The organism is Rhodococcus sp. KRD197, from assembly GCF_017168235.1.
Taxonomy (GTDB): Bacteria; Actinomycetota; Actinomycetes; order Mycobacteriales; family Mycobacteriaceae; genus Rhodococcoides.
On sequence record NZ_JABFAO010000002.1, the window covers coordinates 1 to 55,929 of the forward strand.

At 64.8% G+C, this 55,929-nt stretch carries 57 protein-coding genes, 1 tRNA gene and 1 riboswitch (1 of these 59 only partly in view); of the genes, 28 read left to right on the top strand and 30 right to left on the bottom strand.

The features are described from left to right. The 8 genes from J1M86_RS02230 to J1M86_RS02265 form a co-directional block, all read right to left on the bottom strand. Positions 1–411: glycosyltransferase (locus J1M86_RS02230; protein ID WP_206509107.1), on the bottom strand; the 411-nt coding region annotated here is incomplete at its 3' end. 11 nt (positions 412–422) lie between these two features. After that, on the bottom strand, positions 423–1,271 hold the full coding sequence (locus J1M86_RS02235) for a carbon-nitrogen hydrolase family protein (protein WP_206508680.1): 849 nt from the start codon (positions 1,269–1,271) through the stop codon (positions 423–425). A gap of 4 nt (positions 1,272–1,275) precedes the next feature. Beyond that, positions 1,276–2,556 (bottom strand): MSMEG_0569 family flavin-dependent oxidoreductase, encoded by a 1,281-nt coding sequence (locus J1M86_RS02240; protein WP_206508681.1) that lies wholly within the window; start codon positions 2,554–2,556, stop codon positions 1,276–1,278. After that, the gene (locus J1M86_RS02245) at positions 2,553–2,843 is read right to left on the bottom strand and encodes an MSMEG_0570 family nitrogen starvation response protein (RefSeq protein ID WP_075837837.1); all 291 of its coding nucleotides are present in this window, start codon (positions 2,841–2,843) and stop codon (positions 2,553–2,555) included. The genes J1M86_RS02240 and J1M86_RS02245 overlap by 4 nt, the downstream gene beginning before the upstream one ends. Further along, positions 2,836–3,717 (bottom strand): carbon-nitrogen hydrolase family protein, encoded by an 882-nt coding sequence (locus J1M86_RS02250; protein ID WP_206508682.1) that lies wholly within the window; start codon positions 3,715–3,717, stop codon positions 2,836–2,838. Before J1M86_RS02250 ends, J1M86_RS02245 begins: the two co-directional genes overlap by 8 nt. Then, the gene (locus J1M86_RS02255) at positions 3,714–5,132 is read right to left on the bottom strand and encodes an MSMEG_0567/sll0787 family protein (RefSeq protein WP_206508683.1); all 1,419 of its coding nucleotides are present in this window, start codon (positions 5,130–5,132) and stop codon (positions 3,714–3,716) included. Before J1M86_RS02255 ends, J1M86_RS02250 begins: the two co-directional genes overlap by 4 nt. After that, positions 5,119–6,174 (bottom strand): MSMEG_0568 family radical SAM protein, encoded by a 1,056-nt coding sequence (locus J1M86_RS02260; protein WP_206508684.1) that lies wholly within the window; start codon positions 6,172–6,174, stop codon positions 5,119–5,121. The genes J1M86_RS02255 and J1M86_RS02260 overlap by 14 nt, the downstream gene beginning before the upstream one ends. Before the next feature lie 10 nt (positions 6,175–6,184). Then, complete coding sequence (locus tag J1M86_RS02265) at positions 6,185–6,709, bottom strand: MSMEG_0572/Sll0783 family nitrogen starvation response protein (protein WP_075837840.1); 525 nt, start codon at positions 6,707–6,709, stop codon at positions 6,185–6,187. A 235-nt stretch (positions 6,710–6,944) separates the two neighbouring features. Between J1M86_RS02265 and J1M86_RS02270 the strand changes: the two genes are divergently transcribed. Next, positions 6,945–7,325, top strand: a complete 381-nt coding sequence (locus tag J1M86_RS02270; RefSeq protein WP_206508685.1) for a hypothetical protein — start codon at positions 6,945–6,947, stop codon at positions 7,323–7,325. Then, a complete protein-coding gene (locus J1M86_RS02275; protein ID WP_075837842.1) occupies positions 7,318–7,731 on the top strand; it encodes a hypothetical protein in 414 nt (137 codons plus the stop codon). Before J1M86_RS02270 ends, J1M86_RS02275 begins: the two co-directional genes overlap by 8 nt. Positions 7,732–7,743: 12 nt before the next feature. On the opposite strand, the gene J1M86_RS02280 is transcribed toward J1M86_RS02275, so the two are convergent. Next, the gene (locus J1M86_RS02280) at positions 7,744–8,175 is read right to left on the bottom strand and encodes an SRPBCC family protein (protein WP_075837843.1); all 432 of its coding nucleotides are present in this window, start codon (positions 8,173–8,175) and stop codon (positions 7,744–7,746) included. 59 nt (positions 8,176–8,234) lie between these two features. Between J1M86_RS02280 and J1M86_RS02285 the strand changes: the two genes are divergently transcribed. Both J1M86_RS02285 and J1M86_RS02290 read left to right on the top strand, forming a co-directional pair. Continuing rightward, on the top strand, positions 8,235–10,541 hold the full coding sequence (locus J1M86_RS02285) for an ATP-dependent DNA ligase (RefSeq protein WP_206508686.1): 2,307 nt from the start codon (positions 8,235–8,237) through the stop codon (positions 10,539–10,541). 191 nt (positions 10,542–10,732) lie between these two features. Beyond that, a complete protein-coding gene (locus J1M86_RS02290; RefSeq protein WP_206508687.1) occupies positions 10,733–11,944 on the top strand; it encodes a lipase family protein in 1,212 nt (403 codons plus the stop codon). A gap of 2 nt (positions 11,945–11,946) precedes the next feature. On the opposite strand, the gene J1M86_RS02295 is transcribed toward J1M86_RS02290, so the two are convergent. Genes J1M86_RS02295 through J1M86_RS02305 form a run of 3 tightly spaced genes read right to left on the bottom strand, consistent with a single transcriptional unit; the run spans position 11,947 to position 15,826 of the window. Further along, the gene (locus J1M86_RS02295) at positions 11,947–13,827 is read right to left on the bottom strand and encodes an ABC transporter ATP-binding protein (protein WP_206508688.1); all 1,881 of its coding nucleotides are present in this window, start codon (positions 13,825–13,827) and stop codon (positions 11,947–11,949) included. Between the two features lie 60 nt (positions 13,828–13,887). Then, a complete protein-coding gene (locus tag J1M86_RS02300; protein WP_206508689.1) occupies positions 13,888–14,664 on the bottom strand; it encodes a putative protein N(5)-glutamine methyltransferase in 777 nt (258 codons plus the stop codon). A 31-nt stretch (positions 14,665–14,695) separates the two neighbouring features. Beyond that, the gene (locus tag J1M86_RS02305) at positions 14,696–15,826 is read right to left on the bottom strand and encodes a TDT family transporter (protein ID WP_206508690.1); all 1,131 of its coding nucleotides are present in this window, start codon (positions 15,824–15,826) and stop codon (positions 14,696–14,698) included. Between the two features lie 120 nt (positions 15,827–15,946). Between J1M86_RS02305 and J1M86_RS02310 the strand changes: the two genes are divergently transcribed. Next, positions 15,947–18,028 carry an HNH endonuclease signature motif containing protein gene (locus tag J1M86_RS02310; protein WP_206508691.1) on the top strand — a complete coding sequence of 694 codons (2,082 nt, stop codon included), beginning with the start codon at positions 15,947–15,949 and terminating at the stop codon, positions 18,026–18,028. 43 nt (positions 18,029–18,071) lie between these two features. On the opposite strand, the gene J1M86_RS02315 is transcribed toward J1M86_RS02310, so the two are convergent. Further along, the gene (locus J1M86_RS02315) at positions 18,072–18,302 is read right to left on the bottom strand and encodes a DNA-binding protein (protein ID WP_206508692.1); all 231 of its coding nucleotides are present in this window, start codon (positions 18,300–18,302) and stop codon (positions 18,072–18,074) included. Between the two features lie 35 nt (positions 18,303–18,337). Between J1M86_RS02315 and J1M86_RS02320 the strand changes: the two genes are divergently transcribed. Further along, complete coding sequence (locus J1M86_RS02320) at positions 18,338–19,270, top strand: oxidoreductase (protein WP_075837846.1); 933 nt, start codon at positions 18,338–18,340, stop codon at positions 19,268–19,270. Between the two features lie 16 nt (positions 19,271–19,286). On the opposite strand, the gene J1M86_RS02325 is transcribed toward J1M86_RS02320, so the two are convergent. Continuing rightward, on the bottom strand, positions 19,287–19,823 hold the full coding sequence (locus J1M86_RS02325; protein ID WP_206508693.1) for a TetR/AcrR family transcriptional regulator: 537 nt from the start codon (positions 19,821–19,823) through the stop codon (positions 19,287–19,289). Between the two features lie 33 nt (positions 19,824–19,856). Here J1M86_RS02325 and zapE point away from each other — a divergent pair, with 33 nt between their 5' ends. The 3 genes from zapE to J1M86_RS02340 all read left to right on the top strand — a co-directional run bounded on the left by zapE (position 19,857) and on the right by J1M86_RS02340 (position 22,529). Beyond that, the gene (gene zapE, locus J1M86_RS02330) at positions 19,857–20,732 is read left to right on the top strand and encodes a cell division protein ZapE (RefSeq protein WP_206508694.1); all 876 of its coding nucleotides are present in this window, start codon (positions 19,857–19,859) and stop codon (positions 20,730–20,732) included. A 236-nt stretch (positions 20,733–20,968) separates the two neighbouring features. After that, positions 20,969–22,060: an LLM class flavin-dependent oxidoreductase gene (locus J1M86_RS02335; protein ID WP_206508695.1), complete on the top strand. Its 1,092-nt coding sequence runs from the start codon at positions 20,969–20,971 to the stop codon at positions 22,058–22,060. 4 nt (positions 22,061–22,064) lie between these two features. Beyond that, a complete protein-coding gene (locus J1M86_RS02340) occupies positions 22,065–22,529 on the top strand; it encodes a MarR family winged helix-turn-helix transcriptional regulator (RefSeq protein WP_307786506.1) in 465 nt (154 codons plus the stop codon). Positions 22,530–22,540: 11 nt separating this feature from the next. Here the strand turns inward: J1M86_RS02340 and J1M86_RS02345 are convergent, their stop codons facing one another. From J1M86_RS02345 to J1M86_RS02355, 3 genes are all read right to left on the bottom strand, one after another. After that, positions 22,541–23,575 carry a CNNM domain-containing protein gene (locus J1M86_RS02345; protein WP_075837850.1) on the bottom strand — a complete coding sequence of 345 codons (1,035 nt, stop codon included), beginning with the start codon at positions 23,573–23,575 and terminating at the stop codon, positions 22,541–22,543. Then, positions 23,572–25,008 carry a hemolysin family protein gene (locus tag J1M86_RS02350; protein WP_206509109.1) on the bottom strand — a complete coding sequence of 479 codons (1,437 nt, stop codon included), beginning with the start codon at positions 25,006–25,008 and terminating at the stop codon, positions 23,572–23,574. The genes J1M86_RS02345 and J1M86_RS02350 overlap by 4 nt, the downstream gene beginning before the upstream one ends. A gap of 164 nt (positions 25,009–25,172) precedes the next feature. Further along, positions 25,173–25,700, bottom strand: coding sequence for a ribonuclease H (locus J1M86_RS02355; RefSeq protein WP_075837898.1), 528 nt, complete (start codon positions 25,698–25,700; stop codon positions 25,173–25,175). A gap of 97 nt (positions 25,701–25,797) precedes the next feature. On the opposite strand from J1M86_RS02355, the gene J1M86_RS02360 reads away from it, so the two are divergent. The 3 genes from J1M86_RS02360 to J1M86_RS02370 all read left to right on the top strand — a co-directional run bounded on the left by J1M86_RS02360 (position 25,798) and on the right by J1M86_RS02370 (position 28,407). After that, complete coding sequence (locus tag J1M86_RS02360) at positions 25,798–26,820, top strand: acryloyl-CoA reductase (protein ID WP_307786507.1); 1,023 nt, start codon at positions 25,798–25,800, stop codon at positions 26,818–26,820. Positions 26,821–26,865: 45 nt separating this feature from the next. Next, positions 26,866–27,807 carry a DNA-3-methyladenine glycosylase 2 family protein gene (locus tag J1M86_RS02365; RefSeq protein ID WP_241259518.1) on the top strand — a complete coding sequence of 314 codons (942 nt, stop codon included), beginning with the start codon at positions 26,866–26,868 and terminating at the stop codon, positions 27,805–27,807. 81 nt (positions 27,808–27,888) lie between these two features. Further along, a complete protein-coding gene (locus tag J1M86_RS02370; protein WP_206508697.1) occupies positions 27,889–28,407 on the top strand; it encodes a VOC family protein in 519 nt (172 codons plus the stop codon). 6 nt (positions 28,408–28,413) lie between these two features. Here J1M86_RS02370 and J1M86_RS02375 read toward each other — a convergent pair whose 3' ends face one another. Then, positions 28,414–28,782: a hypothetical protein gene (locus J1M86_RS02375; RefSeq protein ID WP_075837853.1), complete on the bottom strand. Its 369-nt coding sequence runs from the start codon at positions 28,780–28,782 to the stop codon at positions 28,414–28,416. Positions 28,783–28,946: 164 nt separating this feature from the next. Here J1M86_RS02375 and J1M86_RS02380 point away from each other — a divergent pair, with 164 nt between their 5' ends. The 3 genes from J1M86_RS02380 (at position 28,947) to J1M86_RS02390 (ending at position 31,367) form a co-directional block, all read left to right on the top strand. Beyond that, positions 28,947–30,128 carry a multidrug effflux MFS transporter gene (locus tag J1M86_RS02380; RefSeq protein ID WP_241259567.1) on the top strand — a complete coding sequence of 394 codons (1,182 nt, stop codon included), beginning with the start codon at positions 28,947–28,949 and terminating at the stop codon, positions 30,126–30,128. A 7-nt stretch (positions 30,129–30,135) separates the two neighbouring features. Then, positions 30,136–30,606 (top strand): DUF309 domain-containing protein, encoded by a 471-nt coding sequence (locus J1M86_RS02385; RefSeq protein WP_206508699.1) that lies wholly within the window; start codon positions 30,136–30,138, stop codon positions 30,604–30,606. A gap of 83 nt (positions 30,607–30,689) precedes the next feature. Then, the gene (locus tag J1M86_RS02390; RefSeq protein WP_307786508.1) at positions 30,690–31,367 is read left to right on the top strand and encodes a hypothetical protein; all 678 of its coding nucleotides are present in this window, start codon (positions 30,690–30,692) and stop codon (positions 31,365–31,367) included. A gap of 33 nt (positions 31,368–31,400) precedes the next feature. On the opposite strand, the gene J1M86_RS02395 is transcribed toward J1M86_RS02390, so the two are convergent. Then, positions 31,401–32,165 (bottom strand): deoxyribonuclease IV, encoded by a 765-nt coding sequence (locus tag J1M86_RS02395; protein WP_075837855.1) that lies wholly within the window; start codon positions 32,163–32,165, stop codon positions 31,401–31,403. A 73-nt stretch (positions 32,166–32,238) separates the two neighbouring features. Between J1M86_RS02395 and J1M86_RS02400 the strand changes: the two genes are divergently transcribed. From J1M86_RS02400 to J1M86_RS02420, 5 genes are all read left to right on the top strand, one after another. Beyond that, on the top strand, positions 32,239–32,970 hold the full coding sequence (locus tag J1M86_RS02400) for an ABC transporter ATP-binding protein (RefSeq protein WP_075837856.1): 732 nt from the start codon (positions 32,239–32,241) through the stop codon (positions 32,968–32,970). 59 nt (positions 32,971–33,029) lie between these two features. After that, the gene (locus J1M86_RS02405) at positions 33,030–35,552 is read left to right on the top strand and encodes an ABC transporter permease (protein ID WP_206509112.1); all 2,523 of its coding nucleotides are present in this window, start codon (positions 33,030–33,032) and stop codon (positions 35,550–35,552) included. A gap of 117 nt (positions 35,553–35,669) precedes the next feature. Continuing rightward, a complete protein-coding gene (locus J1M86_RS02410) occupies positions 35,670–38,261 on the top strand; it encodes an alpha/beta fold hydrolase (RefSeq protein ID WP_206508700.1) in 2,592 nt (863 codons plus the stop codon). Between the two features lie 140 nt (positions 38,262–38,401). Next, entirely contained in the window at positions 38,402–39,271 is an 870-nt protein-coding gene (locus J1M86_RS02415) for an alpha/beta fold hydrolase (RefSeq protein WP_206508701.1), read from the top strand. 1 nt (position 39,272) lies between these two features. Then, a complete protein-coding gene (locus tag J1M86_RS02420; protein WP_075837900.1) occupies positions 39,273–39,908 on the top strand; it encodes an LON peptidase substrate-binding domain-containing protein in 636 nt (211 codons plus the stop codon). A 74-nt stretch (positions 39,909–39,982) separates the two neighbouring features. On the opposite strand, the gene J1M86_RS02425 is transcribed toward J1M86_RS02420, so the two are convergent. Together J1M86_RS02425 and J1M86_RS02430 are read right to left on the bottom strand one after the other, a co-directional pair. Continuing rightward, positions 39,983–40,056 (bottom strand) — tRNA-Met (locus J1M86_RS02425). A gap of 51 nt (positions 40,057–40,107) precedes the next feature. Further along, positions 40,108–40,701 (bottom strand): DUF998 domain-containing protein, encoded by a 594-nt coding sequence (locus J1M86_RS02430; RefSeq protein ID WP_241259519.1) that lies wholly within the window; start codon positions 40,699–40,701, stop codon positions 40,108–40,110. Positions 40,702–40,874: 173 nt separating this feature from the next. Here J1M86_RS02430 and J1M86_RS02435 point away from each other — a divergent pair, with 173 nt between their 5' ends. The 3 genes from J1M86_RS02435 to J1M86_RS02445 are packed head-to-tail and all read left to right on the top strand — an operon-like array spanning position 40,875 to position 43,124. Next, on the top strand, positions 40,875–41,423 hold the full coding sequence (locus tag J1M86_RS02435; protein ID WP_075837858.1) for a TetR/AcrR family transcriptional regulator: 549 nt from the start codon (positions 40,875–40,877) through the stop codon (positions 41,421–41,423). Further along, positions 41,420–42,757 carry an AarF/ABC1/UbiB kinase family protein gene (locus J1M86_RS02440; RefSeq protein ID WP_075837859.1) on the top strand — a complete coding sequence of 446 codons (1,338 nt, stop codon included), beginning with the start codon at positions 41,420–41,422 and terminating at the stop codon, positions 42,755–42,757. The genes J1M86_RS02435 and J1M86_RS02440 overlap by 4 nt, the downstream gene beginning before the upstream one ends. Positions 42,758–42,788: 31 nt before the next feature. Next, positions 42,789–43,124 (top strand): glutaredoxin domain-containing protein, encoded by a 336-nt coding sequence (locus tag J1M86_RS02445; protein WP_075837860.1) that lies wholly within the window; start codon positions 42,789–42,791, stop codon positions 43,122–43,124. A 13-nt stretch (positions 43,125–43,137) separates the two neighbouring features. Here J1M86_RS02445 and J1M86_RS02450 read toward each other — a convergent pair whose 3' ends face one another. Then, a complete protein-coding gene (locus tag J1M86_RS02450; protein WP_206508703.1) occupies positions 43,138–44,115 on the bottom strand; it encodes an NADPH:quinone oxidoreductase family protein in 978 nt (325 codons plus the stop codon). A gap of 147 nt (positions 44,116–44,262) precedes the next feature. Between J1M86_RS02450 and J1M86_RS02455 the strand changes: the two genes are divergently transcribed. Beyond that, positions 44,263–45,180, top strand: a complete 918-nt coding sequence (locus J1M86_RS02455; protein WP_206508704.1) for an amidohydrolase family protein — start codon at positions 44,263–44,265, stop codon at positions 45,178–45,180. Here the strand turns inward: J1M86_RS02455 and J1M86_RS02460 are convergent. From J1M86_RS02460 to J1M86_RS02470, 3 genes are all read right to left on the bottom strand, one after another. Beyond that, positions 45,167–46,024: a patatin-like phospholipase family protein gene (locus tag J1M86_RS02460; RefSeq protein WP_206508705.1), complete on the bottom strand. Its 858-nt coding sequence runs from the start codon at positions 46,022–46,024 to the stop codon at positions 45,167–45,169. The two genes, J1M86_RS02455 and J1M86_RS02460, sit on opposite strands and share 14 nt — an antisense overlap. A gap of 71 nt (positions 46,025–46,095) precedes the next feature. After that, complete coding sequence (locus J1M86_RS02465) at positions 46,096–46,938, bottom strand: alpha/beta hydrolase (protein WP_206508706.1); 843 nt, start codon at positions 46,936–46,938, stop codon at positions 46,096–46,098. A gap of 89 nt (positions 46,939–47,027) precedes the next feature. After that, complete coding sequence (locus tag J1M86_RS02470; protein WP_206508707.1) at positions 47,028–48,218, bottom strand: ATP-binding protein; 1,191 nt, start codon at positions 48,216–48,218, stop codon at positions 47,028–47,030. 292 nt (positions 48,219–48,510) lie between these two features. Between J1M86_RS02470 and J1M86_RS02475 the strand changes: the two genes are divergently transcribed. After that, complete coding sequence (locus tag J1M86_RS02475; protein WP_206508708.1) at positions 48,511–48,975, top strand: alpha-isopropylmalate synthase regulatory domain-containing protein; 465 nt, start codon at positions 48,511–48,513, stop codon at positions 48,973–48,975. A gap of 63 nt (positions 48,976–49,038) precedes the next feature. On the opposite strand, the gene J1M86_RS02480 is transcribed toward J1M86_RS02475, so the two are convergent. Then, entirely contained in the window at positions 49,039–49,506 is a 468-nt protein-coding gene (locus tag J1M86_RS02480) for a hypothetical protein (protein ID WP_206509113.1), read from the bottom strand. A gap of 74 nt (positions 49,507–49,580) precedes the next feature. On the opposite strand from J1M86_RS02480, the gene J1M86_RS02485 reads away from it, so the two are divergent. The 3 genes from J1M86_RS02485 (at position 49,581) to J1M86_RS02495 (ending at position 52,212) form a co-directional block, all read left to right on the top strand. Continuing rightward, positions 49,581–50,474, top strand: coding sequence for an alpha/beta fold hydrolase (locus tag J1M86_RS02485; RefSeq protein ID WP_075837864.1), 894 nt, complete (start codon positions 49,581–49,583; stop codon positions 50,472–50,474). A gap of 179 nt (positions 50,475–50,653) precedes the next feature. Then, positions 50,654–51,382, top strand: coding sequence for an ANTAR domain-containing protein (locus tag J1M86_RS02490; protein WP_206508709.1), 729 nt, complete (start codon positions 50,654–50,656; stop codon positions 51,380–51,382). 41 nt (positions 51,383–51,423) lie between these two features. Beyond that, positions 51,424–52,212: a GAF and ANTAR domain-containing protein gene (locus J1M86_RS02495; protein WP_139317959.1), complete on the top strand. Its 789-nt coding sequence runs from the start codon at positions 51,424–51,426 to the stop codon at positions 52,210–52,212. A gap of 30 nt (positions 52,213–52,242) precedes the next feature. On the opposite strand, the gene J1M86_RS02500 is transcribed toward J1M86_RS02495, so the two are convergent. The 4 genes from J1M86_RS02500 to J1M86_RS02515 are packed head-to-tail and all read right to left on the bottom strand — an operon-like array spanning position 52,243 to position 55,874. Beyond that, entirely contained in the window at positions 52,243–53,001 is a 759-nt protein-coding gene (locus J1M86_RS02500) for a GAF and ANTAR domain-containing protein (RefSeq protein WP_206508710.1), read from the bottom strand. Next, the gene (locus J1M86_RS02505; RefSeq protein ID WP_206508711.1) at positions 52,998–53,786 is read right to left on the bottom strand and encodes a GAF and ANTAR domain-containing protein; all 789 of its coding nucleotides are present in this window, start codon (positions 53,784–53,786) and stop codon (positions 52,998–53,000) included. The genes J1M86_RS02500 and J1M86_RS02505 overlap by 4 nt, the downstream gene beginning before the upstream one ends. 57 nt (positions 53,787–53,843) lie before the next feature. Beyond that, entirely contained in the window at positions 53,844–55,115 is a 1,272-nt protein-coding gene (locus J1M86_RS02510) for an LLM class flavin-dependent oxidoreductase (RefSeq protein ID WP_206508712.1), read from the bottom strand. 3 nt (positions 55,116–55,118) lie between these two features. Next, on the bottom strand, positions 55,119–55,874 hold the full coding sequence (locus tag J1M86_RS02515) for a 3-oxoacyl-ACP reductase (protein ID WP_206508713.1): 756 nt from the start codon (positions 55,872–55,874) through the stop codon (positions 55,119–55,121). A 46-nt stretch (positions 55,875–55,920) separates the two neighbouring features. Further along, a riboswitch (TPP riboswitch) is annotated at positions 55,921–55,929 on the bottom strand (it continues 91 nt past the right edge of the window).

Sequence of the window (55,929 nt, forward strand, 5' to 3'; positions counted from 1 at the left end):
GATCCGAGCATAGGGCTCGGTGACGGCGCGCTCGTGGCAGACCGCGAGCTCCGGCGTCGTGAACTCGTCGAGGTGGTGAATCGTTCGGATGCACCTGCCGACCGCATTCGCCGAGATGCAATCCTGGGCGTGGACGATGTCGAAACGACCAGCTCGCGAGAATGCCTCGCCCAGAACATCTATGGATCGAAGGATCCGCTCGCCCACGCTCTCGTCCACCCGCGACTCGAACGGCACCATCTCCACCGTCACCGCGTCATCCACCGGACGGAAGAACGCATCGTCCCCACCCCGACCGAGCGAGAACACCGTGACCTCGGCACCAGCGCGTGCCAGCGCCTCCGCCAGATGCAGGGTATGCACCACCCCACCACGCGGCTTCGACGAATACGTCAGCAGGGCAACGTGCAGCGACTCCACGGTCATTGCAGTTCCTTCTCCAGCAGGTTCGGGTAGCTGTCCACCCGACGCTCCTGCAAGTGGTACAGGACCCGTCTGGCGCGGTCGACCTCGGCGTCGATGTCGATGTCGCACACGGCCAGACCGCCTTTGGACCATGTCTTCGCCAGCACATCTCCACCCGGACCGACGATCTTCGCCTGGCCCAGGAATCGAAGTGAACCCATGGTGCCGGTCTGGTTGGACGAGACGAGGACCACCTGATTCTCCGCGGCACGAGCTGCGTCGTACAGGTCGAACAGTCTCGACTGACGATCGTTCGGCAGGCTGGACGCGCGATCGGTGACACTCGCGGGCCACGCCGACAACGCGGCGATGACACGCGCGCCGTCCAGCGCCAACGTGCGTGCGGATTCGGGGAAGGTCTTGTCGTAGTCGATCAACATCCCCATGCGGCCCACCGGAGTGTCGAAGGCATCGAACCGGTCACCGGCGGCGTAGGCCAGAGATTCCCCCAGCGGCTGGTGGACCTTCCGGTGACTACCCAACACACCGTCACCGGTGACGCAGGCAGCCGCGTTGTAGCGCAGCCCGTTCGACAGTTCGGTGTATCCGATGCATACGGTCATCGCACCTGCGGCGAGCCGAATCGCAGTGATCTCCGGGCCATCCACGTCGAGAGTCGGAGGCAGCTCCGAAACATCGGGGTTCCGCAAACTGTCGATGTACCCGCCCAGCGACGCGTCGGGCAGCACGAGCAGGTCGATACCGTCCCGCTTCGCACCCTCGATGATCGTCGTGATCTTGAGTACCGCGCGGTCGACGTCTCGACCGAAATGCGCGGCGAGCGCACCTATCCGAACCACAGCCACAGTCCTATACCGTAGACCTTTCCGGCTGCGCCGCACTGATCTCGAGCCCGATGGCATCGGCCAAGAACTCCGCGTCCCGGGAAACGGACGCGAAACGCCCCGAACCCCAGGTGTGTTGCCAGGGCAAGCCCAGGAAGTACAGGCCGGGCACCGCTGTCACACCACGATTGTGCGTCGGGTGTCCCTGGCCGTCGAAGGCGCCGACCTCGAGCCACGAGTAGTCGGTCCGGAAGCCGACCGACCACACCACCGCGGTGATTCCGGCGTCGGCGAGATCGAGTTCGGTGGTTTCCGTCTCGGGCCGCCACACCGGAACGTAGCGCGTTTCGGTAGGTGCCGAGATACCTTCGCGTTCGATGTAGGCGTCGATGCTGTCCTTGATCGACTCCGCGACGGCATCGGCCGAGTCGAGGGAAGCTTCGAGAGTCGGCGCGAACCGCAACACACCGTCGTCGACGCCCATCAGGCGCCCGTACAGGCGCATCCCCTCGGTGGCGAACGCGCGCAGGTCGATGTCTCGGCCACCGTCGCGACCGGTCACGTAGTGGTTGGTGTTCTCGCGTTTGCCGACGCCACCGGGTTGGTTTTCGATGGGAACATCATAGGTCCCCATGTCGTGCAACCAGGCGACACAGTCACGGCCGCGGTAGAACCGCGCCACGCGCGGCGCAGTTCCCGCAACCAGGTGCACTCGTCGACCATCCACGTGCAAGTCCTCGGCGATCTGTGCGCCGGATTGGCCGGTGCCGACCACCAGCACGTCACCATCCGGAAACTGGTGCGAACCGCGGTATTGCGAGGAGTGGATCTGCGTGATGCTCGGCGGTAGTTTCTCCGCGAAGCGAGGAATGGTCGGAATGTGATAGCCCCCGATCGCCACCACGATGTGTTCGGCGTGCATCGGCCCGGCGGTCGTGTCGAGATCGAATCCAGCTGCCTCGTCGGGATCGCCGAATCGGGGTTGCCCGCGGCGAGCAGCGAGCACCGAAACATGCTCCCGCACGGGCGCATCGAAGCTCTGCGCATACCGCAACACGAACTCGTAGACCTCGTCGCGTTTCATGAACCCGTCCGGGTCGTCGCCGTCGTAGGAGAAGCCCGGAAGCGAGCACTGCCAGTTCGGGGTGACCAGGGTGAAGTTGTCCCAGCGAGAGTCCTTCCACTCGTGTGCAATCGTGTCACGTTCCAACACAACGTGTTCGACTCCGCGCTGAGTGAGGTGCCAACTGATCGACAGGCCCGCTTGCCCGCCCCCGATCACGATGACGGTGTGATTGGCGGTCATAACAGTTCAGCTCCCGACATGCTCACTACCCGGACTGCGCCGGTGCGGAAGGCGGCGCCGGTAGCGGCGATCTCTTCCATTTGTTGCGCTGCTGACGTGCAACGCATTCCGAACTTCTCCAGCACTCGGTCACTGGCCACGGTCAGCGCTGTGGAGGCGCGTGCGAGAAAGTCTGCCACGGTGTACTCGGCTCCCGGTTCGAGATAGTCGTGCATCACCAGCGACGGGGAATAGCAGGACTGCTCGCGACCATCGGGCCACTGAACGACGAACTTCATCTCAGGCATGGGCCGGCTCCTTCGTGATGGTGCGGTACACCGATGGCCGACGGTCGCGCAGGTTGTACATACCGCCGCCGCGAGCGGCACCGATGAGTTCGGCCACGTCTACGGTCGCCGTGGCGAGCCCGGGTTCGACTCCGGTTCCCGCGAGAATCTCGCCACCCGGTCCGACGATCTTCGCGCTGCACACGAACCGCAACGAGCCGAAGGTGCCGGCCTGGTTCGCGGCCACCCAGATCACCTGGTTCTCCAGCGCGCGGGCTCGGTCGTAGATGTCGAACCGTTGCTTCCAACGGTCGTCCTCCATATTGGACACCGTGGCCGTGCGGGCGGTCGGCCACGCCGAGATGGAGGTGATGATCTCTGCACCGTCGAGGGCGAGTTCTCGTGCAGCCTCGGGGAATCCCTTGTCGTAGCAGATCTGCATACCCATTCGCCCGACCGGAGTGTCGAATGCTGCGTAGCTGTCACCGGCGTCGTAGCAGAGGTTTTCTCCGAGCGGCTGGTGCACCTTCCGGTACGAGCCGAGGATGCCGTCGCCGTGGAGCGTTACGGCAGCGTTGTACCGCGTATCACCGTCCTTCTCACAGAACCCGAGCGTCACAACCATGTCACCGGCCATGTCGGCGACGCGCTTCAGTTCGGGGCCGTCGAGTTCGAGTGCAGGCGGCAGGCTTTCGAGCCGGCGCCGACGCGCGGGTTCGGATTCGTCTCCGCCGCCGAGGCTGGGGAGGTATCCGCCGAGGCAGGCCTCCGGGAGCACGAGCAGTTGGCTTCCTCGATTGCGTGATTCCTCGAGCAGTGCGGCTATGGTGCGGTAGCCCTGTTCCATGTCGCGGCCGAACTCGGCCGCGGCCACGGAGATGGTCACGTCGTTCATGCTTCTCCCAATCCGGTCACGGTGGACGTGACCGCGCGAGTGGTGATTCCGTCGGGCCATCGCAGTGCGACGCCCGGATGGTCGGTGAGTTCTCCGCATGCTGCGGATACTGCTGGTCCCGACGCGGCGAGTGGGGCGCCGGGACGGTCCGCGGTGATCATCGCGAACCCGGGAAAGCATGTGACCCATTCACCCATGGATGCGGAGTCGGGCTTCGGTATGGATGCCACGTCGAGAACGGCCCCGGTTCCGCAGGCCTCGGCCAACATTCCTACCGTCCCGGCCAAACCTGCCATGCTGACATCCTTCGCCGCTCGAGGTGCAGTGCGAGCAACGAACGATGCCATCGTGGTGAGTTCTGTGGAGTTGCGCCGCGAGGACGAGTCCCATTGCTGACCGTGATAGCCGCGGCGCCAACGACCTTCGATGTCGACGGTGAGAGTCAGTCGGTCACCACTGGATGCACCGCCGGCTCGAATGGGTGCGACACTGCGGCCCAGCGCCGTGACCGACAGCGCGGACGGCACGCCCACCTGGGTGTGTCCACCCAGCACCGGTACCTGCCATGCGGTGGACGCTGCTGCCAGCCCCCTGATGATGCGAGTCAGCCTGGATCGGGTGGGCGCACCCACCGAGTCGAGCATGCCGACGGCGTGGGCGCCCATGGCGGAGAGGTCGTTCAGATTCACCAGTGCGGCACACCATCCGGCCCATTCGGGGTCGCGGTCGACCATCGAGGGGATGATGGCGTCGCACGCGGCGATGACATCGCTGCCGGGGACCGGAACACCGTCGTCGCCGCGAAAACCTTTCGGACCGAGTCCGAGTGGTGCAGCCTTCAACGGCGCCAGCACGCTAGCCAGCATCGCTTTGGTCGATGAGACCAGCCGGTCGATCCGGTCGATCGGCCACCACATGGACACGTGTGGTGCCCCTGCCACCTGAACGTCCTCGCGCCGGACCCACCCCAATGCGGCGAACAGCGATTCGTGCTGCTTCTGCACCACGGCATCGAAACGCAAGACGCCCTGGCTTTCTGCATACGCACATGCCGCGCGGACCAGGGCGGGTCCGACCCCGGACGTTCGCGCCGCACCGGAGACCACGAGGCGGCTTCCCGCCCACCAGCCGAGATCGACGTCGGTACGGGGAGCGAGTCGAACGCCGCCGAGCAGGGTACCGTCGGGCGCGTTGGCCGTCAGCACGATGCAGCGCGGGTCGTCGTCGACATCATCGTGGTCGGTGCCTGCGAACAGACCCTGTTCGGCGACGAAGACATCGCGCCGCAGAGCCCGGTAGTGGTTCAATTGCTCGGCATCCGAACAGGGTTGAACGAGAAACTGCGGCTGCACCGTCGTGACTGTGCCCGAGAGTCCTGCCAGGTCCGTGGCGTACATGAAATCAACCTCCTGCATTCTGCAGAACACTGCAGGCTCCGCAGGCCGCGCATCCCGCGTTCTGGTCGGAGCCGAGCATCGACGCCGCCTGCAGTTCCTTCGCGACGCGGCGCGTGACATCCTCGAGGATGCTCGACGGCGGTGCGATTGCCCGGTCGACCTCGACGGCGAGAGTTCCGCCGAGCGGGCGGAAGGGCACGATGAAGGGATAGACGCCCATTTCGATCAGTTCCACTGCACCCGATACCAATTCGTCGGGGTCCTCACCGAGCCCGACCAGCAGATAGGTGGAAACCTGGTTGCGTCCGAACACCCGCACCGCTTCCGCCCACGCTGCGCGGTACTCGGTCAGCGGCACGGACGCCTTACCCGGCATCCAGGCCCGCCGAACATCGTCGTCGAGCGATTCGACGTGAATCCCGATCGACTCGGCCCCCGCGTCGAACAGCTCGGTGATCGTCTCCAGGTCACCGGGAGGTTCGCACTGAACCTGGATCGGTAGATTCGGGACCACCGCTTTGATCGCGCGGACGCACCGGGCGAGGTGCCGGGCGCCTCGGTCCTTCGCCGCGGATGTCCCCGTCGTCATCACCATCTGGGTGACACCGTCGAGCCGGACCGCGGCCTCGGCGACCTCGGCCAGCTGCGCCGGCGTCTTGACCGCGATGGTGTCCCCTGCCTCCAGCGATGCCTCGATCGAGCAGAACCTGCACCGCTGATCTGCGTCGTATCTGATGCACGTCTGCACCACAGTCGTGGCCAGGACGCTCGATCCGTGCAGCTTGGCGATCTTCTCGTAGGCGATACCGTCAGCGGTTTCGAGGTCGTAGAACCGCGGCCGTTCCACGGGCTCGACATCGAGGCCGATGTCGTTGCCGTCGAGGAGAACTCGGCCGCCTTCGAGGACGTACGGACTCGACGGATTGCGCGGGATGGCTGCGCCCAGACCGTCGATTCGCATATGCCCGTCGTCGCTGGGCCCTGCGCCGGCCGTTCTGTTGACCGGTGGCGTTCCGCGGACTCCGAGCAACGCCAGGTCTACACGCGTACTGACCGACATGGCTCTTCTCCTAGACCATGTAGGTCGAGTTGATGATGGCGCCCTTGCGGGCGTAGTGAATCAGCGCATCCTGCACGTCGAGCGGGTGCGCCGGAATCACACCCTCGATCAGGTCCTCTTCGCGTCCGCCGTGCAGTGCGAGACCGAACCGGCAGCAGAAGACGGTGCCACCTTCGGAGATGAACGTCGCAAGCGAGTCGTTGATGTTCTGCTCGCCGGGGAAACCCGAGTCACCTGTGGTCGGAAAGCCCCGAGTGGCAAGACAATTGATTGCGCCGGGGCCGTAGAAGTACATCGCGGACTCGAAACCCTTGCGTAGCGCGCGCGTCGCCTGGAGCACTGCGACGAAGCTCACCGAGGACTCGTGGGCGATGCCGTGCACCAACGTGAAGTAGCTTTCGCCGTTCTCGGCCTTGTAGTCGGGAAAGATCTTGGTGGAACCGTAGATGTTGCTGCCCTTGGGGAGCGACGGGTGCGGGATCTCTCCGAGGGACTTCGCGATGTTCTCGGCGATGGTCTTGTCGATGTCTGACACTGGTGGATGCTCCTGTGTTGTGAAAACGATGGAGGAGTCGGCGGACTGACGTTGGCCACCGGCGAAAGAGTGTGATCAGGCCTCCTCGGCCATGGAACAAGTACAGGCCTCGTCGATTTCCGATTGGTCACGGTCGGAATAACGCCCTGTTTCGAAGGCCTCACGGCTGTGGGGGCCGTCACCCCGATACTCTTGGGTGGTGTCCCACCGTCCGCACGCTCAGTAAGAGGGATCGATGATCGGCGCCGTCACCGGCTTGTTGTATGCGCTCTCGCTTGTCGTCGGCCTGTGGGTTCTGCTCAAGCTCGCCAGAAACAGTCCGGTTCTGCTGAAGAACAGATCGGACCGAGCCCTGTTCTGGACGATCTCGGCGACCGAGGCAGTCGTGCTCGCACAGGCCATCATCGGGTTCGTCATGATGTTCACCAGCGATCGCGATATCCACCGGATCACATTCGGTTCATATCTGATCGGGTTGCTGTTACTGCTGCCCATCGGCACCTGGTGGTCGCTGGGCGATCGCTCCCGCGGCGGCACCGCCGTCCTGCTCGTCGCCGTCGCCACCCTCGCGGCCATGGTGCTGCGCCTCAGCCAGATATGGGCCGGATATGCCTGACACTCTGCAACAAGCGACGCGCACCGGTTTCGGTCGCTTTCTCATCGCTGTCTACGCAGTGTTCGCCGTCGCCGCGACGTCGCGGTCGATCGTGCAGCTGACAACCCGATTCGAGGTTGCGCCGCTCGCGTACATCCTGTCCGCGGTGGCAGCGGTGGTGTACATCATCGCCACCATCGGGCTCGCCCGTGCCACCGAGGCCTCGCGACGCGTCGTGACGGTCTCCTGCATCATCGAACTCGTCGGGGTGCTCGCCATCGGGGCGCTCAGCTACATCGCACCCCAGGATTTCCCGGACGCCACCGTGTGGTCGCACTTCGGCCAGGGGTACCTGTTCATCCCTGTCATCCTGCCCATCGCCGGACTCTGGTGGCTGCGGCGTACCCGGGAAGCCGGGGAAGGTTGATTCAGTCCGGCCCTATGCAGGAAGCGCCGCGAGATTCGCGACCGACTGCTTGACGTCGCTGTCCAGTGTGCGCGCGACGACGCTGCCGACGGGTCCGAAGAGAACGCCGCCGCCGAAGTACGCGTCGAGGGTGAGCTCGGAGCCCTCGGAGTGCTCGCGGACGTTGATGGTCAGCGAAATCTTGACGCCGCCTTTGCCCCGCCCGGCCATCTCGATGAGCTGCGGCTCCTGGTACTCGGTGAACGTCCAGGAGATGGTGTTCTTGAATCCCTTGACCCTCACCAACGACTGCACCTCGGTGCCCTTTTCGAGGGTCTTCGGCGGCGGACTGCACCACCCTCCGTGAATGGTCATCCACTCGTGAAAGCGATCGAGCGCCGACGCTTTGTCCCACGCACCTTGTGGATTTTCGGGCATCTGCACGGTGACGCTGATCGTTGCCATACCTTCGAGCTTGACACAACCGGAGCACGGTGCGCCCCGGCGGCAACTAACCTGGGCTGATGGCGACGCTCGACATCGCAGGCCGAAAGGTCTCGGTGACCAATCTGGACAAGGTGTTGTTTCCGGAAACGGGCACCACCAAACGCCAGGTGATCGAGTACTACGTCGCCATTGCCCCCGCTATGCTTCCGCACCTGGCCGGCCGGGCTGTGACACGCAAGAGGTGGCCGAACGGCGTCGAGCAACCGTCGTTCTTCGAGAAGAACCTCGCGGCTTCGGCACCCGATTGGCTGGATCGACGGCGAATGCAGCACTCCGATCGCGTGGTGACGTATCCCCTCTTCTCGACGGCGGCAGACCTGGCCTGGCTGGCCCAACAGGCATCCATCGAGGCACACGTCCCGCAGTGGCGGTTCGACGGCGACTCACCGGGCCCGGCGACGAGAATGGTTTTCGACTTGGACCCGGGTGACGATGTCGATCTGGCGCAATGCGCGGAGGTCGCCTGCGAGATCAGGGACATGATCGCCGAGATCGGATTCACGGCCTTCCCCGTCACCAGCGGTAGCAAGGGTATTCACCTGTATGTCCCGCTGGAGAAGCCCCCGCTGGAGAAACCGTTGACACCGGCCGGGGCGTCCACCGTCGCCAAGCGTGTTGCGACGCTGCTCGAAGAACGCGATCCGAGCCGGGTGACCGCGACGATGGCCAAGGCCAAACGCACCGGCCGGGTCTTCGTGGACTGGTCGCAGAACAACGGAAAGAAGACGACGGTTGCGCCGTATTCGATGCGCGGTCGGGCTACGCCGACCGTCGCTGCACCGAGATCGTGGGAGGAGCTCGAGGCGCCGGGGCTGACGCAGCTGCGCTTCGAGGATGTGCTCGAGCGCTTCGAGGAACACGGCGACCTGCTGGCCGACCTGGACCCGCCTCTGCCCATGGAAAACCGACCCGACAAGCTCTCGACGTACCGCAGTATGCGCAGCGCCTCCAGGACTCCGGAGCCGATCCCGGTGGCCACCGAACCCCGGGGTGAGGACGATACGTTCGTCATCCAGGAACACCATGCGCGGCGTTTGCACTACGACTTCCGGCTCGAACACGACGGAGTGTTGGTCTCGTGGGCAGTCCCGAAGAACATTCCGGACGACCCCGGCCAGAACCGGCTCGCGGTGCGCACCGAGGACCATCCGTTGGAATACGCCACGTTCGAGGGCAGCATCCCCAAGGGTGAGTACGGCGGCGGCGAGGTCAGCATCTGGGACTCGGGTAGCTACGAGCTCGAGAAGTGGCGCGAGGACGAGGTGATCGTGGTGCTGAGCGGCGAGAAAGCCCAGGGCAGGTTCGCACTCGTCCGGACCAAGGGTGATCAGTGGTTGATGCATCGAATGAAGGATCAGGGAGCATCCGGCGAGCTACCCAAGAGCGAGCTACCGAAGAGCGTTGCGCCGATGCTGGCCACGGCCGGCGACATACGAGACCTTCCCGACGGAGACTGGGCGTTCGAGGGCAAGTGGGACGGCTTTCGGGTGGTCGCGCGATTGTCCTATGGCGAGTTCGCATTGGCGTCACGTTCGGGCAAGGACCTGACCGAGCGCTTTCACGGTCTCTCCGCTCTCGCCGATGATCTCGCCGAACACGAGGCGGTGATCGACGGCGAGGCCGTCGTCTACGGCGCCGATGGAAACACGAGTTTCGAACTCTTACAGGGCAGTTCAGGCAAAGACGTGCGATTCATCGCGTTCGACCTGCTGCACTTGGACGGGACGTCACTGCTGAAGAAGAAGTACTCCGACAGGCGCCGACTGCTCGAACTCCTCACCACAGGACTCGATTCGGTCATCGTCCCGGACGCACTCACCGGCTCGGCGGAGGAGGCGCTCGCCGCCAGCGTCGAACGTGGCTGGGAGGGCGTGGTGGCCAAGCGCGTCGATTCCATTTATCAGCCCGGCCGAAGAGCACGCACCTGGATCAAGACCAAGAACTGGCTCACTCAGGAGATCGTCATCGGGGGCTGGCGACGCGGTCGGGGCCGCCGTACCGGTGGGCTCGGATCCCTGCTCGTCGGCGTCCCCGGACCGGGCGGCCTTCGCTATCTGGGGCGCGTGGGCACAGGCTTCTCCGACCGCGGTTTGGACGCCCTGGCAGAGATGCTCGAGCCGCTCGAGACCGAGGACTCTCCGTTCGTCGAAGAACTCCCCGCTGCCGACCGCAACGACGCCGTGTGGGTCTCGCCGACGCTCGTCGGAGAGGTGAGATTCTTCGAATGGACGGATTCGATGCATCTGAGGCATCCGAGTTGGCGCGGGCTACGTGAGGACAAACAACCGGCCGATGTGGTGCTCGAGATTGATCCCAAAGCTTAGCGTTGCGCATCAACTGCCACTGGTCAGCAGGGCGGTGTTGCCATAGGGTCGGGCTTGCGTAGCGATTCGGACATTTTTCGAAACGGACGTAACGGGAGGGGTTCGATCTCGGATATCGTCACATGGCGGGGTATCCGAAGTGTCGGTTTTTTTCCTGAATTCGACGATTTGTGCGGGAGGGGTTCGACGCAATGCGCTTAACCAAGTTGGCCGGGGCGGCATGTCTGACGGCGGTAGCGGTCGCATGTTCGGCGCTGGTCGCCGCACCCGCGACGGCGTTTCCGCTGGAGCCGACGCCTATCTCGGACGCGTTCTACGCGCCTGTTCCAGACCTCGAGGCCACGAACCCGGGCGACATCATCTCCAGTCGCATGATGCCACCGCCCCCGGGCTTCTTCGATTCCGATGTGTGGCAGCTTCGATTCCGCTCGACCAACTCCGCGGGCGAGCCCATCGCCGCCGTCAACACGGTGCTGGTCCCGAGAGACAAAGCCCCCAACGGCCCGCTGCTGTCCTACCAGCACATCATCAACGCCCTGGGTCTGGAGTGCGCACCGTCGCAGGCACTGTGGTCGCAGGACCCAAATCTGGTGATCCGTGAGGCTCCGGCGCTCAACGTTGCACTGCAGCGTGGGTGGACCATCGCCATCGCCGATCATCTCGGACCGAACAGCGCGTACGGTGCCGCCAAGCTGGGCGGCCAGATCGTCCTGGACAGCATTCGAGCGACGCAGCGCTTCGAGCAGCTGCAGCTGCAGGAGAGTCCGGTCGCGCTCGCCGGTTACTCCGGTGGCGGTATGGCCACGGCATGGGCCGCGGCACTACACAACGACTACGCGCCCGAACTGAACATCGTAGGCAGCGCCACCGGCGGTGCCCCGATGAACCTCGAGCGCATGGCTCGTGACCTCGGTTTCAGTCCACATCCGGCGTTCGGGCTCGCCTTCGCGGCCGCGATGGGCCTCGAGCGTGAGTACCCGACCCGTATCCCGATCAGTCAGCAGCTCAACCCGCTGGGCCAGCAGATGGCGACAGAGCTTCAGGACGCCTGCACCAACGACATCCTCGCCGTTGGCGCCGGGAAGAGTGCGATGCAGGTAGCCGGATCGTTGTCTCTGATCGAGAGCCCGGAGATGATCGCCGCCGTCAACGAGAACAGCGTCGAGCTCTATTCCGGCGTGCCGAAGGCACCGTACTTCGAGTGGCACAGCCCCACGGACGCGCTCATTCCCGTGTCCTCTATCGACAACACGATCGCACGGTACTGCGCGGCGGGCGTCCCGGTCACCCGACTGATCGTGCCGAGCAACGACCACCTCACCGCCGCCCTGCTCGGACTCCCACAGGCGCTCGACTGGATCGACGCGCGCTTCAAGGGAGTCCCCGCACCGAGCAACTGCTGAGTTCACTCCGCAGGCTCGACAGTCCCCGACGCGAACTGCGTCCGATGGAGCTCCTCGTAGCGGCCTCCCGCCGCGAGGAGCTCCTCGTGCGTTCCGCGTTCGATGATGGTTCCGCCTTCCACGACGAGGATGATGTCAGCGGCCCGGATCGTCGACAGACGGTGCGCGATCACCACCGACGTCTTCCCAGCGAGCGCCTCGGCCAAAGCCGCCTGCACCGCCGCCTCCGACGTAGAGTCCAGCGAGGCAGTGGCCTCGTCGAGAATGACCACTCGAGGTCGAGCTATCAGCAACCTAGCGATGGTGAGCCGCTGCCGTTCGCCACCGGAAAGCCGGTAACCGCGCTCTCCGACGACGGTGCCCAGACCGTCGGGTAGCGACTCCACCAGATCCTGCAGCCGCGCGCGTCGAAGTGCATCCCACACTTCATCGTCTCGTGCGTCGGGCCGGGGTAGGACAATGTTGGCCCGCACTGTGTCGTGGAACAGATGCCCGTCCTGGGTCACCATCCCTACGGCGGAGCGTATGGACTCGGCCCGGAGGTCCCGAACGTCCGTTCCACCCAGCCGAACAGCGCCGCTGTCGACGTCGTACAACCGCGCGATCAGCTGAGCGATCGTCGATTTGCCTGCACCCGAGGTTCCGACGAGCGCGACCATGCGGCCGGGCTCGGCCTTGAACGACACCCCGTGCAGCACTTCCTCACCGCCGCGCGTGTCCAGAGTCGTGACTTCTTCGAGCGATGCGAGCGAAACCCTGTCCGCCGACGGGTAAGCGAAGCGGACGTCTCTCAACTCGACCGAAACCGGGCCGTCGGGTACGTCCACGGCGCCTGGCTTGTCCTGGATCAGCGGGACCAGATCGAGGACCTCGAAGACCCGCTCGAAACTGACGAGTGCGCTCATCACTTCGACGCGTGCACTGGCGAGTTGGGTCAGCGGTGAGTACAACCGGGCGAGCAACAAGGACAGGGAGACAACCGAACCGGCGTCGAGTTGCCCTCGGAGAGCATAGAATCCGCCGAGCCCGTACACCACTGCGAGAGCCAGAGCCGACACCAGCGTCAGCGCTGTCACGAATACGGTCTGCACCATGGCCGCCCGCACCCCGATGTCGCGGACACGGCTGGCGCGGACCGCGAACTCCCTCGATTCGTTATCCGGTTGCCCGAACAGTTTGACCAAGGTCGCGCCCGGAGCCGAGAACCGTTCGGTCATCTGCGTACTCATGGCCGAATTATGTTCGGCCGCTTCGCGTTGCAGACGTGCCAGCCGGTGACCCATACGGCGAGCCGGGATTACGAAAATGGGAAGCAGCAGCAACGCGAGCAGCGTGACCTGCCACGAGATACCGAGCATGACGACAAGCGTCAACCCGAGCATGACCAGATTGCTCACCACTCCGGAGAGCGTGTCGCTGAATGCTCGTTGGGCGCCGAGCACGTCGTTGTTGAGCCTGCTGACCAACGCACCGGTGCGGGTACGGGTGAAGAACGCGATCGGCATCTTTTGCACGTGATCGAACACCGCGGTGCGCAGGTCGAGAATCAATGCCTCACCGATGTTCGACGACAGCCACCGGTTCAGCAGTCCGAATGCCGCATCGACGACTGCGATCGCTGCGATGGCGGCGGCCAGCCTCAGAACCACATCGAACGGATCACCGTCGACGATGGCATTGACCACCCGCCCCGCCAGCACCGGCGTCGCCACCGCCAACGCAGCCAGCACGACGCTGAGAATCAGGAATCCGACCAGTTTGCGCCGATGGGGTCGCGCGAATGTCAGAATTCGCTGCGCGGTCTCCTTGGAGAACTGCGTCTGCTGCGTCGACGCGTTCATGGTCCGATACAGCTGGGACCGGGCGGTGACTTCCATACTCATGCCCGCAACGCTAGAACCTCGAGGTAGGTCGAGGTCAATCGGCCGGGGCGGCTGATGCTTCTACGGATCCGATCGTGCCGACACGACCGTGGCGTCGAACTCGTCCGAATGCACGACGGTCGGCTCGAAACCAAGTGCGGCGACGATAGCTGCGGTGTCATCTGCCTGGCGGACGCTCGTCTCGATCAGCAGGGTTCCACCAGGTGCAATCCACTCGGCCGCCTCCGCGGCGATGCGGCGGTGCAGGGCAAGTCCATCCGGCCCACCATCGAGAGCCACCCTGGGCTCATGGTCCCTCGCCTCCGGAGGCATCGAGCTGATCGCGGCGGTCGGCACGTACGGCGCGTTGGCGACGATCACATCGGCGTGGCCACGAATCGATTGCGGCAGCGGAGAATAGAGATCACCCTCGTACACGTGGCCGCCGATGGGTGCCAGGTTGCGACGCGCACATCGCGCTGCAGCAGCGTCGATGTCGGCGGCATGCACCTCGATGTCGGCGACGCTGTGTGCGAGCGCGAGACCGACTGCACCCGATCCGCAACAGATATCGATCACCACGTGCGGATCACATTCGACGGCCTTCGCAACGAGCAGGGACGTCCGGCGACGGGGGACGAACACACCAGGTTCGACGAGAACGCGGAGGCCACAGAACTCGGCCCACCCGAGAAGTTGCTCGAGTGGCGTACCTGCGACGCGCTGCGCTACGGCCTGCTCGAGTTCTTCACCGGCGAAGGCGTCGAGAAGAAGACCGGCTTCGATCTCGGCGTACACGCAGCCTGCAGCGCGCAGCCTCTCGGTGATGCGAGAGGTGGTGCTGGGCTCTTCTGGCATTTCTGCCTTTCACGACGCCGGCAACTGCGACTCACGGCAGAAATATCCGGCCGCTGATCGATCCTCGCACGGTGTGTGCGGCAACCACGACCCAAGCAGAAAGCAACGCCGCATACAACACCACCGCTAGCGCAGAAACTGCGCCGAGGCCGAGTGCCGCGCCCAGTGCGGTCGCGCCCGTGACACACGTGCCAACCGGGAAGGTGAAGCTCCACCAGGTGAGCGAAAACCTCAGCCCGTTGCGCATCGCCTTGGCTGTCACCGTGCAGGCGACCGTGACAGCGCCGATAGCGAGCACCCCGACGAACAGTCCATATCCGATTCCGAACGCGTGCAGATCACGCGCGAGGCTCGCATGGGCGCTGCCCAGCACGAGGCCGGCGTCGGCGCCGAGCAGGTTGGCCGCGGTGATGGATTGCCCTACCAGCCCGAGCGTGATCCAGACCGTCGGTGCCGCTTGCAATGCCGGTCCGCCCCCGCGCAGCAGATCGCGGTAGATCAGCGTCATCGCTGCAGCTCCCAGCGCGAGGCTGAGCGCGAACAGTGCGTAACACAGCGCGAGCAGCCAGACTCGAAGGCCGTCGTCTCCGATGTAGGGCAGCAACAGAGCACCACCCGTGGCGGACACCATCGGCGGAACCACCGGCATCAGCCACGCCGGCAATGCGTTCGAGCGTCCCAGCCGCAGCATTCTGTACGGCATCCACACCGAGGTCGCCACCCCGGTGATCGTGCCCAGCACCCACAGGGTCGCCGCGATGTGCAGGGCCGCGGTGTCGCCGATGACGTCCTTGCCGAGCAACAACGTGCCGGCTCCCACCGTCAGCATGGCCATCGGTGGTGCGCCGTAGAAGAGGGACACGACAGGGTGCTCGGCGTATAAACGGGCGTTCGCAGGGTGAAGTATCCAATGCGCTGCGAACGCCACCGTCAGCGCGAGGAGTGCGAAGGACGCGAGTGCCCAGACGACCGTTGCGAAGGCACGCAATTCGGCCGAGTGCACCGGCAGGGTTGCCGCGGCGTTGGCGACGATGCCGGTGCCCATCACGGACGCGAACCAGTTCGGCGTGATGTGTTCGATCAGCTGCCCGGGACGTTCGAGCTCGCTAAGCAGGCGAGTTCGCTTGTGCTCGAAGGCTGCGCCGACAGTTCCTGCGGTCATGCACTCAGCGTCGTCCGCGCAGACTGTCGCCGGAAGTGGTGTCACACTTGTGCGGCCACAAGCAATTTTTGTAGCAACGAACTGTTGTGTTCGAACATCTGTTCGAGTATCGTTGGTGGCATGACGCAGCCGGGGGGCTCTACGTACATCAGACGCGAGGCGGACATCGCCGCTTCGGAGTCGCTGGCGCGCCTCGCCGATGGTCGACGGGCCGACAACGTTGCGGCTGCGGCCGTGGTTCACGAACTGCATCGCCTGTCCGAAATACGGCTGGGCGAGGAGATGGACATCCATCTGCTCGGATCATCTCGTGACGACGAGCAGCCGGATACTGCCCGCGCGAGGCACATCACCGAATGCGAAGCAGCTGTAGCACTTTCCCTCTCACGTACCGCTACTCGCGAGATGATCACGGTGGCGGGCCATCTGGCCTGGCGGCTCCCCGCCGTAGATGCCGCATTCACGGTGGGCGATATCGACTACCCGCGCGTTCGAGCCATCGCGAATACGCTGTCCCGCGCTTCCGATTCGACCGTTTCTGCCATCGAACAGGATGTCCTCGCTGCAGCCCTGCGATGCAACGTCCGCGCATTGACCAGCAGCATTTGGCGAGAGTGGATGGCCCACGATCCAGCTGAAGCCACTGCCGCGCAGAAGGCGGCAGTGACAGAGGAACGCTGCGCAGACATCCGACGGGGTGACGACGGCATCGCAACCCTGGTCGCAAAAATGTCGATGCTCGAGGGAGCCGAATGCGATGCACTTCTCGAAGAGATGGCCGGCACTGTCTGCTCGCGTGATCCTCGAACGAAGAAGCAACTCCGCGGTCATGCGCTGCTCGCTCTGTTTCATCGAGAAGAGTCCCTGACGTGCACGTGCGGATCGGATATTTGCCCGATGGCTGCAGCGGGCGCGTTGAACCCGCCGCGCCGCAAAGCCCTGCTGGAAGTGCACATCGACATCGAGACCCTTCTCGGGCTCGGTAGCAATCCAGCCACTCTCGCAGACGGGACTGTGCTGGATCCAGAGACCGCCCGCCTACTTGCTACCGACGCACGATGGCAGGGTCTGCTCACCGAGATGCTGGACGCGATGAACGAGTACCGAGCTCAGGTGCCGAACAGCCCCGAAAACAACAACAGCGAGGCCGGCAGCACTGGGCCTAGAAACACTGGATCCGACAACACTGGATCCGACAACACTGGATCCGACGACACTGAGCACGAGCCCAGCGCCGGACATGGCGCTATTCGGCCGTGGGTCGCGAAGCGGGGCCGCGCGAGGCGCCTTCTCAGTCGTGGTCGCCGTCGTTCCGCTGCACCTCTACCCACGCGTTCAGCGGCTTCTTGTCGACCCGAACACAAGAGAGGGGCATCGACGCTCGGTGCGGAAGCTGCGCTCTCGAGAAGTATCGCGAAATTCCTGGCGGCGGCCGCGTCGGATCCGACACTGACCCGAGGCCGATATCCCGACGGGCACGGCGGCTTCGCCGAACCTCCACCCGGGGCGCTGACTTATCGGCCGAGCGCCGAGCTCGTGGCGTTGACCCGAGCCACATACTGCACCTGCACATTCCCGGGGTGCAGCGTGCCCGCAGCTCGGTGCGACATCGACCACATCGTTCCGTTCGATCACGAGGATCCGCAGTCGGGTGGGTGGACCGTCCTCGACAATCTCCAACCGTTGTGCGGTTACCACCACCACGCGAAGACGCTTCGCCTATGGGCGTGCGCGAAACTCGAAGGTAGTGCGATCTACTGGCGTTCGAGCTCGGGTCTGCACCGGATCACCCCGCCGATGTTCGGAACGGTTGCGTTACCCGACGAGTTCGTCCATAACGGCCGGTACAACCCCGCTGTGCCGATGCATGTGTCGCCAGCGAAATCCCAGTCCGGCGGAGGACCCCACTTCGACAGTGCAGTTCACGAACACGTCCATACCGACGCCAAGACAGCCGAGCCCTCGGACGAACTCTACGAACCCACCTGGTGGGAAACGCACATGAGCGACCGCGACACAGACTGGCATCGACTGCTGCGCAACGACACTGTCGGTGGGGCGCCCTCGCTCGGCGATATCGCAGGGCGTGTGGGTCCGGAGGACGCTCGCGCCCTTGCCGATGCCGCCTACCTACGCGAGAGATTTCTCGAGCACCGTGCGATCGTGGCCCAGCGCGAGAAGTTCCGACCCCCGCCGTTCTGAGTGCACGCCGTTCTGAGAGCACACAGGTCAGCTCGTCCGAAGATCAAGGCGCCAGTTCGAGCCCTCGCTCGGCGAGGGCAGCTTTCACGATGCCGATCGCCCGCGGCCCGACACCGTGCAGCTGGGCCAACTGTGCCTCGGACTCGCCGGCGAGGTCCTCCAGCGAGTGATAGCCGGCTGCGACAAACGCGCCAGAAGCCGGTCGACCCGTGCCCTTGGGAAAGTGGTCCACGGGCTCGCCGGGGCGCTGATTGTCGGACACCTCGTCAGGCATGGGCAGATTCTAACCGCGCAGGTACCCTCGGACCCGTGTCTGACAACAAGCAGCGCCGTGTACTTGTCACCGGCGGAAACACCGGAATCGGTTACTTCACTGCGCTCGAGTTGGTGAAGCAGGGTGACCACGTGACCTTGGCTTGCCGCAACCTCGACAAGGCGAATGCGGCCGCGGACAAGATCCGGGACACCATCGCCGATGCGGCAGCTTCCGGTGGTGCCGACTCGGACCGGACGGGCACCGTCGACACCGCGCATCTCGACCTGGCCGACCTCGGATCCGTTCGAGACTTCGCCGAATCCGCGCCCGAGAAGGTCGATGCGCTCATCAACAACGCCGGCGTGATGATGCCCGCCAAGCGAACTGAGACCAAGGACGGCTTCGAGCTACAGTTCGGCACCAACCATCTCGGTCACTTCGCGCTCACCGGTCACCTTCTACCCAAGCTGCGCGCAGCCGACAACGCCACTGTCGTCACGGTCTCCTCCGTCGCCCACAAGCAAGCTCCCAAGCTCGACTTCGACGATCTACAGGCGACGAAGGGATACCAACCCCAGCGCATGTACGCCAACTCCAAACTTGCCAATCTGCTGTTCGCCCTGGAACTGCAGCGCCGACTCGACAGCGCGGGCATCCCGATCACCAGCAATGCCGCGCACCCCGGCATCTCCGAGACCGCGCTGTACACGAGCCCGGACGGGTTGGGCAGCTCCAAGATCGCATCCATCGGCGCCTCCATCGGTCTCAAGTTCATCTCGCAGTCCGCCCGCGCGGGCGCGCTCCCCACGCTGTATGCGCTCGAGAACGGCGGCCCCGGTTCCTACACAGGACCGAAGGCGTTGTTCGAGTCACGTGGTGCGCCGGGACCAGCCAAGATCTCCGCCAAGGCCAAGGATCCCGCGCTGGCCGAACAGTTGTGGGTTGCCAGCGAGAAGCTCACCGGCGTCGTCTACGACATGAGCTGATTGCCCGAATCGCAATTCAGGACTTCCGGGCGCCCCTCAGATAGGTGACGATCGGAACTCGCAAGGCCTCTGACGTTGTCCCTGCTTCCAGACCCGTCACCACCAGTCCCTCACACAGAGCCACGAACCCTGCAGCGAGCAGACGGTCACCGAAGAGTTCGGTGGCGCGGTCGAGGGAGAACAGGCACTGTCCGAGCTTCACACGCTCTTCGAGTCCGATGCCGGCGTCGATCAGCAGCGAGTGCCGAGCACGAAGTTGCTTCGGGCGCTCGGACAGTAGGTGTGCAAGGTACTGGACGGAGACCTCTACAACTGACTCATCAAATACTGACTCATCGGAACGGCTGGTGACGCGCTCGAACGCTGCTCTCGACGACTCCGTGACGCGGTCGACGATCGCCGTCAGGAGCTCGCTTCTAGTCCTGAAGTAGTACGACGTCGAACCGGCAGGGAGGCCGGCCGCCGCATCGATGCCGCGGTGCGTCAGTGCGCGCAATCCCTCGTCGGCCACGACAGCTATGGCTGCGTCGGCAATCACAGCTCTACGGTCCATTCCACAGACTCTACATCTGTAGAGTCTGAGAGCATGAGGCCAGCTGCCACTCCCCACGCCTTCGAGGCTTCCTTCGAACTGGACGCCGCCCAAACAGCCGCCGTCGACCTGCTCACGCAGCCGGACGCGTTGGGTGTCTACCTGTGGGGACCAGTGGGACGCGGAAAGACGTGGCTCTTGGATCGCTATTTCGCCGGGGTAGACATCGACGCGAAGAAGCGCGTGCACTTCCACAGCTTCTTCGCGGACCTGCACTCCGCCTACTTCCGGCAGAGATTCTCGATAGATCGCGCGATCGACGAGGTGCTCGGCGAGTGTCGACTGCTCTGCTTCGACGAGTTTCACGTCCACGACATCGGCGACGGCACACTCATCGCCCGCATGCTCGACACCCTCTTCGCCCGCGGGACAGCGCTGGTTGTGACGTCGAACTATCCACCCGACGGCCTTCTCCCCAACCCGCTGTTCCACGAGAAGTTCGAGCCGACAATCGAGGTACTGAAGGCGCACCTCCGCGAAATACGCGTCGACGGCCCGATCGACTACAGGAGCGCGCATGCCGTGCGGCGTGGTTTCGCTGCCGGCACGTGGACAGTGGAAACCGAACTCGAGAACACCGACACCGAAGCAATTTCGTTCGCGGAACTGTGCACGGCACCTCGGTCGAGCAGCGACTACCTGGCGCTCACGGAGGGCCTCACCATTCGCGGCATACCGAAACTGCATGACACCGATGCCGAGTCGGTGCAACGGTTCAGCAATCTGGTCGACATCTTGTACGACGGTGGCGTGGCGACGCACTTTCGCGCGAGCGTCGATCTCGTCCGCTTCGGCGAGGGATGCACCGGGATCGATATCGACCGCATGCTCAGCCGACTGAGCACTCTGAGCACGCTGAGCTCCGGCTGACCGCGAGGAGATAGGGAGACGCCCACAGCTGACGGCGGTCGGGGGCGACAGCAGCGGCGGGCGTCTCATCTTGCATTCGCCACAGGCGATGGGGTGGATGGGTGAAACTTCGAGAATATTCTTGGACGCCGGATTCGGTGAATACAGCGCCGAGGAATACCGGCGAGACGGCCCCTGTTGAGCCAAAAGTCGATGCAAACGCATGAACATGTCGAGAACGAGCTCAGGAGCGGACCATGCAGTTCGGAGTATTCACCGTCGGAGATGTAACGGTCGATCCGACCACAGGTCGTGCTCCCAGCGAACACGAGCGCATCAAAGCGATGGTCACCATCGCACAGCACGCCGAGGATGTCGGCCTCGACGTCTTTGCCACCGGAGAGCACCACAACCCACCGTTCGTCCCGTCGTCACCGACAACGATGCTGGGATTTATCGCTGCCCGGACCGAGAAACTGATCCTCTCGACATCCACGACGCTCATCACCACCAACGACCCGGTGAAGATCGCCGAGGACTACGCGATGCTTCAGCACCTGTCGGATGGTCGCGTCGACCTCATCATGGGCCGCGGCAACACCGCACCGGTCTACCCGTGGTTCGGCCAGGACATTCGTCAGGGCATCCCGCTGGCACTGGAGAACTACCAACTCCTCCGGCGCCTGTGGACCGAGGACGTGGTGACATGGAAGGGCGACTTCCGCACCCCACTCGACAACTTCACCTCTACACCCCGCCCACTCGACGACATACCGCCGTTCGTGTGGCACGGCTCGATCCGCAGCCCGCAGATCGCGGAAATCGCCGCGTACCACGGCGACGGATTCTTCGCGAACAACATCTTCTGGCCGAAGGAGCACTACGCGGCACTGATCAACCTGTACCGAGAACGTTACGAACACTACGGACACGGCCGCGCCGACCAGGCGATCGTCGGCCTCGGCGGTCAGGTGTTCATGCGCAAGAACAGCCAGGACGCGGTCGCTGAATTCCGCCCGTACTTCGACAACGCCCCTGTCTATGGTCACGGACCGACGATGGAGGAGTTCACGGATCAAACGCCGCTGACAGTCGGTTCCCCACAGCAGGTCATCGAGAAGACGCTCGCCTTCGCCGACTTCTTCGGCGACTACCAGCGTCAGCTGTTTCTCATGGACCACGCCGGGCTGCCGTTGAAGACGGTGCTCGAGCAGCTCGACCTGCTCGGCGAAGAGGTGGTGCCGGTGCTGCGCGCCGAGTTCGCTGCTCGCCGTCCGGACGGTGTGCCGGAGAACCCACCCACACACGCGAGCCTGCTCGCCGAGAAGAACGCAGCCCTTGCTATCTGAGCAGGTGGCATCCGACCAGGTGCGCTCGCGCACCGAACTCGCCGTCGACGCCTGGGAGTCTTTGTTCCGCTCCCAGGTCACGCTCATGCGACGCTTCGCCTCGGACGACATCTGGGACCCGATCAGCGTCCGCGAATACGATGTGCTGTTCACCCTGAGCAGATGCCCGAAAAACAAGCTGCGCCTGCACGACCTCAACGACGAGATCCTGCTCAGCCAATCCTCGTTGAGCAGACTGTGCGACAGGCTCGTCGAACTCGGTTTTCTTGTCCGGCAGCCGGACCCGACGGACAAGCGCGGCACCCTGGTTGCGCTCACCGATGCCGGCCTCGCCGTTCAGCGAACGATCGGACGCAAGCATGCTGAGCGAATCCGGCGATACGTCGGCGATGCACTGACCGAGGACGAGATGACAACACTGACCGCGCTGTGCCGCAAGCTACGCCTCGCGCAACCGAATATCGACTGAAGCCCCCAGTCCTACTCGGTCTTTTCGCGACCCTCGCTCGCCTCCGAAGGCGGCAGTACTCGCTTGATCACATCGGTGAGGGTAACCAGTCCGAGGAACGATCCCTCCGACTCCACGATCGCCAGCTGCACGCTCTTCGCCTGCATCTCACGCAGCACCTCGTATACCGGGGTGCTTCCCTCGATGGTGAAAGCCGGTCTCGCAAAATTCATGACCGGTTCGTCGAGATCGGCGAGCAGCGTGTCGCGGACGTGCACCACGGAGTGCATCCGACCATCAGGATCGACCAGCAGGACCCGCAAGTGGCCCGACCGCAGGGCCGCGGCCTGCACTTCGGACACTGCCGCAGCCGCCGCGACAGACGTAGGTTTGCGCCCGCGCACCGTGATCTGATCGACAGTCAGAGTCTGGAGCTCGATTACGCCAGTGATCTGCGTGCGCAGCTCGGGTTCTAGAACACCCACCTGAGTGGAGTACTCGACCAAATGCCGAATGGTGTCGGCGTCTCGCCCGCCGACGGCCGCACTCTCGACCGGCTCCACCCCTGTCTTGGCGACGAGAACGTTGGCGATGTGATTGACCCAGGATAAGAATGGGCGGAACGGCAGGACAAATGCACGTGAAGGCAGGCCGATGATCTTCGCGGCGAGTTCCGGATGCGATATCGCCCACGACTTCGGCGCCATCTCCCCAATCACCAGGTGCAAGAAGGTGACCACCAGCAACGACAATGCGAACGCCGCGCCTCCGGCAAGCCACGTCGGTGCGCCCAGGGACGCGAACACCGGGGAGAGCCAACTGTCGACCGCGGGCTTGGTGACGGCACCGAGAGCAAACGTGCAGGCAGTGATGCCCAACTGTGCTCCAGCGAGCATGACTGTCAGTTCGTTCATTCCGCGCAGCGCCGCCCGCGCGGATCGGCTCTCGGTAGCCTCGGTCTCCAACCGGTGACGACGCGCACCGAGCAGCGCGAACTCGATGACCACGAAGAATGCACTCAGAAAGATGAGCGCTATCGTCGCGAACACCACGATCAGGGCGCTCATCGTTCGTTCCTACCTTCGCTCGTGGACGGCTCCGAACCGACCTCAGAGACCTCACTCTCCGAAACCTCACCATCGCCGTCTGCCTCCTGCACGTGCACCCGCAGTTCGCTGGGCACGTGCCGGTCGAGCTGCAGTACTTCGACCACCAGAAACCTGCGCGGAGGCGTGTCTTCGATCAGCTCCGCGCTGTCCACCGCGAGATCGATCCGCAACACGTCACCCACATCGGGAAGTTCGCGTTCCTCGGCAATGAGCAGGCCTGCCAGCGTCTCGTAGTCACCGCGGGGAAGAAGCAGATTGCGTCCGATCGTGCGCTCCACCTCATCGACGTGGATGTCACCGTCCATGATCCATCCGCCGTCGGCTTCGTGCTCCATCCCGGTGAGTACGTCGGGATCGTGCTCGTCGGTGATTTCTCCTACGAGCTCCTCGGCCAGGTCCTCGATCGTCAAGACACCGGTGAATCCACCGTATTCGTCTATCACACAGGCCATTTCGTTGCGCGTGCGCGAGAGATGATCGAGCGCGTCCTGCATCGGCATGAGCTCCGGCAGCACGAGTGGCTCACGCATGATCTCGGTAACCGACCGCTGATCGTGCCGCTCGGCTGCCAACACCTCGGCGAGATGCACGACGCCAATAGGTTCGCCTCGCGCACCGAGCACCGGGTAACGCGTGTGTGCATTTCTCATGAGCACGCGCACATCTTCGATCGTCGACTGCTCGGAGACGACGTCGACCTGGACACGCGGGATCATCGCGTGCTCGACATCTCGATCCGGAAAATCCAGAATCCGATCCAACAGCAACGACAGCTCCTCGGTGAGATCGCCGCTGGCACGTGAATCACCGATGATGCGTTCGAGATCCTCGGCATTCGCGCTGCTGTCGACATCGTGAACAGGCTCCACATGCAGCAGCCGAAGCACCGCGTTCGAGGACTTGTCGAAGAACGTGATCAGCCACCCGAAGATCGCCATGTACACCAGGGTCGAACGCGCGAGTCCCTGCGCCAGCGGGCCCGGGTTGGCGATCGCCAGATTCTTGGGATACAGCTCACCGAAAATCATCTGCACGACGGTCGCGAGTACCAGTGCCAACACCGTTCCGACAGCGATGCCCGTTGCAGTGGGTACGCCGGCGCCACCCATCAGCTCGCCCAACGGCACACCGATGAACGGCTCGGCAACATAACCGACCAGCAGACCGGTCACCGTAATCCCGAGCTGCGCCCCCGACAGCATGAACGAGGTGCGCTTGGTGACCTTCAACGCGCGCTCGGCAGAGGCGTCGCCCTTCTCGGCCCGCGATCTCAAAGTTGCACGATCGACCGACATGTACGCGAATTCCTGCGCGACGAAGTATCCGTTCGCAACAATGATGACGGCCGTGAGCAAGAGACCTGCCAGCAACAGCAGTAGCGCGGAGACGATCACACGATCACCGCACGGCCGCGGACAACGCGCTCGGACTGCTCGACAAAACTATCGGATGATTCATTAGTGACGTTGGTGTGCACTGGGTTCTCGACGCCTCCGGGTGTGAATGCGACAAGTGTATCCACACTGGGCAGTATCCACACCGAGCAGGCGAACCGTCAGAAGAGCGTCGCCACCCCGTCGTCGGCGGTGGCATCTGCAGTGGGTGTGGGTGCGGCAGTGGGCACAGCAGCAGCCGCGGGAGAGGTCGAGGCACCCGCTGCGACGGCACGGGCAGCTTCACCGGCGAGGGCGTCGGCTGCTTCGTTGAAGTGGTTTCCCACGTGCCCACGTACCCAGCGGAATCGGACGGGACCGGTGCGCTCGGTGATCGCGCGATCGATGCCCTGAACCAGATCGAGGTTGCGTACAGGCGTGCCGCCCGCCGTCTTCCACCCCTTGCGCTTCCATCCGGCCAGCCATTCGGACGCGCATTTGATGGCGTACTGCGAATCGGACTCGATGAGCAACGGCTCGTCCCCGGGATGCGCGAGCACTGCCTCGAGGAGGGCGCGAAGCTCCGCTATCTGGTTGGTGCCGGACTCTTCACCGCCGGACTTGCTCGGGCCTGTGTGATTGACCCAGGCCCACCCGATTGCGCCGCCCGGGTTGCGCAGACACGAGCCGTCGGTACTCACGATGATCACAGCGAGACCATACTTCGACGGACCGACAAACAACAGACGCCACGCCAAGCATGGGTACTGTTCGGACGAACCCCTCGAGTTCGAAAGGACACTCCTCGTGCCCCAGCCTGCGCCATCGTCGTTCGCGGCTCTCGTCGCCCGTGGAAGCGAGCAGATCACGCTCTCGCAAGAGACCGTCGACCACTCGTTTCTGCCGGCGATCGACGGTCCGGCAGTGACCATCGCCGTCGAGTACTCGTCCGTCAATTTCAAGGACGCCCTTGCCATCACCCCGAAGGGTGGGGTGGTGCGCGAGTACCCGATCGTTCCCGGAATCGACATCGCCGGCACGGTCGTCGAATCGACCAGCGAGAACGTCGCTGTGGGGCAACGGGTCCTCGCGCACGGCTATGACATCGGCACAGCGCAACACGGCGGCTATGCCGAATACGCTCGCGTGCCCGCCGACTGGGTCGTGCCGCTGACGACACTGACCACGCGCGAGGCGGCCGCAATCGGCACTGCGGGATTCACGGCCGCGATGAGCGTCGAAGCACTGCTCGGCGCAGGAGTCACACCGGCCGACGGTCCGGTCCTTGTCACCGGAGCCAGCGGCGGCGTGGGGACGGTCAGCGTCGACCTCCTGTCGGCCGCCGGTTTCGAGGTGCACGCGTCCAGCGGAAAGCCCGAAGCCGCAGAGCTTTTGACCAGCTTGGGCGCGTCCAGCGTGATCGGCCGGTTGCCCGAGGACCCGGACGCCAAGCCGCGCCCCCTCGGCCGTGCCGAGTGGTCCGCGGCAGTGGACTGTGTCGGTGGCAAGACGCTGGCGCACGTACTGAGCACCATCCGATACGGCGGCGCTGTCGCGGCCAGCGGTCTGACGGGCGGAGCCCAGTTGCACACCACGGTGCTCCCGTTCATCCTGCGCGGTGTGTCACTACTGGGAATCGACTCGGTGCAGCTGCCCATCGACCGACGACGAGCTGTTTGGCACCAACTCGAATCCGAGCGGCGCCCGCAGCGCCTGGACACTCTCACCTCCGAAGTCGCCGTCGGCGATGTTCAAGCAAAGCTCGACGAAATTGCCGGCGGCAAGGTCATCGGCCGGACCGTCGTCGCCGTGGCCGGTGGTTTTCGCTGAGCGGCAGGCCACCGAGACAAACTCACCGACATAAACTGAACGGCAATGCTCACGTCAGTTCCTGCATCTGCCGGTGAATCGGTCTCGACTGTGTTCGAGTCCGATTCGCCGCTGGACGTTGCGATGACCCTGTCGGAGCATCGGCGCGGCAAGGGCGATCCGACGTACGAGCGTGACGCGGCAGGCAGTGTGTGGCGAACATCACGCATGAACTCGGGGCCGGTCACCTATCGGCTGACTCAGATTTCGCGGACGGCCGTTCGATGTATCGCGTGGGGCAGCGGAGGCGTCGAGTTCGCCGACACACTCCCGGCGCTCCTCGGCAGCGAGGACGACGCCTCCGGGTTCGAGCCCGAGCACCCGACCCTGCAGGAAGCGCACCGGCAGTTCCCACATCTACGTCTGGGACGAACCGGACTCGTCATGGAGGCATTGGTCCCCGCGATTCTCGAGCAGCGGGTGCACGGGGTAGCCGCTTTCGCGTCCTGGCGCCTGCTCGTCACCAAGTTCGGTGAGCGCGCGCCGGGCCCGACGCCGCGGCCGATGTACATCACACCTGAGCCTGCGGTGTGGCGGCGCATTCCGTCGTGGGAGTACCACCGGGCCAACGTCGACCCGGCTCGATCGAAGACCATCGTGCGATGCGCACAGGTGGCCGGCCGACTCGAGGAAGCCGCAGCCATGCCGCCCGCCGAGGCGATCACGCGGCTGCGGGCGGTTCCCGGTGTGGGCATCTGGACCGCCGCCGAGGTCGCGCAACGGGCCTTCGGCGATCCCGACGCCCTGTCGGTCGGTGACTATCATCTGGCGGCCGTCGTGGGCTGGTCGCTTCTGGGTCGACCTCTCGATGACGACGGAATGGTCGACTACATGAGACCTCTGGCGCCGCACCGGTTTCGAGCCGTCCGGCTCCTGCAGGTCAGCGGCAAAGCAATCAAACCCAAGTTCGGGCCCCGGACACCCCTCGTCGACCACACCTGGCACTGACGCGGCTGACACTGGCCGAGCATGGCACATGGGTGTACTCTAGGTTGAAGGTTCAACTTAACCCCCTGATTCGAGGTCACCATGCCAATCCAACGTCTCAACCACGCTGTCCTGTATGTACGGAACGTCGAGAAATCCGTCGCCTTCTACACCGAGGTCCTCGGGTTCCGAACCAAGATGCGCATGGGCAACTCGGCAGCGTTCCTCCAGGCGAGTGCCAGCAGCAACGATCACGACCTCGGACTGATGCAACTCGGAGACGGAGCCGGCGCCTCGGAAGCCGGACGCAGGACGGTCGGCCTCTATCACCTCGCGTGGGAGGTAGAGAGCCTGACCGACCTGGCCGACGCCGGACGAAAACTATCGATCGCAGGGGCACTCGTCGGCGCATCCGATCACGGCACCACCAAGAGCTTGTACGCAAAGGACCCCGACGGCCTGGAGTTCGAGATCGTCTGGCTCGTCCCACTGCACCTTCTCGACGACGCAGCGATCGAAGCGAGCAAGACCATCGCACCGCTCGACCTGGAAGCAGAGATCGAGCGCTACGGCGCCGACACCCTCAGCGGCATCGGCGTATCGAGCTCAGTGAGCCCCTGACCGGAACTACCGCTTCAACTGCAAGCGCAGCTTGGCGCGGATGTCGTGGATGGTTCCGTCCGGAACGAAGAAGTGCTCCTCGACTCGGACGGTCAGCAACGGCCTGCCCCGCACGCCCGCATCGATGAGAAAACGCGCAATGACGGTATCGCCCATCTCGGTCAACTCGATGTCTCGGATAGCCAGGATGGCGCGGTAGTAGAAGGCGTTCTCGAGCGCCTTCGACATCCCTGGGCCGGAGCGACCAGTGGTGATGCCGTTCTCGACGCGGCGCGCACCCGGTGCGAATTGCACAGCGCTCGCATCGTGTGAAGCCAGCGCATCGATGTATTGACGTACGACTACCTGACGGGGACTGTAGACCGAATCATGCATGGGTCGGAACTCTAACTCGAATACATCACACCGGGAACATATCCATCCGTCCGATTGCTGTCCTGTTGGTGCCTCATGCCGCCGAACAGACAGTCACACCGACCGCTCGTGCGCTCGACCAGCCGACCCCCGAGCCCACCCCTGAACCCACCTCGGCCGAACGGCTGAGGGTCATCCTGGTCCTCGGGGCACTGATCGCTCTCGGTCCGCTGACCATCGACATGTATCTGCCGGCGCTGCCGTCGATCGTCGACGATCTGAACACATCCTCGGCGGCTGTGCAGCTCACGCTCACCGGAACTCTCATCGGCCTGGCAATAGGCCAGCTCATCATCGGCCCCCTCTCCGACATCGTCGGCCGACGCCTGCCACTCATCGCCGGTACCGCCGTTCACATCGCGGCCTCCCTGCTGTGCGTTGTGGCACCCAGCGTGGCGATGCTCGGCGTCTTCCGCGGCCTGCAGGGCCTCGGGGCCGCAGCCGCCGCCGTCGTCGCGATGGCCGTGGTGCGCGATCTCTTCACCGGACGGGCCGCCGCCACCGTCCTGTCGCGTCTGATGCTCGTCATGGGCGTCGCTCCCGTGCTCGCACCGTCCATCGGCGGCGGCATCCTGCTGGTCGGATCGTGGCGCTGGGTGTTCGGGGCACTGGCTCTGCTCGGCGTCGGCCTGCTCGTACTGGCCATCTTCTCGCTGCGCGAGAGCCTGCCGCCGGAACGCCGCCGGGGCCGGGGCGTCATGCCGATCGTTCGCACTTACGGCAGCCTGCTTCGCGACGGCCAGTTCCTCGTCCTCGTCTTCGTCGCTGCTCTCGCGATGTCGGCCCTGTTCGCCTATATCGCCGGCTCGTCGTTCGTGCTGCAGGAGGAGTTCGGGCTCAACGAGCAGCAGTTCGCCATCGTCTTCTCGCTCGGGGCCATCGCGCTGATCGGCGCTTCGCAGTTCAACGTGGTCCTGCTCGGACACTTCACACCCGTGCGAATCGTGATCGCCGCGCTGGCCGCCGCACTCGCCTCGGCGGTGGTCATGGTGGTACTCGCCCTGGCCGGCCTGGGCGGAATTCTGGGGTTCCTGATCCCGCTGTGGTTCGTCCTCGGCGCGGTCGGTTTCGTCATGCCGAACGCTCCGGCACTCGCGCTGACGCGTCACGGCGAGGCGGCAGGCACTGCCGCGGCGCTGCTCGGCGCCGCCCAGTTCGGATTCGGTGCGATCATCGCGCCCGTCGTCGGGGTGCTCGGCAACGACGCCGTGGCAGTATCGGTGACGATGGTGGGTGTCTCCGCGACCGCCCTGGTCGCTTTGACTGCAGTGACCCTGAGAACTCGACGAGCAACGAACGAGGTGTGATCCACACGTGCCGGAACGCGAACGCGATGCCACCGGCAAACCGCTGAACGCACGGCCCCGCGACGGCCTGGGCAGACCGATGCCCAGAGGCGCCGACGGTGTGACCCGCATCCCCGACGACCTCCGGCTTCCGCCGGTGGAATCGATTGCCAGAGCACAGGAACTCCTCGACACCGGCATGCCGTTTCACGCCCACGAGATCCTCGAGGGCACGTGGAAGCAGGCGCCGGAGGCCGAGCGGATGCTGTGGCAGGGGCTCGCACAACTTGCAGTCGGGCTCACCCACCTGCTGCGGGGAAACCACGTCGGCGCCGTATCGCTGCTGCGGCAAGGGCACGATCGTATCCGCGGTTACGAGCTCGAACCGCCGTACGGCCTCGATGTGGCGGGCTTACTCGCCTGGTCGGAGGGACTGCTCGACCGTCTGGACGCAGGCGAGACACCACAGGCTCCCTCCGTGCCGCGCTTGCTCGTCTGAAACCGACACTCGCCAATTCGTCCGTTCACCGCTACCCTTGCGTAGGTTAGGTAAGGCTTGCGACACAAGGTGGTGTGTAGACGGTGATTGCTTCGGCACAGACCGACCCTGCGGCCGTGGTCACACAGGTCCCGTACTGGATCGCGGTATTGACCCCCGAAGAGTGGCCGTTCGGCATGCGCCGCACCGATCCGCGGATCGACACCATCGACTCCTCCGTCGTCACCACCGCGCGCACCCAATGGACCGGCCCGGCGCATCCGTCGAGGACGACATTGCTGGCGGTATTGGCCGCGACCGTCGGAGCGTGGCAGGCCGACCGTTGCCGCAACAACACTTCCGGTGTCCTGATCGACATCGAAACACCAGCCGGGGACTACTTCCCAGTTCGGCTTCCGTCCATCGGTGATGCAGCCCTGCTCACCGAGGAGGTGCGGCGACGCGTCGCCGCGGCGCCCCACGGGGGCGTCGACTATCTCGCTGCCAGGAGCGTTCCCGCCCTCGCCCGCAAGGCGGGCGCCCAGATCGCATTCCACGACGGCTCCGATCGCAGCACCGCCGGCGCCACGGTCTCCGACGACGTGACCGCCTCCGACGACGTCCCGCTGCCCCACAACCTGACCGTGACGTGCACGGTGACCGAAATCGACTCGGTCACCTTCGTCGAAGCCGAGTTCCGCTGGAACTACCGCGTTTTCACCCGTGCCGACGTCGACGATTTCGAGCGGTTCTGGGACAAGACCATCTCGAAGTTCGTCTGAGGCGACGCCCGAGAATATCTGCCGCAGAACGATCTACAGACTTTTCAGGAACCGGACGTCCTCGGCGAGCCCCTCGGCGGGCGTTTCCAGGATCACCGGGGCGCCCGAGGCCTGCGCCACCGCCGTCAAGACCTCGGCATCGATGGTCCCGTCCTCGAGATTGGCATGACGGTCCCGAGCCGAATCGAACTCGTCACGTGAATTGTTCAGGTGCACAAGGTCGATTCGACCGGTGATCGCCTTGATGCGATCGACCACACCGACCAACTCCTCGCCACCGGCCCAGGCATGGCAGGTGTCGAGGCAGAACCCGGCACCGAACTCACCGACTGCGTCCCACAGGCGCGCGATGTCGTCGAAGTGGCGCGCCATGGCGAAGTCACCGCCCGCGGTGTTCTCGATGAAAATCGGAACCCCGAATCCACCCTCGCCCACCTGGCGTTCGAACAGCTTGCGCCAGTTCTCGAAGCCCTTCGCGGTGTCCTCTCCGTCACGGACGTGGCCCCCGTGCACCACCAAACCGATGGCGCCGATCTCGGCGGCCGCGGCCGCCTGCTCGATGACAGCCTTGCGCGAGGGGATACGGATGCGGTTGTTCAGGCTCGCCACGTTCAGCACGTACGAGCTGTGCACCACGACGTCGATGTCGCTGGCCTTCAGCTCTTCCCCCTGCGGGTGCGGCTGCAGCTTGTTCCATTTCTGCGGGTCGGTGAGAAACATCTGCACGAAATCGACCCCGAGGCTTTCGGCCGAACCGATGGGGTCGGCACTGTCACGAACGTGTGCTCCGATGCGCATGATCCAATAGTAGGGGCGCACTCGGGGTCTTCCCCGATAGTGGCACCGCGAAAACACTGGAACACTGAAGCGCATGACTGATACCGCCGCCCGCGCTACGGCGCTCACCAAGACGTATGGCTCCGGGGACACCCAGGTTCACGCATTGCGGGAGGTGAGCGTGACGTTCGACCGCGGCGAGTTCACCGCCATCATGGGCCCATCCGGGTCCGGCAAGTCCACGCTGATGCACTGCCTGGCCGGCCTGGACACCGCGACCTCGGGCACGGTCACGATCGGCGACACCGATCTGACCGACCTCGACGACAAGCAGATGACCGCGCTGCGCCGAGATCGGATCGGTTTCGTCTTTCAGTCTTTCAACCTGGTCCCGACGCTGACCGCGCTCGAGAACATCACCCTGCCGCTCGACATCGCGGGTCGAGCGGCCGATCAGGAGTGGCTCGATACCGTCGTCGACCGTCTGGGGTTGCGTGACCGCCTCGATCACCGTCCGAGCGAACTGTCCGGCGGGCAGCAGCAACGCGTCGCATGCGCGCGGGCTCTGGCCGGGCGGCCGGACATCGTGTTCGGCGACGAGCCCACCGGCAACCTGGACTCGCGGTCCTCGGGCGAGGTGCTGAGCATCCTCCGGGCGGCCGCAGACGAGTTCGGGCAGACGGTGGTCATCGTCACGCACGATCCGCGCGCCGCGGCCTACGCCGACCGGGTGGTCTTTCTCGCCGACGGAGCTGCCATCGACGAGCTCGCCAACCCGACCGCCGAGGGCGTCCTCGACCGGATGAAGCAACTCGAGACGGTCTGATCATGCCGGCTCACGCAGCAACCACCACCGCCCGCCGGAAATCGACCCACCAGAACCCCATGCGCACCGTATCGCTGCGCAATCTCGCGGCCCACAAGGTTCGACTCGCGCTGACTGTCCTGTCGGTGGTGCTCGGAACTGCCTTCGTCGCAGGCTCTTTCGTGTTCACCGACACCCTGCAGCGCACCTTCTCGTCCATCTTCTCCGACACCGCGCAGGGCGCCGACGTCCGCGTCAGCGCCGAGGACGTCCGTTCGAGCGGAGTCCCCGTGGAGAACGCCGAGATCATCGCGGCACTCCCGAACGTCGATCGAGTGGTTCCATACGTCAGCGGGCAAATCGTCGTGATCGACGAGTCCGGTTCGGCGGTGCAGACTGGCGGCGCCCCCACGATCGGTGAGGTGTACACCCCGGAGGACCAACGTCTCGGCGTTCCCACGGTCTTCGCACAGGGCACTGCACCGACTGCACCCGGAGAAGTCGCCATCAACGAGGGCGGCGCCGAACGTGCCGGGCTCGGTGTCGGCGATTCGACCCAGGTGCTGGTGCCCTCGAAGGGCACGGTGGACGTCACCGTGACAGGAATCTACGAGACGGCTGTCGAATCCGGTGGCTTCATCGGCGTCCAGTTCGTCGAAAGCCAAGCAGCCGAACTGTTCTCGGACGGCGCACACGTCGAGTACTACGACGTCGCCGGCAACGACCTCGCCACACGTGGCCTGACTCCCGACGACCTGCGCGAGGAGATTGCTCTCGCGCTACCGGATCTGAAGGTTCAGACCGCCGACGAGGTTCGCGACGAGGCACAGTCCGAGATCGAGTCCGCGCTCTCCTTCGTCAACTACTTCCTCCTCGCGTTCGGCGGCATCGCGCTGCTCGTGGGGACGTTCATCATCTACAACACCTTCTCGATGATCGTCGCGCAGCGTGTACGCGAACTCGCTCTGCTGCGCGCCATCGGAGCGAGCCGCGGCCAGGTCAGCAGATCCGTCGTGCTCGAAGCGCTGGTAGTCGGGGTGATCGGCAGCGTGCTCGGCTTCGCCGGCGGTGTCGGTCTCGCGTACGGACTGCGGGCTCTGCTCAACGCGTTCGACCTCGGATTGCCCTCCGGCTCGTTGGCACTCGAACCACGAACCGTCATCGTTGCCTTCGCAGTGGGCATCTTCGTCACCGTGCTGAGCGCTTACGCCCCGGCCAGACGCGCCGCGAAGATCCCACCGGTCGCGGCGATGCGCGAGGAATTCGCCTCGGCCGGTGACAGTCTGCGTGTGCGCACACTCGCCGGGCTCGTCCTCGGCGCACTCGGCGCGGTAGCCGTCGTCGTCGGCGCCCAATCGACGGGTGGTTCAGCGGCAGCGACCGTCGGCGTCGGTGCCGTCGCGGTGATCATCGCTGTCGCACTGGCGGCGCCGTCGCTCTCGCGCCCCATCGTCGGGGCCCTGGGTGCGGTGCTGACCCGTCCGTTCGGAGCGATCGGGCGGCTGGCCCGCACCAACTCCGTTCGCAATCCGCGGCGCACCGCGGCCACGGCTTTCGCGTTGATGCTGGGCTTGATGCTCGTATCGGTGATCGCCGTACTCGGCTCGACCGCCAAAGCCAGCGTCGACGCGCTCGTGGACACCGGAGTCGAAGCCGACTACATACTCAGCGGCCCGCAGTCCATCGGCGTTCCGACCGGAGCAGGCCAGGCTGCGCGCGACGTCCCCGGCGTGGACAGCGTCGCCATCCTGCATCCGGTCTCGGTGGACATCGACGGCGAAGAGGCTTTCGGGGTTGCGCTCGATGGCAGCCCGGAAGGACTGTTCGACAACGCCGTGGTGGCGGGAAGCCGAGAACTGACCGGGGACAGCATGGCGGTTTCGGAGTCCGCGTCGCGCAACGAGGACTGGACTCTGGGCTCGGTCGTCGAGCTCGAATCCGTCGACGGCCGGACGGTGCCGGTCACGGTGACGAGCATCTACGAGGACAGCCCACTGGTCGGCGACTGGATGGTGTCCGAGGAGGTCTACCAGCAGGTCACACCGAGCTTCGTGCGCTCGGACATCGTCGTTCTCGTCGGGGCCGAACCCGGCACCGACCTCGACACCCTCCGCACCGATCTCGAAGCTGCCACGGCGACCTTCGTAGTCGTGCAGGTGCAGGACCGCGAAGAGTTCAAAGGCGCGCAGAGCCAACAGATCGACACCCTCCTCGCCGTTCTCTACGGCCTACTCGCACTCGCGGTGGTCATCGCGATCCTGGGAATCGTCAACACGCTGGCACTCTCCGTCGTCGAACGACGCCGCGAGATCGGGATGCTGCGAGCCGTCGGGATGCAACGGGCGCAGGTGCGACGGACGATCTATCTGGAGTCGATGTTGATCGCCCTCTTCGGCGCCATCGTCGGCCTCGCGCTGGGAGTCGCGTTCGGGTGGGGGTTCGTGCGAACGCTGCGCGACGAAGGGCTGGACACGTTGACCATCCCGTGGGGGCAGTTGCTCGCGATGCTCGTGGGTTCGGCCGTGGTGGGGGTGCTGGCCGCGCTGTGGCCCGCGATTCGCGCCGCCCGCACCCCTCCGTTGGAGGTTGTCACAGAGGCGTGAAACCCATCGGTTGCGGACAAAAGGGTCACGGAGTTACCTTGTAGCGTGTAAAACAGACCCAACGACGGTTTTCACCCGAAAATCTGAATGGTCTGCAGGCACCTGCACGGGAGGGTCATGTCGATCCACGGCCTCGATACGCGCCCCTACCCCGCACTGGCTCCACTCTGTCGACCGGACACCCGGGACACGCTGCTCGCTCGGCTGCGCGAGGTCGCGCACGCTACGCCGAGCGCCACGGCGGTCGTTGCCGACGACGGAGCCGTCACCTTCGACGAGTTTCTGCACCGGGTGTACGCCGTAGCTCGCACGATCGCCGCCATCACGCCCGACGAGACCCGTCCGGTCGCCGTCGAGACTGCCTGCACCACCGGGGCCATCACTCTGATGCTCGCAGTGATGGCCTCGGGCCGGGCCCTGGTCCCGCTGGACCCGAACCTGCCCGAGGGTCGACAGGAGAACATCGTCGGCCAAGCCGGTGCGCGGCGCATAGACGTCGCCGATATCGAGCGCGCCCAGGAGTCGTCCGAGCCACTGCCCAGGGTCACCGGCAGCCGGATCGCCTTGATTGCGTTCACCTCCGGTTCCACCGGCACCGCCAAAGGCGTTCTCCTGAGCCACCGCATGTGTCTGACCAAGGCGTACGAGGTCAGTTCCTCACTCGGCCTTTCGCCGTCGAGCCGGGTCGGGAACGCCCTGCCGATCAGTTTCGGCGCTGGCATCAACACCGTCTTCGCCGGAATCCTCAGCGGCGCAACCGTATACTGCCGAGACCCGCGTAACTCCCACTCCGACAATGTTATTGAGTGGATTTCGCAGCACGAGCTGACCACCCTGCACTGCTCGCCTTCGCTGGTACGCAGCATGGCGCCGAACTCGCGGAGCTCGCCGGTCCACGTGGTCCCCGACAATGCGGTGCCGTCCCTCAAACACGTCGTCACCTACGGCGAACCGCTGCACGCCAGGGACGTGCTCGCCATCCGCTCTGCCTCGGGCTCGGGCGCGATCATCGTGAACTGGTACGCCACCACCGAAGCGGGCGCGGTTGCACGCCAAGAGTACCGAGCAAGCGATGCGCTCCCGGCCGGATTCTTGGCCGCCGGTACGCCCCCACTCGGCAAGACACTCGATATCGTTCTCCCCGACGGCCAGCTCGCTCGGAGCGGTGAGGTCGGGCAGATCCGCGTCACCGCAGACTGTTTCGCCGACGGGTACCTGCATCTCACCGAGCAGACCGATGCCCGGTTCACCACCGACTCGGGATTGCGCCGCTATTGGACGGGCGATCTCGGCCGTATCGATGACCACGGGGTGCTCCACCTCGTGGGCCGGGTCGACGACGCAGTGAAGATCCGCGGCTACCAGGTCGAACCCGCCGAGGTCGAAGGCGCCTTGCGTTCGATTCCCGGCATCACCGATGCATTCGTGACCTCCCGCTCCGACGATTCGGGGACCGAACTCGTGGCCTATTTCGCCGGCACGAAGGACGCCGAAGCCGGAGTTCGGCGAGCACTGCGCGAGGCGCTGCCCGAATGGATGATCCCTCAGCACATCAGCGCGTTGGCAGCGATTCCCCGGACCGACCGCGGCAAGGTCGATCGCGCTGCGCTGCCCGACGCCGTGCGCCTGCCCGAGGAAGCTTCGGAATCGGTGCTGGTGGGGGCCACGGAGAACTGGCTCGCCAACATCGTGGCCCGCGAACTCGGCCGCACTGCCCTGCATCGCGATGCCGATTTCTCCGAGCTCGGTGCCACCTCACTGGCGATCACTCGAATTCTCGTCGAGATTCAGCAGGCATTCCATGTACAACTCTCACCGGCCGACGTGGTCGACGCGATGACCGTGCATGCCCTGGCGGCCGTGATCGACGAGCGACATGCGTCGGTCGACCGCGCCAAGTCCGGGAGCAAGAACTCTATTCTGGTGCCGCTGCGAACCGAGGGTTCCAAGGCACCTCTGTTCGTCGTCGCGGGTGCAGGCGTGCCGGCGGTGGGACTGGCCACCCTGGCCAAACGTCTCGAGGATCGGCCCGTGTACGCGCTACAGGCGCGGGGTCTCGACACCAGGGCGCTGCCGCATCGCACACTGAGGGGCGCCGCGCGGGCGTTCGTCCGCGAGATCCAACGTGTACAGCCGCACGGCCCCTACAACCTGGCCGGTCACTCGCTGGGAGCCTGGATCGCGCTGGCCATGGCCGAGATTCTTCGGTCACGAGGCGAGGTGGTCGAGCAGGTCGTCCTGCTCGACCCGCGGTTGTACCGGTGGCTGCTCGACAAACTGCCCGGTGGAGAACGGCTCGAAGCCGCGCCGCCCGACGTCGGCAATCCGCTCTATCAGAGGAATGCACGGGTGGTGCTGCGTCAGGCATGGCGGGTGGCCGCTGCAGGTTTGGTTCGATTCACCACCACCGAACGGTGGCTTGCATTCGCGATCATCGGCTCGATGGCCCTGCAACGCCACAAACCCACCCCCTACGACGGGCAGACCACCGTGATCGTCAGCGACAACAACACCCACGACCTCGCATCCTGGCAGGCCATAGCACCCGGCAGCGAGGACATTACGGCCGTTCCCGGCCCCCACCTCGGGTTGGTTCGCGAGCCCGTTGTCGCAACGGTCGCCCAGGTGATCGACCGCGCGCTCGATACGCATTCCCGAGACACCCACACGCGAGCATCGGACAAGCAAGCATTGGACAAGCAACTGTGACCTCAGCGCACGCACTGGGCATGCCACTGATGGCCTCCATCGCAGCTCACAGGTCGACAGACTGTCCTCAATCGGGGCTACCGCGTAGGTTGGGCATCGATGCTGTTGTCGGCAACATGCAGCGAGGAGGCTCGACTTCGATGAAAACCTATGAGCTCGACTCCGTCGAGCTGCACAAGGACACACTCCGCTACGTGGACATCGGCGACGGCCCGCCCGTCATCCTGGTCCACGGGCTGCTCGGTTCCCATATGTCCTGGGCGGGGCAGATCGAACGGCTATCCGAACGCTACCGCGTGATCGCACCCGATCTGTTCGGTCACGGCAGCTCGGACAAGCCCTCCGGGGACTATTCACTGAGCTCGCATGCAGCGACTATCCGCGACCTGCTCGATCACCTGGGAATCGATTCGGCACCCATGGTGGGGCACTCCTTGGGTGGGGGCATCGTCATGCAGACGGTGTATCTGTTCCCCGAGCGAGTCGAGTGTCTCGCTCTGGTGAGCAGCGGCGGCCTCGGACCGGAGGTCAGCCTGCTCCTCAAGGCCGCAACACTTCCCGGCAGCGAACTCGTCCTTCCGATTCTCGCCTCGGACTGGGTGCGCAAGAACGCCGAAAACGTCATCGGTCAGCTCGATAGATGGGGTCTGCCGGTCAAGCCCGGTGCGAGCATGGCCGAAACGTGGAGGTCGTTCCAAACCGTCGCGGATAAGGGCTCTCGCGGGGCTTTCTTGGCTTCCACTCGCGCCGTGGTCGGGCCGCGTGGTCAAACCGTCAGCGCAAAGCAGCATTTCGCGAAGTTCGAAACGATGCCTTCGCTCCTCATCTGGGGCAGCAAGGATCGGATGATCCCGGCTTCGCACGCGGACAACATTCGCCGCGAAGTACCCAACTCCAGGGTCGAGATCTTTCCCAGCGCCGGCCATTTCCCGCAGCTCGACGAGCCGGACCTCTTCTTCCGCATCCTCGACGAGTTCCTGTCATCGAATCGGCCGGCCGACGCGCACTGACATGGCGATCACCCCGATGTTTCCGCTCGGCAGCGTTCTCCTACCGGGCGAAAAACTACCGCTGCACATCTTCGAACCGCGCTATCAGCAGATGCTGGCCGAATGCATGGCGATGGAGGACCCGAACTTCGGCGTCGTACTCATCGCGAGAGGACACGAGGCCGGCGGCGGGGATGTGCGTCACGATATCGCCGTGCGAGCTCATGTCGTCGCGCATCGCGAAATCGGCGATGGTCGGCACCTCGTCGAATGTGTTGCCGGTGAGCGGATTCGCGTCGACGCCTGGCTCGAGGACGAGCCGTATCCGCGCGCGGACGCCCGAGCCTGGCCCGACGAGGACGACGGAACACTGACGGAGTCCGAGTTCGACGAGCTTCGAGCCAAGATCACCGACCTGTACCGACTGGTGGGTTCACTCGCCGAGGCGGAGGGCAGTCAGCCGCCCAGCGATCCGGAGTTCTCCGACCTGCCCGCGGACCCCGGTGAACGACTGTTCATGATGGCCGCGCAGATTCCGATGGGGCAGTCGGACCGCCAGGACGTTCTGGAAGCTCCAGGCGCGGCAGCCAGGATGCAGGCGATATCGGAGGCCATCGAGAACGTCGCAGACATCGTCCGGTTCAGGCTGTTGCAGTAGCAGAAACAAGACTGTTGCAGTAGCAGAAACAAGAAAACCCCGAAGGCCGAAGCCTTCGGGGTTTTCTTCTTTTGTAGCGGGGACAGGATTTGAACCTGCGACCTCTGGGTTATGAGCCCAGCGAGCTACCGAGCTGCTCCACCCCGCGTCGGTGTTCCTCAAAGGTACATGCGTTGCGCCGCAAACCCCAATCGCCTGGTCAGCCCGTAACTTTGCTGCGAGCGGACCGCAGCAGTGCCACTGCGGTCATCAGCTCCCACGCGACGAAGGTGTAGATCGGCGCCCGTTCGACCGCTCCGATCGGCCCGATGCCGGCAACGAGCAGCGCCGACACCGCGAGTCCGGCCACACCCAGCGCGGTACTGGCCGTCCGGTACCACCGCGGACAGGAGGGCACTCCCGTTCCCACCGTCACCGCGATGACGTTGCCTGCCGCGATCGACAACACTGCGCCGACCACGTGGACAGCGCCGTCACCAGCAGGTACCACCGCGATCAGCACGCAGCCGGTGGAGTAGGCCGCCACCGATCCCAGGTACACCCGCTTGCGGCGTCCACGCAGCAGGCTCGCTGACAACGCGCCGGCAGCGGCCACGGACACCGCAGACAGGCAGAACGATGTGTTGACGACGTCGTGCCACGGCGATTGGCCGGAAACCCCGAGCTCGCTGACCGTCTGGCGTAGGTAGCTGTAGCCGTCGTACTTCGACGCGGTCAGAGCCTCGCCCACGAGGTACTGCACGGCAGCGAAGCCGAACAGCCCTGCTGCTGCGCGTGCACGAACGTTCGACAAGCTCGACTCCTCGGGTGCGAAGATGCGGGCGTTGTACCGATAGGTACAGTCGGAATCGTTCCGCGCAGTGTGGCGCGAAACATCCCCGAGGAGCAACTGTGACACGCGAAGCTCGAGCCCGCACAACTGGAACTCGAACGACAGGAACTCGAACGACAGGCGACCGGCGGGACGTGGTCCCACTGCTGGCCGGCGTCTTCGGCGATCACGGCTGGAACGGCTCGTCCCTGTCTCTCATCAGCAGCAAGACAGGCCTCGGCAAAGGCAGCCTCTACCATTTCTTTCCCCGCGGAAAGACGGAGATGGCGGAGGCGGTACTCGACGACGTGGACATGTGGTTCCAGGTCAACGTGTTCGCCCCGCTGCAGAGCGCCACCGACGCCAGGGCGCGCTCGCACGAGATGTTCGCGCAGACACTGAAGTACTTCCAGTCGGGTAGGCGCGTGTGCTTGTTCGGCGCGTTCGCGCTCGGCATGGAGCGTGGCCTGTTCGGGGGCCGCGTCGCCAAGTACTTCAGCGACTGGATCGACGCACTCACCCCGGTGCTGCGGCAACTCGGCCACGGCGAGGATGCGCGCGGACTGGCCGAGGAGATCGTCGCGGGAATCCAGGGCGCACTGGTACTCGCACGGGCATCCGAGGACGGAACCCGCTTCGAGCGCCTGCTGGCTCGTCTCGAAGCCGCAGCACTCGATACCACCGGGATGGAGGCGGCACGATGAGCGCAACCCCCGCACCGCCGCTGCGCAAGTTCGGCCTCCGCGAATTCACGCGAATGCTGGTGATCGGCACTGTTCTAGTCGTCTACCAGATCGTCGCCATCGGTAAATGGATCCGCCGTCCAGGACGGGGATGGGCACAACACGCCTCCGAAGGTGTGGTCGACGCGTTCTTCTCGCTCGGCCCGACGTTCGTCAAGGTCGGGCAACTGATGGGGTCGTCCCCGGGCATGTTCCCGAAAGTCCTCGCCGATACCTGCCTGCGCTGCCTCGACGAGGTTCCCCCGTTCCCGGGAGCGCAGGCCCGCGCGATCATCGAAGCCGACCTGGGCCGCAGCACGGACGAGTTGTTTCAACGGTTCGACGACGAGCCGCTCTCCTCGGCTTCCGTTGCGCAAGTGCACCTCTGCATCCTCGCCGACGGACGTGAAGCCGTCATGAAAGTGCAGCGCCGAGGCATCTATCACCGGATGAAGGTCGACCTGCGTATCGCCTACGTGTTCGCACGCGCTCTGGAGAAGTACATCGGTTTCTTCCAGACAGCCAACGCGTCCGCCATCATCGTCGACCTGCATGCGGCAACATTCGCCGAACTCGACAGTGTCGTCGAAGCGCGTCGACAAGCGGCGTTCCGAGAGGCGATCTCGGCGTTCGGCGACAACGAGTACGTCACCGCGCCCGAGGTGATCGGCGAATACTGCGGCAACCGCGTCATCTGTATGGAACGGATGCACGGCTCACCACTCGACCAGTGCACACCCGGGGACACATCCGAGCTGGTCGTCCGGCGTGCGGCCAAGGTATGGATGGAGGCGCTCGTTCTGCACGGACTGTTCCACGGCGACGTTCACGCGGGCAACGTGTGGGTACTCGACGACGGACGAGTGTCGTTCCTGGACTTCGGCGTCATGGGCGAGCTCGACGAGCAATGGCGTTCGCTTCTGCAGGACTTGTTCCACGCCACCGTCATCGACGGAGACTTCACCCGGCTCGCCACCAGCGTCAAGCGTCTGGGCATCATTTCCGAGGAGGTAGGCACCGACGCCGAGGTAGGCGCAATCCTGCAGACGGTATTTGCCCCGATGCTCTCCGATACCCTGGCGCACTTCAGCTTGACCGATTTCATCAAGGCACTCGTCGGCATGGGCCAGCAGTACCGGACGTCGAGTCCTGAGGAGTTGATCCTCGTCGGCAAGCAACTCGGCTACTTCGAGCGCTACGCGATCGAGCTGGCCCCGAACTGGGCACTCGGAACAGACCCGTTCGTGTTCAAGAACGTCTTCCCGGCAGAGGTCGCAGCCCTGTCCCAGGCCCGCGGGACGGAACTACCGGACTAGCTCGACCGCACACCGACAAGAAGGAGCACCCATGACAACACCCGCATATGTCGACGGAATCGAGGTCATGTGGAGACCGGGCTGCCCATTCTGCATGAAGCTGCGCGGTGCGCTCAAGCTTCGCGGAGTAACCACCACCGAGGTCGACATCTGGTCCACGCCAGAAGCCGCCGCGCGGGTCCGCGATGTCGCCGACGGCAACGAGACTGTCCCGACGGTGTTCATCGGCTCCCGCGCACTCGTCAACCCGAGCGTGCAGCAGGTGATCGCCACTGTCGAGCAGGAGTTGCCGGATCGCGCCGGTGACCTGCTGGGGTCGAAGGGCGGCCTGTGGAGCAGGCTGTTCGGTTCAGCGCGGAAGAACTGAACCGACGCACACCTCAGTTGCCCAGTTGTAGCACCACTTTGCCGGCGGCAGTACGGTTCTCGAGCGATGCGATGGCCTCACCGGCCTTCTCCAGCGGGAACACCGACGGTTCGGGGGCGGTGAGCGTGCCGGTGGCCAGCAGCGGTTCGAGCTCGGCCCATTGCGTCGCGAGGTAGCCGGGACGCGTCATCCACCATGCACCCCAGCCCACTCCGACGATGTCGACATTGTTGAGCAGCAACCGGTTGACCTTGACCGTGGGGATCTCACCGCCCGTGAAGCCGAGCACGAGAATGCGTCCCGACGGCGCCAAGCTTCGGATGCTGTCGGTGAAACGATCGCCGCCGACCGGGTCCACCACAACATCGACGCCCTTGCCGCCGGTGAGCTCCTTGACCGCGTCCTTCCACCCGTCCACCAGCACTACGTCCGTGGCCCCGGCAGCCTTCGCGATCTCACCCTTCGCCTCTGTGCTGACGACGGCGATGACGCGAGAAGCTCCGAGTACCGGTGCCATCCGCAGCGCGGAGGTTCCGATGCCGCCGGCGGCGCCGTGCACCAGCACCGTCTCACCCTCGGCGAGTCGGCCACGTTCCCGCAGCGCGAAGTGAACCGTCAGGTCGTTGAACAGAAGCCCAGCGCCGGCCGTCAACGACACCGCGTCGGGCAGCGCGAAGACGGTGTCGGGGGAAACCACGACCACCTCCGCCATGCCGTCGGACAGCCCGGTGAGTGCAGCGACCCGGTCACCGGCGGTCAAGCCCGAGCCCTCGGGCGCCGACCGCACGATTCCGGCGACCTCGCTACCCGGGACGAAAGGAAGCTCCGGCTTGTACTGGTACAACCCCCGCGTCAGCAGGGCATCAGGGAAGGCGACACCCGCGGCGTGGACGTCGATGACCACGGCGTCGTCCCGCGTGGCCGGTTCGTCGACGTCGACGATCTGCACCGACTCGGGTCCGTCGAGGCTCGTGATGTGTACCGCGCGCATGTACTGTCCTCTCGCTGGCGTCCCTCGGTGCGTCAGACACGCGGGGGTGGGGCGTTGAACGTGTTGTGACCCACGGTACAAACCCGCCGAACCGTCGTTGTACCCGGCTGTGCTGGAATCGACGGATGAGCATCAGGGGCAACAGCCGTGTCGAGCACTGAAGCGTCGCAGATCCGGGCGTTCTGGGAGAACCTGGAGCTCCCCGGCATCTTCGACGTGCACACCCACTTCATGCCCAACAGCGTCATGGACAAAGTTTGGGCCTACTTCGACTCGGCCGGCGAACAGTCCGATCCGGCCACTCCGCAGGCTCCGCTCCTGCCCACCGGGAAGCGATGGCCGATCACCTACCGGCACGATGAGGACGTGCGACTGAAAACGTTGCGCGAGTTCGGTGTACGAGGGTTCACCTCGATGATCTATCCACACAAGCCGGACATGGCGGCGTGGCTGAATTCTTGGGGTGCGGAGTTCGCGGAGCGGACACCGGACTGCGTTCGAACGGCCACGTTCTATCCGGAGGAATCGGCGGGCCGATACGTCTCGGACGCCATTTCCAGTGGGGCGCGGATCTTCAAGTCGCACATACAGGTCGGCAACTATGCTCCGAACGACCCGCTTCTCGATCCGGTGTGGGGCGCCATCGAGGACGCGGCAGTACCCGTCGTCATCCACTGCGGTTCCGGACCTGCCCCCGGTGCATACACCGGGCCGGACCCCATCGCGGAACTCCTGCGCAGATTTCCTCGGCTGCCCCTGATCATCGCGCACATGGGCATGCCGGAGTACCTGGATTTTCTCGCCCTGGCCGAGCGCTATTCGGAGGTGCGCCTCGACACCACCATGGCGTTCACCGACTTCTCCGAGGCCTCGGCTCCGTTCCCTCCAGCGGAGCTACCGAGACTCCGAGAGCTGCAGGGGCGCATCCTGTTCGGGAGCGACTTCCCCAACATTCCGTACCCGTACCTGCATGCTCTCGAGGGGGTGGCTCGACTCGGTCTCGGCGACGACTGGGTCCGCTCCGTCGTGCACGACAACGGAGCGGCGCTGTTCAGTCGCGAATGAAGTCGCGCACGGTGCCCGCGATGGTGCCGCCCTGGCGAAAACCGGCCTCTGCGCAGCGCGCCCGGACCGCCGGGTCGGTCGGATCCGGTCCGATCGCGGCCAGCGCATCGTCGTCGGGACGAATGACCTCCACAGCCGACCCGCGAGAAATCAGATAGTCACGCTCACCCTCGAAGGGGTCTTCCTCCGGGGACGCGGCACCTACCTGCAGCACCAGTACGCGCTCGAAACCCACTGCGAGGTCGGCATTCTCGCTCGACCGCACGCCACCGTCGATGTACCGGTGAACGCCGATGGTCACCGGAGGCCACATTCCCGGGATCGCGCAACTCGCGGCTACGGCGTCGACCAGTCGCACGCCCGAGTTTCGGTCCAGGACGCGGTGGCGACCGGACTCGGCGTCGACCGCGACCACCCGGAGGTCGCGGGAGGGCCAGTCGTGCGAGGGCAACCGTCTCGCGATGACGGCCCGGCGCTCGGCCTCGGTCACCGTCGATGCCGCCAGCGCGGCCTTGCCGACCAGGCGTGCCAGCTCCAATCGATCGCCGCCCGCGTTCTCTGCGGCACGATCGAGCATCTCGTTCAGTTCCTCGATGGACACCTCCGGCCGCGGCTCGTCCACCTGTAGGTGCGGGTCCACCTGACGGTCGTACAGTTCGCCGAGCCTGACACCGCTGCTGACCTGCGCGACGACGGTCGATCCTGCCGATGTGCCGAGGAGCATGTGCGAGCAGTCGGGTGAAACGACGTCGACACCCGCTTGCGCCAGCCCGTGCAATACACCCGTCTGCCACGCGATACCGGCGACTCCGCCGCCGCCCAGAACCAACGCTGTTCGCGTCATCTCCCACCCCTCCCGGTAAGCCCCAGAAATGAGAACCTACTAGGAAGGCCGCCCGGACGGCGGTGGACTGTTCAGGCCGACTCGACGCGCGGTGCCAGCCACGCGATCAGGTCGTCGAGGACCTTCGACTGCTCGGGTTCGTTGAATATCTCGTGATACAGCCCGGGGTACACCTCGAGCGTGAGATCTGTGGACCCGGCCTTCTCGGCGATCATCCGGCTGCCCGCGACGTCGGCGAGCTTGTCCTGGCTGCCGTGTTGCAGCAGGACCGGCAGAGTCAGCAACGGCAACCGCGCCGGGAAGCTCTCCATCGCGCCGACGAGGGCTGCAGCCAACCCGGCCGGGACCTTGCCGTGATGAACCAGAGGGTCGGCGTTGTAGGCGGCGACGACCGCCGGATCGCGCGAAACTGCATTGGAGTCGAGCGTCTGCACCGGCGCTCCCGGAGCGATCCGTCCCAGAATTTTGCCGATGGGGATGAGAATTTTCGGTGTCGAATCACCGAGAACCACCGCCGGGCCGGAGAGCATGAGCGCGTCGAGTTCGTCCTGATGGTCGAGTGCATACGACAACGCGATCGCCCCGCCCATGCTGTGACCGAGCAGGAAGACCTTTGCTCCCGGGTGCGCGGTCTTCGCGATGCCGAGCAGCGAGTGCAGGTCGTCGGTGTAGTCGGACCAGTTCTTCAGCTCGAGCCGCTTCCCGCCGGACCGTCCGTGGCCGCGGTGGTCGGGGGCGAACACCGCCAGCCCGAGCTCACCGAGCCGCTCGACGACATGGTCGTAGCGACGTGCATGTTCACCCAGCCCGTGGCAGAGCACCACGATGCCTCTCACCTCGGCTTCGGGTTCCCACACGTCGTGGACTATCCGTGTACCGCGAACGCCGGTGAACGCCGATTCGGTGTGTTTCACGTGCTGTGCTCCTTCACATGCGGCTCCGCCGCATGTGCGCGGTAATACATAGCGGGCTATGTATTACCGCGCACATGGGCCGGAGGCCCCTAATCGTCCGTCTGAGCCCGGAGGTACCGCCCGAAGTGCGGAACCGTGAACGCGATCGTCCCACGCTCAGCCGAATAGATGAGGCCTTTCTTGATCAGCCCGTCTCGCGCCGGCGACAGCGAGGCCGGCTTGCGCCCCAGCTCGGTGGCCACCGCGGATGTCGGTACGGAGGCGTCGTCGGTCGACAAGTCGGCCATCGCCCGCATGTACTCACGTTCCGACGGTGTTGCGCGCTCGTAGCGTGAGCCGAAGAATCCGACAGCCAGTTCCTCCTCGGCCGTCGGCGCCGCGACGCGCACGTCCTCGACCGTGATCGGTGACTCGGCGGCGAGATCCCACGTCGCTTTGCCATAGGCCTGCACGAAGTAGGGGTAGCCATCGGCGGCTTCGTAGAGCGCGTCGAGGGCCTCGATCGTGAACTCGACGTCCTCTCGGTCCGCCGGTGCGATGAGGGCGAGGTCGGCAGCGGTGCGTTCGAGACGACCGATGCGGTGATAGCTGAAGAGCCGCTCCGAGTAGCTCTTGGAGGCCGAGAGCACTGCAGGTAGGTGCGGTAGCCCGGCTCCGACGATGATGAGCGGCGCGGCATCCTGGCTGAGCTCGTGGCATGCCGCGCACAGAGCGGAGATGTCGGCGGGTCCGAGGTCCTGCATCTCGTCGATGAAGATGGCAATTCCGACGCCGACATCGGCGGCAAGGGACGAGGCGTCGAGCAGCAGTTCGACGAGGTCGATCTCGATGTCGCCGGAGTCGGCGCGGCCCGTTCTGGCCGGTACGTCGATGCCTGGCTGCCACCGCTCCCGCATGCCCTTGTCGGCAGTCGCGCGCAGCGCGAATGCCTTGAGTACCCCCAGGAACTCGTCGACTCGCTCCGGGTCTCGGTGCGCGGTCGCGATACCGCGGACCGCCATGTGCAACGCCGACGACAGTGGCCGGCGGAGCTCTTGATCGGGCCTCGCCTCGATCTTCCCGGTACCCCATCCTCGGGCGACTGCGGCCGAACGCAGCTGGTTCAGCAGAACCGTCTTCCCGACGCCCCGCAACCCCGTCAGTACGACGCTGCGTTCGGGTCGGCCGCGGGTGATCCGTTCGAGGACGACGTCGAAGGCGTCGAGCTGCTTCTTTCGGCCGGCGAGTTCTGGTGGGCGCTGGCCTGCGCCGGGAGCGTAAGGGTTACGCACGGGGTCCATGGGGCCAAAGTAACAACTGCGATAGCAAACTATGCGTACATCTAGCGCGTGTCCTAGAGAGCCTTATCGACACCAATCGACTCGCTATCGAGTTCTAGGGGTTGCTACCGGTTTTGCTAGATACCGATAGACGCCAGAATAGTTGCCTCGACGGACGCGCTGGGGCTACATTGGTGTACGTGAAGCGCCTTCTCGTAGTACACCGCCGTAGCGGGGTCTAACTCGGACCGACCCCTCGCTGCGGGTCGTCGTGCTATCTCGGTCCTTCCTTCACATTCGGAAAGACCCCACCATGAACGCTCTCACCACCTCAACTTCTCCCGACTGCTTCGCAGCACGTTTCGGCACCCCGCTTCCGCGCGCACTACGCGCCGACGCCGACACTATGAGCTGGACAACATTCACGCACCGGTACAGCGCCGGATCGAGTCCGATCCGGCTGGGCACGTGGACCACCAGCGCCGCCCCCGGCGGCCGAACCACTTTCGACGCCACCTTCGGTATCGGCGACACCATTCACACCGCATCGGCGACGACGCACGGGCCGATCGACGCGTTGACCTCGATGCTCTACGACGCCGGCTTCCACCTCGAGATCATCTCGTTCCACCAGCAGCATCTTGCTACGGGAACGCAGACCGCGACCTTCGTCCTGTGCGAGTTCGACGGCCGCCGCCGCTGGGCAATGGCCATCGACAGTGATGCCACACAGTCGTCCATCCGCGCACTCATCGGCGCCGCCAACATGCTCCACTAGCACCTTCTACGGCACTCTTGCGTAAGAGATAGAGTGCCGTAGAAAGCGCTATGGCATTTCCCGCTATGGCATCTCCATCGTCTGCGCCCGCTGAATCTCGGCGACAGCGCGCCTTAGATACACCTCGGCGGAGGCCTTCCTCCTGGCCAGCAGGTCCGCGATGATCAACACCGCATGTTGCGGCAGCGGTGGTCTCCGCACCTCCTCGGTATCGGCGACTCCCAGCGCACCGGTGAGGACCTCGACGAACCCGGGTACGTTCAGGTCGGGATGCCATTCGGCTGCCGAACGGACTGCCCGAGTGAGTGCGTCCTGCACATCCTCGCCGGTGAGCCCGTCGGGATGCAGTTCTTCGAGAAGCGAGCGGACCATCTCTGAATGAATCGCAGCCACCTGCGCCGAGTCCTGCGCGTGCAGCTCGGTGACGGCCTCGGCGAACTCCGCGGTGGATTGCGATCGTGCGGCGTTCACGGCATCGTCGGTAGCTGTAGCTATCGCGCGCACTGCCGGTGGCCATTCGGGATCGATCATCACGTGCCAATCCTCGCAGTTCCTACCGACAGAATGCATACATGTAACCGTCGTTCATACTAATATTGACCAGTATGAGCGTCACCGAGCAGCGAACAACCGTGGTCAACGAGGGAATGCGGCTCGCCGTGTTCGAAACCGGCAACCCCGAGGGCGAACCGATCGTCCTCGTTCACGGTTGGCCTGACACGCACGAACTGTGGAGCCACATTGTTCCGCTGCTGGCCGAGAAGTTCCGCGTCATCAGCTACGACTCCCGCGGCGCCGGCGCCAGTACCGTCCCACAGGAACGCGCCGCGTACCGCCTGAGCAGCCTGGCCTCGGACTTCTACGCCGTGATCGACGCCGTCAGCCCCGACCGACCGGTCCACGTACTCGCCCACGATTGGGGCGCTGTGGAGGTGTGGGAGGCAGCCGGCGAGCCCCGCGCAGTGGATCGCATTCGCTCGTACACCTCCATCTCCGGACCAAATCTCGACCACCTCGGCAAATGGTCGAGGTCGCGCCTGAAGAAGCCGACGTGGACATCGATCAAGCAGGTCCTCGCGCAGACGCGTGCGTCCTGGTACACCGTGACGTTCCACATCCCCGGGCTGTCGACGCTGCGCATCAAACGTCAGTTCGCCAAGGGATGGCCGGCGTTTCTGGAGGAATTCTCCGACGTAGACCCCGCTCTCGTCACCCAGAACCCCACCCTGTGGTCCGACGCCACCAACGGCACCAACCTGTACCGGGCCAACATCATCCCGCGGCTGATGAAGCCACGCGAGCGCTACATCGACATTCCGGTGCAGCTGATCGTCAACACCGAGGACGTCGCGGTACGCCCGTTCCACTACGAGGACACCGGCAAGTGGGTGAAGAATCTGACGCGCAACGACATCCCCGCCGGCCACTGGTCACCGATCTCGCATGCAGCCGAGATCGCCGAGCTCACCGAGAAATACATCGACAGTACGACCACGTGAGATCAGAGCACGGAAGCGCAAATTTCAGCTTCGTCGACTAAGATTTCCCGTAGGTTTGGAAAGAAGCCCGCCGTGCGTCGACTCGACACACGACAATCCGGGACAGCCCATTGTGGGAGACCCGTTGTGACCACCCTTGACCTTGTCAACACTGACCTCGTCGCTACCGGTTTCGCCGAATGACGGAGTCATTCGAAGTTCAGCGCCTGGTGGGATCCGTGCACGCAGTTTCGGACGACACCGAGTCGGAGATGCACCGTCTGGACTACCTCGTCGACCGACTTGTTGCCTCGGCCGCGCCTGCGGTGACGTTCACTTCTCTTGCCGAGGCATGTGTGCCGCTGCTCGGACCGCGGTGCATCGTCGATCTCGTCGAAGATTCAGGGGTCGCGTACAGCATCGAGCGCCCGCGCGGCTCGATGAGTAAATTGCCCGGTGAGCGCGGCGGGGCGGACCGGTGCACGGTGAGCGCCGCGGCGACGATCCCTTCTTCGACCCTCGCAGCCGCAGGTGGCTCCGGCTACTACGCGCAGGTGAGCAGTTTCTGCCCGGTGGATCGAACTCCGACGGAGGAGCGAGAGTACCTCCTGCAACACCTCGTCGATTCCGCCGTCGAGTTGGTACGCCGTGAACGCATCCAAGCAGCTCTCGACGCCGAGCACGCAGTGTCCGCGCAATTGCGTCAGGCCCTCCAGGGCAGCCGCGACATCGGGATGGCCATCGGGATCACGATGAATGCGTCACACCTCACCAGCGATCAGGCCTTCGAGGTGTTGTCGAGGGCCAGCCAGGACACCAATCGCAAACTCCGCGACATCGCGACCGAACTCGTGCGCACCGGGGTGCTGCCCCACGTGGCCTCGGCCCCCGGCCTTGCCGTTCACGCGGCAGGCAGCGATTACCGATGAGCCGACCACCGATGACCCGACCACCGATGACCGGACCACCGATGACCCGTAATGTCGACCCCGTGGGGGATGAGTTCGACGAAGTGGCGATTCGTGGGCTGGCCGACGAACAGGACGTCGATCTCCGCGAAAGCCTGGCCGCGCTCTCGCAGTTGTCCATGGGCCACGACGGTCTCGCGTCGATGCTCGTGCATGTTGCAGAGTTCGCAGTTCGGGCGATACCCGGCGCCGATGGTGTCGGGGTCATGGTGGTGCACGACGACCGCCCCGACACTGTGGTTGCCAGCGCCGAGTTCGTGCGTTCGGTCGATGCGATCCAGTACGGCCTCGGCGAGGGTCCCTGCATCGAGGCCGCGGCGGACGCGAAGACGGTAGTCTCTGGTTCCTTGGGGGATGACCGGAGATGGCCTCGGTTCGGTGTGTCCGCAAGCAAGCTCGGTGTCCACAGCGTCCTGTCGCTACCGCTCCTGACTTCGAACGGTGTGATCGGAGCGCTCAACGTCTATGCCTACCAGGCAGAAACCTTCGATGAGCGCGCTGTGACGTTGGGTGAGTGGTACGCGCTCCCGGCCGCGATCTCGGTACAGAACGCCCAGAAACTCGATCATGCGCGACGCGTGACCGGGCAATTGGAAGCCGCGCTGACAAGCCGGGCGGTCATCGACCGCGCCGTCGGGATCGTGATGAGCCGCAGCGGATGCACCCCGGAAGAAGGCTTCGACGCGCTGCGCGCGATAAGCCAGAAGGAGAACCGGAAGTTGTCCGTGGTCGCGGTCCGCGTCATCGACGAGGCTGTGCGCCGCGCTCGTGCCCGGCGCACCGAGCACTGAGGAACAACGCCACCGACGACCGAGATCCAGTCACACCTGGTTCTCACCCAGAACTCCGGCGACGCTCGCGAGAACGGTTCGAGCATCCAACTCCCGCTGTACGAGGTCATCCGTCACCTTGGACAGCGCCATCTCGTGATCGCGGGCGTATCGCCGCAACACCGCAAACGCTTGATCCATGTCCAGGTTGCCGACCTGAGCGAGGAGGCCCTTGGCCTGTTCGAGGCTGGCGCGGTTACGTAATGTCGAGCTGAGCTGACTACCGATCGCTCTCGCGTCGGGCATCGTCGGTCCATTGACGAGTGCGATGCTGGCGACGTGGGCGAGGGCCTGCGCGAGTTCGAGGTCTTCGTCATTGAGTGCACCGGACTGCGATCCGAACAATCCGAGAGTGCCCAGTGCCGTCTTCCGCAACCGCATGGGTACTGCATGCACGGAGGCGAACCCGGCTGACGTGGCGACCTCGACGAATTGCGGCCACCTCGTCCGATGCTCCTCGAGATCGGCGACGCTGATCGGCTGCCCGGTGTGGAAGCAGTCCAGGCAGGGGCCTTGCTCGCGCTGAAGTTGAAAGACCTCGAGCAATCGCGTTGTCTCCGAGGAGGCTGCGACGACATGCAGAACCTCGCGTTCGTCGGCCAACAGTAGACCTGCCGAGGCGATGTCGAGTAGCTGTGCACATTCGCTGGTCAACCCGCTCAGCAGTTCGATGACATCGAACTCACCGACCAGACTGTTGGCCAAGCGCACAAAGGCTTCGGTAACGCCGTGTTCGCGGTTGTTGTTCATCCGATACTTCCCAAATTGTTCCCGGCGGCGGGGTGGTCGTCGGGGGTCAGTACGAGCCGACGTTCGACGATGTCCCATGCGACCTCGCTGGCGGTCTGCCCGGCAAGATATGCGTGCGCGCGCAGACGGGCGAGTGCCTCGACCGGACCGATATCGAGCTGTCCGATGATCATTCCCGTCGCTTGATACACCTCGACTCGTTCGAGGGAGGCAAGCTGCTCCCAACCGTCTCCGCCTTCGCTCGCGGCATTCCAGTCGAGATCCGAGGTCATCAGGTCCAGCAATGGCAGCGCAGCGAGTTCGGCTGCCCACATGCCCGCGTTCAATACAGTCTCCGACAGCGGCCCAGGGCTGGCGCGATAGAGATCGAGGACCCCGACGTGCACGGCCGCGATCGCGGTCGGAAGCGCGAAGACCGCCTGCACTCCCTCGTCGAGCACGGCAGGAGTGAATGCCGGCCACCGTCGCTCACCGGGATCGGCCAGGTCCGGCACCAGAACAGGCGCACCGGTGGCGACCGCATCCAGGCATGGACCTTCACCGAACGTGAACTGAAACTCGTCCAAGCGCCTGCTGAATTCACCACTCGATCCGAACGTCCCGCGGGTTTCTCCATCGTGAATCACCGAGATCGCCGCACCATCGACGGGCAGCAGATCCACGCACGCCACACACAAGCGGTCGGCGGCGGATAGTCCTTGTCCGCCGCTCGCCATGGCCGACGCCAGATCCTCGCGCAACCGCGACTCCGCGGTCACTGCGGTGCCGCCGCGAAAGACAGGCATACGCTCATACCGATCAACCCTAGCCGCCCGGATGCTTCGTTGGTGGGCAGCTACTGATCAGCGCAGCATCTCCCGCAGGGTCGTCGAGGTGTATTCGCGTCGGAACGCCCCGCGCTGCTGCAGGATCGGCACGATGTGGTCGACGAACTCGGTGAGGCTCTCCGGATACAACGGAGGCATCAGATTGAATCCGTCGGCCGCGCTGCGGCGCACCCATTCCTCGATCTCGTCGGCGATCGACTCCGGGGTCCCGATCATCGTCGCGTGCCCGCCACCGGCGGCGAGGGTACCCAGCAGTTCGCGCACGGTCGGGGAGTCCTTGTCGATGATCCGCAGGATCGTCTCGTATCGACCGTGCGGACCGGTGAACTCCTCCAGCGGTGGCAACGGTGGCACCGGTGCGTCGAGTTCCCACTCGCTGCAGTCCTGTTCGACGAACATCCCGAGCTGACGTAGCGACTGTGCCACCGGGAGCAGCGCATCCAACTCGGCCTTCTTGGCTCGGGCCTCGGCCATAGTCGACCCGACGTAGGTCACCAGACCGGGCATGATGCCCACCGTCGCCGATTCCCGTCCGGCTCTGTCTATCCGTGCTTTGACATCCCTGTAGTAGCTCGCGCCGGACTCGATGTCGTACGCCACCGCGTAGATCGCCTCGGCGTATCGCGCTGCCAGATCTCGTCCCGGTCCCGACGCGCCTGCCTGAAACAGCACCGGCCGCCCCTGCGGTGACCGCGGCACCGTCAATGGGCCGTCGACCCGAAAGTGCTTGCCCACGTGATCGATCGAGTGAACCGCATTGGGATCGGCGTACATGCCTTCTCGGTCGAGCACGAGCGCGCCCGCATCCCAGCTGTCCCACAGCGCGAGCGCGACGTCGACGAACTCCTCGGCCCGCGCGTATCGCTCCTCGCGAGAGGGGATCTCGTCGAATCCGTGATTGCGGGCCTCGGCGTCGAACATCGAGGTGACGACGTTCCATCCGGCTCGTCCGCCACTGATGTGATCGAGCGAGGCGAGCAACCGGGCGGCGTGAAACGGCGTGTAGAACGTGGTGGACACCGTGGTGACCAACCCGATGTGGGAGGTCGCTCGTGCCATGGCCGTCAGCGCCGTGATCGGTTCGAGGAACCAGGTTCCGGCACCGGCCGGATCGCGCACCGAGTGCCCGTCCGCGAAGAACACCGCATCGAACTTGCCTCGCTCGGCGGTACGCGCGAGCTCGGAGTAGTAGCCGATGTCGCCGAGGTCCTCGACGCGGGAGCGCGGGTGGCGCCAGGCGGCACTGTGGTGTCCGCAGCCGAACAGAAAAGCGTTGAGATGCAGCATGATCTAGTCCTTGACCAAGCCGCCGTCGACGACGAGGTTCTGTCCGGTCACCGATCGCGACCAGGGTGAGGCGAAGAAGAGCAGGGCGTCGGCGAACTCCTCCGGCGTCACCACGCGTTGCAGCGGGGTCGACGCTGCGATGAGGTCGAATACAGCTTTCGGTGTCGCGGAGCTGGCGTCGGTGGTGCGCAGGAGGCCACCGGAAACCATGTTGACGGTGATGCCGTCGGCCCCGAGGTCGGCGGCGAGCGTACGAGTCAGCGACAGCAGCGCCGCCTTCGAGGCCGTGTAGTCGTGGTAGGGAACGACGGGGTTCTGGAAGAGGTTCGTGCCGACGTTGACGATGCGGCCGAATCCGATGGAGCGCATTCCGCCGAGGGCGCGCTGGGTGGTGGTGAGTGCGCCGCGGACCGCTCCCTGGAACTGGGCGTCGAACTCCTCCCAGGTGATGGTGTCAGCGGTGCTACGAGCGTCACCGTTGAAGGAGAAATCGGCGAGAGCGTTGTTGACGACCGTGGTGACGGGCTTTCCGAAGTGCTGCTGCGCTGCGGTGAACATCGTCTCGACCTGGTCGGCCTGCGTCACGTCCGCCGCCACGGCGAGGCCGCCGATCTCTGCAGCGAGCCGTTCGGCGGACTGAACACTGCGACGGTAGTTGACCACGACATCGGCACCCTGGGCGGCGAATGCCCGTGCAATCGCGGACCCGAGTCCCCGCCCAGCGCCGGTAACCAGAACAGTCTGCTCGCTCAGTTTCATACACATGCCTCTCGCTCGTTGGCCGTCCAACGCGAAAGACAATGCACCCCATGGG

Excerpts from the sequence above, each read along its gene's own strand:
- J1M86_RS02400 (WP_075837856.1), top strand. The coding sequence starts at position 32,239 with ATGACTGATACCGCCGCCCGCGCTACGGCGCTCACCAAGACGTATGGC.
- J1M86_RS02300 (WP_206508689.1), bottom strand. The coding sequence starts at position 14,664 with ATGCCAGAAGAGCCCAGCACCACCTCTCGCATCACCGAGAGGCTGCGC.
- J1M86_RS02415 (WP_206508701.1), top strand. The coding sequence starts at position 38,402 with ATGAAAACCTATGAGCTCGACTCCGTCGAGCTGCACAAGGACACACTC.
- J1M86_RS02505 (WP_206508711.1), bottom strand. The coding sequence starts at position 53,786 with ATGCCTGTCTTTCGCGGCGGCACCGCAGTGACCGCGGAGTCGCGGTTG.
- J1M86_RS02475 (WP_206508708.1), top strand. The coding sequence starts at position 48,511 with ATGAACGCTCTCACCACCTCAACTTCTCCCGACTGCTTCGCAGCACGT.
- J1M86_RS02395 (WP_075837855.1), bottom strand. The coding sequence starts at position 32,165 with ATGCGCATCGGAGCACACGTTCGTGACAGTGCCGACCCCATCGGTTCG.
- J1M86_RS02480 (WP_206509113.1), bottom strand. The coding sequence starts at position 49,506 with ATGATCGATCCCGAATGGCCACCGGCAGTGCGCGCGATAGCTACAGCT.
- J1M86_RS02440 (WP_075837859.1), top strand. The coding sequence starts at position 41,420 with ATGAGCGCAACCCCCGCACCGCCGCTGCGCAAGTTCGGCCTCCGCGAA.
- J1M86_RS02485 (WP_075837864.1), top strand. The coding sequence starts at position 49,581 with ATGAGCGTCACCGAGCAGCGAACAACCGTGGTCAACGAGGGAATGCGG.
- J1M86_RS02510 (WP_206508712.1), bottom strand. The coding sequence starts at position 55,115 with ATGCTGCATCTCAACGCTTTTCTGTTCGGCTGCGGACACCACAGTGCC.
- zapE (WP_206508694.1), top strand. The coding sequence starts at position 19,857 with ATGAGGCCAGCTGCCACTCCCCACGCCTTCGAGGCTTCCTTCGAACTG.
- J1M86_RS02245 (WP_075837837.1), bottom strand. The coding sequence starts at position 2,843 with ATGCCTGAGATGAAGTTCGTCGTTCAGTGGCCCGATGGTCGCGAGCAG.
- J1M86_RS02240 (WP_206508681.1), bottom strand. The coding sequence starts at position 2,556 with ATGACCGCCAATCACACCGTCATCGTGATCGGGGGCGGGCAAGCGGGC.
- J1M86_RS02460 (WP_206508705.1), bottom strand. The coding sequence starts at position 46,024 with ATGACGCGAACAGCGTTGGTTCTGGGCGGCGGCGGAGTCGCCGGTATC.
- J1M86_RS02315 (WP_206508692.1), bottom strand. The coding sequence starts at position 18,302 with ATGCCTGACGAGGTGTCCGACAATCAGCGCCCCGGCGAGCCCGTGGAC.
- J1M86_RS02410 (WP_206508700.1), top strand. The coding sequence starts at position 35,670 with ATGTCGATCCACGGCCTCGATACGCGCCCCTACCCCGCACTGGCTCCA.
- J1M86_RS02450 (WP_206508703.1), bottom strand. The coding sequence starts at position 44,115 with ATGCGCGCGGTACACATCACGAGCCTCGACGGACCCGAGTCGGTGCAG.
- J1M86_RS02375 (WP_075837853.1), bottom strand. The coding sequence starts at position 28,782 with ATGCATGATTCGGTCTACAGTCCCCGTCAGGTAGTCGTACGTCAATAC.
- J1M86_RS02500 (WP_206508710.1), bottom strand. The coding sequence starts at position 53,001 with ATGAACAACAACCGCGAACACGGCGTTACCGAAGCCTTTGTGCGCTTG.
- J1M86_RS02445 (WP_075837860.1), top strand. The coding sequence starts at position 42,789 with ATGACAACACCCGCATATGTCGACGGAATCGAGGTCATGTGGAGACCG.
- J1M86_RS02335 (WP_206508695.1), top strand. The coding sequence starts at position 20,969 with ATGCAGTTCGGAGTATTCACCGTCGGAGATGTAACGGTCGATCCGACC.
- J1M86_RS02310 (WP_206508691.1), top strand. The coding sequence starts at position 15,947 with ATGACGCAGCCGGGGGGCTCTACGTACATCAGACGCGAGGCGGACATC.
- J1M86_RS02285 (WP_206508686.1), top strand. The coding sequence starts at position 8,235 with ATGGCGACGCTCGACATCGCAGGCCGAAAGGTCTCGGTGACCAATCTG.
- J1M86_RS02275 (WP_075837842.1), top strand. The coding sequence starts at position 7,318 with ATGCCTGACACTCTGCAACAAGCGACGCGCACCGGTTTCGGTCGCTTT.
- J1M86_RS02255 (WP_206508683.1), bottom strand. The coding sequence starts at position 5,132 with ATGCAGGAGGTTGATTTCATGTACGCCACGGACCTGGCAGGACTCTCG.
- J1M86_RS02250 (WP_206508682.1), bottom strand. The coding sequence starts at position 3,717 with ATGAACGACGTGACCATCTCCGTGGCCGCGGCCGAGTTCGGCCGCGAC.
- J1M86_RS02325 (WP_206508693.1), bottom strand. The coding sequence starts at position 19,823 with ATGGACCGTAGAGCTGTGATTGCCGACGCAGCCATAGCTGTCGTGGCC.
- J1M86_RS02370 (WP_206508697.1), top strand. The coding sequence starts at position 27,889 with ATGCCAATCCAACGTCTCAACCACGCTGTCCTGTATGTACGGAACGTC.
- J1M86_RS02305 (WP_206508690.1), bottom strand. The coding sequence starts at position 15,826 with ATGACCGCAGGAACTGTCGGCGCAGCCTTCGAGCACAAGCGAACTCGC.
- J1M86_RS02290 (WP_206508687.1), top strand. The coding sequence starts at position 10,733 with ATGCGCTTAACCAAGTTGGCCGGGGCGGCATGTCTGACGGCGGTAGCG.
- J1M86_RS02270 (WP_206508685.1), top strand. The coding sequence starts at position 6,945 with ATGATCGGCGCCGTCACCGGCTTGTTGTATGCGCTCTCGCTTGTCGTC.
- J1M86_RS02495 (WP_139317959.1), top strand. The coding sequence starts at position 51,424 with ATGACCCGTAATGTCGACCCCGTGGGGGATGAGTTCGACGAAGTGGCG.
- J1M86_RS02365 (WP_241259518.1), top strand. The coding sequence starts at position 26,866 with ATGCTCACGTCAGTTCCTGCATCTGCCGGTGAATCGGTCTCGACTGTG.
- J1M86_RS02420 (WP_075837900.1), top strand. The coding sequence starts at position 39,273 with ATGGCGATCACCCCGATGTTTCCGCTCGGCAGCGTTCTCCTACCGGGC.
- J1M86_RS02405 (WP_206509112.1), top strand. The coding sequence starts at position 33,030 with ATGCGCACCGTATCGCTGCGCAATCTCGCGGCCCACAAGGTTCGACTC.
- J1M86_RS02260 (WP_206508684.1), bottom strand. The coding sequence starts at position 6,174 with ATGTCGGTCAGTACGCGTGTAGACCTGGCGTTGCTCGGAGTCCGCGGA.
- J1M86_RS02470 (WP_206508707.1), bottom strand. The coding sequence starts at position 48,218 with ATGGACCCCGTGCGTAACCCTTACGCTCCCGGCGCAGGCCAGCGCCCA.
- J1M86_RS02280 (WP_075837843.1), bottom strand. The coding sequence starts at position 8,175 with ATGGCAACGATCAGCGTCACCGTGCAGATGCCCGAAAATCCACAAGGT.
- J1M86_RS02345 (WP_075837850.1), bottom strand. The coding sequence starts at position 23,575 with ATGAGCGCCCTGATCGTGGTGTTCGCGACGATAGCGCTCATCTTTCTG.
- J1M86_RS02490 (WP_206508709.1), top strand. The coding sequence starts at position 50,654 with ATGACGGAGTCATTCGAAGTTCAGCGCCTGGTGGGATCCGTGCACGCA.
- J1M86_RS02295 (WP_206508688.1), bottom strand. The coding sequence starts at position 13,827 with ATGAGTATGGAAGTCACCGCCCGGTCCCAGCTGTATCGGACCATGAAC.
- J1M86_RS02515 (WP_206508713.1), bottom strand. The coding sequence starts at position 55,874 with ATGAAACTGAGCGAGCAGACTGTTCTGGTTACCGGCGCTGGGCGGGGA.